Raw genomic sequence first — 56,242 nt, 5'->3', positions numbered from 1 at the left:
CTCGGCACCGCCCACGTCGTCCGCGTGGCATGAAACTGAATGGGAAAGGGGCACTCACAACTCAGGCCGACTTTCTGCAACAACGCCCATCGCGCCCCATGTTCAAGGTGGAGCGCTGGTGAATTGAGGGCAGAAACTGAAGACGACGGCCGCATCGCCCTCATTCAATCGGACATCTGGATCGGCTTTCCCCGAGCGGAGCAAGTGCTGGACCGGCTGCATGGTCTGATTGAGATGTCGCGGCAGACCCGCATGCCTGGCCTTCTGGTGCATGGGGCGTCCGGCATCGGCAAAACAATGATCGCCCGCAACCTGTCGCGACGCTATGCGCCGGAGTATGATCCGGAGTCGGGCGTCACCCACACCCCGTTACTTCTGTTGCAGGCGCCACCCGCTCCTGATGAGCGGCGGTTCTATATGCACATCCTCGCAGCCGTCGGAGCCCCGTCGTCGACGCTGAGCCTGAAGGCGCAGAGTGTTGCCTCGCTGGAAGTTCGGGTCGTGGGCCTTTTGCGCGACCTCGGGCTGCGGATGATCATGATCGACGAAGTCCACAACCTTCTTGCGGGCACGCATAGGGAACAGCGCCGGTTCCTCAATGTCTTGAGGTATCTCAGCAACGAGCTGGAGGCATCTTTGGTCTGCTACGGTGTCAGCGAAGCCGTCGATGCCATTCGCGGCGATGTCCAACTGGCCCGTCGGCTTGATGAACACCACCTGCCGAATTGGCGCGATGATGCCGAGTTTTCGGATATGATCCAGACATTGATCGCGGCCATGCCGCTGGAGAAGAAATCCAATCTGCAAGTGCGGTCGCTCAAGCAGATCCTCGCATTAACTGGCGGGGTGACGTCCCGCATCTTTGCCTTGGTCAAGGATCTGTCCATCGACGCGATCATCAGCGGTGACGAGTGCGTCACTGATGATGCCATCGCAAAATGGACACCGGTCTGGTCGCGCCATGCAAACGCTCAGCGACGGCTCGAGAAATCTGGGGCGTGACGTGTATCCCGCTGCCGATATCGGTGACGCCAGTGCCGGACGAGTTGCTTTCTGGTTGGTTATCGCGACTGGCCGCTTCCAATCATTGCGAGGTAGCAGACCTGCTCGCCCATATCGGGATCGACGCAAAATATGCTGCAGCCCTTGATTTTGATCTCGACATGCTGGCCGCGGATAGGATTTCCGTTGCGGCGCGCTTCGATCCAGCGTTCGTGTCGTCGATGACTTTCGCGGCGATGCCGGAAGCAGAGATGCGGTTGACCGCACAGGTGCCGTTCCAGGCTTGCACAAGCTGCGCTGATGGCGGCCTTGAGCTCAGGCACTGGCGTAGGGCCTGGGCGTTCGACTGCCAGATTTGTGGTGCCCGGCTTCTTCCAAAGGCCGACAGGCAAAATGGCGCAGCGGTCTCCGAAAAGCTGGTTGATCGTGCCCGCCGGGGGGCACGGATCCTGGAGCGTGTCGCGGTGTCGGGCAGCGCGCGTCAACTACGCCGAGCCATGCGGGCGGTCACCTTCGCGATGGGACTCAAAGCTTTATGTGGAGACCCTTTCTTCGCGCTTCAAAGCCCCCGCCCGAACATAAGGCTCTTCTGCCTTGCCGCCATTGCCTCCGCCCAATCACGTCCACTGGTAAAGGCTGCGTTGTGCAGCATGGACATCGACGTCTACGCACGAGTTGCCCTGCTTCGCGCCTACGATAAGGAGCCCCGACTGCTTGCAACCGTCGACCAGATTGCTCAGCGGATGCGACTACGCGTCGGCGGTTCAGCCACCTCATCTCAAATTTAAGGGCAAGAAAGGCCGGAAAACGCGCCGTGTCTCGGATTTAAGGGCAAGGCGACACCCACTTCCGAGAGAACCAGGAACGGTTGCCTGACCATGCTGCGGCTGCCATCCATGCGTTGATCTGCCAAGCGGAGGCGATTGCCGATCAGGCTGAGGCCCTGGAGAAACGGATCCTCGAGTGGCACCGGACGCACGAGACGAGCCGGCGACTGGCGACCATTCCCGGTATCGGACCGATCACCGCCAGCGCAATTGCTGCAAATGTTCCGGATCCGAGCCTGTTCCGCTCGGCACGACAGTTCGCGGCCTGGCTAGGCCTGACGCCACGGGCGAACTCAAGCAGTGGCAAGGATCGACAGACCGGGATCAGCAAGCAGGGTGATGGATATATCCGGCGACTGCTCGTTTCCGGCGCGACTGCGGTGCTTCGCTTTGCAAGGCAGGGCGATGCCGGCAAGGCTTGGATGCTTGGGCTTAAAGCACGCAAGCGACCGAAAGTCGTTGCGGTCGCGCTCGCCAACAAGACTGCCCGGATCGCTTGGGCGCTCCTGCGCCGCAACGAGATCTACGCGGCCCCTGTCTCCTGAGCGCGGAACCGCTGACGGAATGCGTGAAGCTGAGAAGAGATGACAAACCGGTCGAACCGGGGATCGGGACACCCCAGGGGGTCAAGGCGCAGAAAGCGCGCAATTTTGATTGGGACCCGATCCGCGGACTTCATCTGGGCCAGCGGCTAGACCGCACCACAAAGGCCGTAGACATGACTGCTTTCGGCATAGGCGCGTCAATTCCCAGCTTGCGCAGCAGGGGTCGTCCAGACATGGGAACACTTGCCCTCGCCAGAGATGCCCACTGCGCGTTGGCGACGGTCCACCAATGACTTGCGCCACCGGACCTGTGGGGGAACCGGCGCAGCGCCAGTTCCCCATCGGCTCATTCTGCCGGAACCCAGGGCCGGTTATAGGCTGCCACGCGCCAATCACCGTGTTCGATGAACCGGGGGGCGCTCCCGGTTTCCAGCGCCTCGGCTGCGGCGTTCAGCGCCTCGGGCGATGTCTCGGGCCAGGCGCCCGTTTCGATCCGTTCGACCAGGGTCTCGACGATGGCCGTGCTTTCGGCAGCCGTGAACTCGCAATGGCCCGTGCCCTGGACCAGCGACTGCCGATACAGATCGCCGGTACCCTGCTCCTGCACCAGCGCGCCGTAGCCTTCCATCAGCGTGTAGGGAATGGCCCAGTCGCCCAGCATGTGGATGCGGATCGCCGGAACCTGCAGATCGCCGGTCGTCGTGCGCCCGTCTGCGGCCCAGAAATCGCGCGCATAATCCGAGGCCGCGATGCGGGGGGCGGCGTCGATCCTGGCAATGTCGGCCTGAAGGTCCAAACCGGCCTGTTCGTAGAGCGCCTCAACCGTCCGCGCCATCGCGGGTGCGGCATTCTGGTAGAAGGCGGCATAGTCGACCCCCTCGTTCCCGGAAAGTTGCTGCCCCGATGCGGCGTTTTCGAACAGAAGCCGCGAGGACCCGCCAACATTACCGCCGATGCGCAGCGCCGAGGCCACGATCATGTCGGCCATGGCGCCGGCATCCGCGGTGTCGGGTAGTTCGGTCCCCTCGACCATCCACGGCGACCACTGTCCGATGGCGAAGGCAAGCGCCAGCCGCGCGCGGCCCTCCGGGCTTTCGCCCGCCGTTTCGATGGCGGCCATCCAGGACGCACGGATCGCGTCAAGGCTGCGCTCGCCACCCGCTCCGGCATTGGGCAGGCCGACGATGGCGAGATCGCTGGCCGGACCGTGCCCAGCGGCCTCATAGCTTTCGCCCAGCAGGGTCTGCATGGCGAACCAGCCATCCAGGAAACTGCTCATGATCCAGACCGGCGTATGGGCGGCAAGCACGGCGGCACCGTCGATCCTGTCCGGGTAATCCTCGGCCGAAGCGAGGCTGTCGAGCCCTCCGCCAGAACAGCCGTATTGCAGCACCATGTCAGGAGCGCGCTCCAGGTCCGTGAAAATGTCCTGAACAGCTTGTAGATTCAGGATTTCACGCTGCGGATCGTATTGCCACAGGCGCAGCGGGTGCCGGGCGAGCCCGGCGAAGGCATAGCCACGACCGAGCAGGTCGTCATACCGCTGGACCGCTGACGCGACCGAAACGTTGCTGGCGAAATCCAGATCCCTGAGTAGTCGACCATTCCAGTTCTCGGGCACGCGGATCAGCCATGCCGTCCCGTCCGGCAGGGTTCCCGCATGTTCGTTGAAGGCGGGCTGCTCCTGCGCCGACGCGAGCGGGGCGAAGCCCGCGGTCAGAGCGAGGCAAAGCACCACCATTCCGGTCCGCGAACGCGGGCCGGCCAAATTGGCTGTCCGTGACATGAATTTCCTCCAGTTTGATGCAGCGATGAAATCCGGCTCCTCTTCCGGGGAACCATCGCCGGGAAAAAACATAGATAGCTAATTATTAGTGTCAAGGGCTCTGATGCACAAATCGGCTTAAGGCCGAGGTTCCCCTTTCCCCGGACGGACTTATCCCACAGCTTCCGTGACGGGTATTCCGAGCGCGGTGTAGCCGTTCAGGACGGCGATGCGGACCTGGAGTTCGGCGACCTGTCGATCGAAGTCCCGTGCCATGAGCCGCTGGCCCAGCAACTTGATACAATGCATCTTTGTCTCGACGCGGCTTCGGCGGTGGTATCCACTCCATCGTCGCCAGAGCGCGCGGCCCAGGTATTTCGCCGCGCGCAGGGCCTCATTTCGCGCCACGGCTCCGGCGGTGATCGTCTTCCAGGGCTTCGCGTTCTTGCGGGGCGGGATGACGGCATGGGCACCGCGATCTGCAATCGCATCGTGGCATTTGCGCGTGTCGTAGGCGCCATCAGCCGTAACGCTACCGATTTCCTGGTCCTGCGGGATTTGGTCGAGAAGGTGGGTAGGATGGGCGCATCACCGATGTGGCTCCCGGTGACTTCGACGGCCCGGATCTCCAACGTTTCTTCATCGATCCCAAGGTGTCGCGTAGCCCTTAATTGTGAGATGGGAAATCCAACGAAATCAACGGCTGAGCTTTGCCCTTAAATATGAGATTTTGCCTTTAATTCTGATATTTTTGCCCTTAAACCTGAGACAGGGTTCACAGACATTTGCGGCAAATATCGATGAATGATGATGGCGAAGACTCCGTTGCCGTTGGTGCTGAAGAGGCGCGCAGGGCCGCGGTGCTGCGCCCTCTTGTTCAGGCATATCTCAATGGGACTGGCAGCCTGGAACGTGGCATCAATGACGCCGTTTGGGAGCTTGGTGTCAGCAGGGCGACGGTCTGGCGTTGGATGAAACGGTTGGCGGAAGAGGGTGGGCGCACCAGCGCTCTGGCTCCGCGGAAACGGGGCCGCCCGACCGGGACGATGTTAATATCCAGCAAAGTCGAAGCGGTAATCGAGGAGCACCTTCGCCGCTATTTCTTGCGCCGGGAGCGTTCGAGCTTGTCGCGCGTCGTGACAGAAATCCGCAACGCTTGCTGGCAGGAGGGCTTGCAACCGCCGACACGGCGAACGGTTCAGCGTCGTCTGGATGCGATGGGTGCCCGCGAAGTTGCGAAGGCACGAGAGGGCGCAAAGGCGGCCCGCCAGAAATTTGCGCCGGTCACAGGTGAGAACAAGGCCAGTATGCCACTGGAGATCGTCCAAATTGATCATACACCGGCGGACATCATTCGTAACCGCCCGATTGAGACCGCGGCTTAGGCGTCGGGCGCCCATCTCCACGGGAGCAATTCGGCGAGCCGATTGATCTTGTGATCGTGGATGCGCTCGAGCACGTCGGCGAGCCAAGCCTGCGGGTCCAGCCCATTCATCTTCGCGGTCTCGATGAGCGTCATGGCACGGGCAAGGGTCTCTCCGCCGCTGTCCGAGCCGGCAAAGAGCCAGTTCTTCCTTCCGATGCCGATCGGGCGCATGGCGCGCTCGGCCGGGTTGTTGTCGATGCCGATGCGTCCGTCCTCGAGGAACAGCTCGAAGGACGGCCAGCGGGACAGCCCGTAACGGAACGCCTTGGCGAGGTCGCCCTTGCCGGGAATACGAAGCAGCTGGGTTTCGGCCCACGCCTTGAAGGCGTCGACCATAGGTTTGGAATGCCGCTGCCGCGCGGCCTTGCGCATCTCGGCGGACTGGCCGGCGATCTCTCGTTCGACATCGTAAAGCTTCCCGATCCGGTCGAGTGCCTCCCGCGCGATCTCGGACTTCGTGGTCTCCCAGACGTCGTGGAAGTCGCGCCGCAGGTGTGCCCAGCAGGCGGCCTCGCGGAACTGGCTGCTACCGTCCGCGCGTTGCTCGTAGAGCTGGCCGAAGCCCGCATAGGCATCCGCTTGAAGGATGCCAGCACTACCTTGGAGGTGCCGCCGGGGATGCTCTCCTTTCCGGTCCGGTGAGAAGCGGTAGACCACGCCGGGCGGGGCCGCGCCGGCCCAAGGTCTCTGGTCCGAGACATAGGCCCAGATCCGTCCCTGCTTGACCCCCTTGCCCAAGCCCCGGTCGCGGCGGGACCGGTCCAGAACGCGGATCGGCGTGTCGTCGGCGTGCAGGACCGACGCGGCCATGACTTCGGCCTCGATCCTGTCGATGATCGGCTCGAGCACCTTCATGGCCCTGCCGCACCAGTCCAGCAGCGTGCTGTCGGGCACGTCCGCACCCATGCGGGCGTAGATCTCGTTGAGGCGATAGAGCGGCAGGTGGTCATCGAACTTGGAGACCAGCACATGCGCCAGCAGACCCGGCCCCGCCATGCTGCCAGGGATCGGACGGCTCGGGGCAGCGGGCTGCACCATCTTCTCACACCGGCGACAGGATTTCTTCAGCCGCGCGATCTGGATCACCTTCATCTGCGCCGCGACCATGTCGAGCAACTCGCTCACATCCTCGCCGACCACGCGGAGGTCGCCGCCGCAATCGGGACAGCAGGTGCCGGGGTCGAGCTCGCGACGTTCGCGGGGAGTGGCGTCGGACACCCGTGGCCTGCGACGGGGGCGCAGTTCAGCGGTCCCGGGATCAGCGGCCAGAGGCTCCTCGTCCTCTTCGTCGACCGGCTCGCTGCGCTGCTCGGCGGCCGCGACCAGCAGGTCTTCCAGCGCGAGCTCGAGCTGGGCGATCTCTCGTTCGATCTTCTCCGAGGACTTGCCGAAAGCCTGCTTCTGGAGCCTGGCGATCCGCAAGCGCAGGGCTTGGACCAGCTGCTCATGGGCCTGAAGCGTGGCCGACATGCGCGCATTCTCCGCCTGAAGCGCGGCTATCATCGCCTTCAGGACGGCAGGGTCATCGGAGAGAATGTCGGCGTCTTCGGACATGCCGACAGATACCATGCGGCATTCGGAATGGCCAATGAAACAAGGGACTTGAGCAGGACAAACTACCCGACGCGGGCCGGCGGCGCACCCCAGTCCGGACGCCGCCAATCGATGCCTTCCCAGAGCATCGCCAGCTGCGCAGAGGTGAGCCGGGCAGCACCACCCTCGGCACCAGGCCAGGGAAAGCGGCCGCGTTCGAGCACCTTGTAGTAGAGGCAGAAACCTTGGCCATCCCAGTAGAGCAGCTTCAGACGATCGCCCCGGCGCCCTCGGAACGCGAAGACCGCGCCGCTTGCGGGCTTCTGGCGCAGGACATCCTGTGCGATGGCGGAGAGACCGGCGATGCCCTTCCTCATGTCGGTGACGCCGCAGGCCAGATAGACCCGCACCCCCGTTCCGGGCCCGATCATGCCGCCTCCACCGCCCGGATCAGCCGGGTCAGCGCGTCATCATCCATGCTGCTGTCGAACCTCAGGCACCGCCCGTTGCTCAGCCGCAGTTCGATCAGGACCGGCCGCGAGGGGGCGGATACGGATGCGCAGGCAGGTTCCGGGGGCGCATCGAAGTCCACCGGAAGGAAGACAGTTCCGCGATCCGGCGACCATAGCCCTTTCTTCTTCAGATCCCGACGCCACCCATAGATCTGCGACCGGGTGAGCTCGTGGCGCTGCGCGACCTGCGTCACCGTCGCACCGCCAATGCCGACCTCCGAGAGGATCTCGAGCTTCTCGTCATCGCTCCATCGACGGCGCCGCTCGACGCCCAGAACTTCGCCCAGCATGGCCCCTCCAGATAAGACACGTCGTTAACGACGCCGTTATGCACGTGTCTTAGATCAGAGAGCCCCAGTCAGGCAGGCGGTCTCAATCGGGCGGTTACCATCATTCTTGTCGACGGCTTTGAACGCAAACCAATTGGGCGGCCTTGGGTCACGCTGGCGATCGACGTCGCAACGCGGATGGTGACCGGATATTACACCTCTCTCGAGGCACCTTCGCGTCTGTCAGTGGCGCTTTGCCTGACACAGGCGGTGGCCCTCAAGGAGGAACTTCTTGCGGAATTGGCGTGCGATGTTCCTTGGCCGGCACAGGGCAAACCGCACAGCATCCACGTCGATAACGGTCGCGATTTCCGGTCGCGCGCCTTTCGGTCGGCCTGTGCGGATTGGGGGATCGATCTGGTCTATCGACCGCCAGCAAGTCCTCACTTCGGTGGTCACATCGAACGGTTGATCGGCACCATGATGGGGGCCGTTCACCTGTTGCCGGGAACAACGCAATCCTCGATCGCGGCAAAGGGCGACTATGACGCCGAAAGCAAGGCCACGATGACGTTGAGCGAATTCGATCGCTGGTTTGCTCTGGAAATCTGCCGTTACAACAACAGCATTCATTCAAGTCTTGGCTGCACGCCCGTTGCCAAATGGGAGGCGCTCTCAGAGCAAATGACAGGCGACATCCCCTTCGAGATGGAAGCCTTTCAGGTGAGCTTCCTGCCGAGTGAACTGCGCAAGATCAGGCGTGACGGCATCCATCTGTTCCAGATAAGGTACTGGTCCGATGCCCTTGCAGGCCACATTGGGCGCGGGGATGGAAAGGTGGTCGTTCGCTACGATCCTCGCGATATCTCAATGATCTGGGTCGAACTGGACGATGGCCGGTATGTTGAGGCGCGGTACAGAAACCTGGAAATTCCGCCCGTCTCGCTCTGGGAATATCGCGAAGCGATGAGGAAGGCCCGTGCCCTTGGCAAGTCCGGGTCTAATGAGCTGGTGCTGGCTGAGCTGATCCGACAGCAACGCCAGATCGAAGCTGAAAGCCGGGGCCTGACGAAGGCCGAACGCAGAACCCGTGAAAGAAAAGGGACATTGAAGGGCACGAACTCGGCCGTCTCGACAACCGAAGGGCTGCGCCCGATCGATACGGGTGATACATCGCGCCCATTGTTCAAGGTGGAGAGATGGTGAATTGAGGGCAGGGACAACTGAAGAAGACGGCCGGATCGCCCTCATTCAATCGGATATCTGGATCGGCTTTCCTCGGGCGGAACAGGTGTTGGACCGCTTGCAGGGCATGATCGAAGCGCCACGACAAACCCGTATGCCTGGGCTTCTTGTGCATGGCGCCTCCGGGATCGGAAAGACGATGATTGCCCGAAACCTGTCGCGCAAGTACGCACCAGAATACGATCCGGCGTCGGGCATCACCCGCACACCGCTTCTGCTGTTGCAAGCGCCGCCCGCACCTGATGAACGGCGGTTTTACCTGCACATCCTGGCCGCCGTCGGCGCCCCGGCGACGGCTCTTAGCGCCCGCGCTCAAAATGTGGCTTCCCTCGAAGTCCGTGTCATCGCGCTCTTACGCGACCTTGGCCTGCGGATGATCATGATCGACGAGGTCCACAATCTCTTGGCCGGGACCCACCGCGAACAGCGCCGATTTCTCAATGTCCTGCGGTATCTCAGCAATGAACTCGAGGTGTCACTGGTCTGCCTTGGGGTCAGCGAGGCCGTCGATGCTATTCGCGGTGATATCCAGCTTGCCCGACGGCTGGACGAACATCATCTGCCAAACTGGCGCGACGATGCCGAGTTCTCGGACATGATCCAGACCCTTATTGCTGCCATGCCACTGGAAAAGAAGTCCAACCTGAAGGTCAAATCTCTCAAGCAGGTCTTGGCACTGACCGGTGGGGTGACCTCGCGCATCTTCGCTCTGGTCAAGGATCTTTCCATCGACGCCATTATCACAGGCGAGGAATGCATCACCGATGACGCAATCGCAAAATGGACGCCGGTTTGGTCGCGCCATGCGAACCCCCATCGGCGGCTCCAGAAGTCCCGGGTGTGAAGCCGCACCCGCTGCCCAAGACTGTCGCGCCGCTGCCAGACGAGTTGTTGTCAGGTTGGTTGTCTCGGCTGGCGGCGGCCAACTACTGTGATGATGCGGAACTACTGGCTCATCTCAGAATCGATACCGCGCATGGCACCGCCTTGGACTTCAACGTCGACGCGGCTGCGGCGGCGAAGATTGCCAACGCCGCACGGATTAACCCAGATGTTGTTCGATCTTTGACCTTTCCGGCAATGACGCCACGAGAAGCCTCGCTGACGGCTCAGATGCCATTCCAGCATTGCATGCAATGCGCCAGAGAGGGTCTTTCGCTCAGGCATTGGAGGCGGGCCTGGGCATTTGACTGCCAAGTTTGCGGGACGAGACTTGTGCAGACCCTTGGCAAACTCCGTGAGGAACAAATATCTGGAAAACTGATATACCGAGCGCGCCGCGGGGCAGAGATGCTTGAGTGCGCCGCGCGCTCGCGCGGCCCCAAGCAACTTCGGCGCGCAATGCGCGCAGTCACCTTTGCCATGTCACTCAAAACCTTCCGCGGGGATCCGTCGTTCGCTGTCCAGAACCCCAGATCGGAAGTTAGGCTGTTCTGCCTCGCCGCAATCGCCGCCGCTCGATCTCATCCCTTGGCTAAGGCAGCCATCGTCAGCAAAAGCATCGACGACTATGCAAGGGTTGCTCTCTTGCGCGCCTTCGAGAAGGAGCCTCGATTGCTTGCCGCGGTTGATCACATAGCGCAAAGGTGCGCGAGAAACAGGGGCCCCATGACAGCCGTATCTCACAATTAAGGGCAAAAATTGTCGCCGAACGCGTCGCGTCTCAGATTAAAGGGCAACGCGACAGCCGCTCTTGGGAGGCGAGTGCGCCCTGGCTTGTTGCAACTCTCGCCTCTAGCGGTCGCCGGTGCCGCGCATATGGTCAGCCGGTTCGGTGGGATGGAATGGAGGCGAGGGCATGACAGCTGGGGTTCTGCGGGTCACCGCCGACCCGGTACCCCCTATGATATGTCCCTTGAAGGTCTGCGGGCCGACCTGCCATCGGCGGTAGGTTCACCGGGATGGTAAAGCCCGGTGAAAGGCTCAGAGCTGATCTGTCAGCTCTGAGCCTACCCCTCCCAAACATCTGGACTTTTTTCTGGCCACATCGGCGCAAGCCGGTGGCGCATTGGGCCCATAATGCATGTGGCTCACTCCTCACCTCCCGAGAGGACTAAGTCACGCCGGCACGATGCCCGGCTTGATCGCGTTGGATATACCTATCCTGTTGCATGGTATTGCACATCTTTGGAATGGGTATGTTCGACCGGTATGGGGGAGAAGTTTAGACGCGCCTGAACTGAATTTCTGCTCCGCTCGGCAACCCACGATTATCAGGAGTGTAAGCGCAAGGCGCCTACACTCTTGGGCACATGAAAAGCAAAACGTACATCCTGTAGGGGATTTGCCGGTCTAAATCGTATCCCACGGAGTGGTGTAGCTGAGGCGACCATCGGTTCTTCGGTAGGGTCGGGTTGTGAGAGCCAGCCTGAACCGAGGGAATACTTCGATGATCAAACCCATGAGGAACCTGAGAGAGCTCGTCGAGAAGAACGGCGACGTAGATCTTCTGCGCGAGGTGCTCGGCCCTGCGGCCGAGCGCTTAATGGAACTCGAGGTCGGCGGCCAGAATAGCGCTCCTACGGCGAGAGAAGCTGTGATTGGTGGACGCAGCGCATTTTTGCCGCGACCGGGACTGGTTGGCCCGCGCCGGGAACGTGGAGCGGCGCAGTCAAAACTCGTTCACTGGGCCTGCGGAGACGGCGCGGCGGTCGGCGGGAGCCGGCAGCCCGATTGTTGCCGGATGCCGAGCAGGACCGGCAGATCGCAAAACTACTGGAGCGTTACGGTCTGTAACGGGCGGCACGTCACGTCTCAACTATCGTCGCCCTCGACGCTTTCACAGTTTCCGCCCCTCGAAAACAGAAGGCAGCGCCACGGACAGTTCAGCACCGTGATCGGCCAGACCCGATCGGCGCGGGAGCGGTCGAGGACGTCAATCGAAAGCGCAGCACGCGATGGCCTCCAGAGCCGTCCGGTCGTCAGTTTTCTTCCCTCATCTGCGAAGCCACCATGCATGCCAAGAGGGCATATTCAGGATTTGAACTGGCTTTTCCTGCGCTCGCTTCCAAGGCCAAAGCGATATAGAGGCGATCGCTCAGCGACAGATCAAGGGTTTCGGCGATACATTCGGCTACTTCAATCGCAGCTTCCCTGGTCGCAGTTTGTTCGGCGGGTAATGGTCGGTCAGCGGTCATCCTTCATCTTGGCTCCAGCTTTGTCCCAGGGCGATAGCAGGCCCTAGCGTCAGCAGGGTCATGGCAATCAGCGGGTCGCAGAGGCGCCAATGCAAGATCGCGGCCCCCAGGACAGGAAAGACGATCGCACCCGCGAAGACAACAGGTGGCCTGTAGGGCTGCGTCCGATGGCCTCGAAACAGAGGTTGCAAAGATAGATGGAAGCCTGTCACCAGGAGCGGCCCGATAGCCATCAAGGCGAACGGACATGTCATGCCGAGACCGCCCAGATAGACGATTATTCCTCCTACGGCGATGGAAGCCCCGGCAATAAATGCGACCCTGCCCGTTTCAATCATTTCCTCTGCGCCTCGCTGTCTGCACGAGGCCGTTTCGGACGCAGTTTGAAAGCATATGCGCTTGCATCTCCAGCCGACCAGTCGACGTAGCGGTGGCACTCAACGGACTTCCCCTTCCAGGGGCCATTTCATGAAAACCTTGACCCGGCAATTCTGTTTCTCGCCAGTTCCAAGGTGCAGCCTGCCACCGCATATCTTCCCATCCGCGGCCGCTCTCACAGTGCCGTTTGCCCTCATTGCGGTATGGAAGTCATCAGCCAAATGCCTCGGAAGGTATCCGATGGGTTGCCCCGATGCGGTAGCCTGCACCGCCTTGCGGTCGAGCCGGTCCGCAGTGCCCCTGAAACCACAGCATCTGATGCCTTCAAGTTGTTTTCGCAGTGTCGATAATCTTCTTTGGGTAAGGTTTGTGGATCGTCAAGTTTTGATCGGAGAATGTGATGAAGGTTGTCTTATAAGCGCTTGTTGGCGTGATGGCGACCGGCCTGCAGTGGCCTTATGGCGGCGAGGATCGGGCGCACCCCTCACTGTACCCCGATGACCAGTAGCACGAGCGGCAAGGTCGCGATCACCGCCAGCGTCTGGGTCGTCACGATGCCGGCCATCAGGGTCGCGTCCCCGTTCATCTGGCGCGTCAGTGCATAGGCGGTCGGGGCTGTGGGCACCGCTGAGAACACGACGAGCACCATGATCTCGACCTCAGACAGTCCGAAGGCATGACCCACCGCCCCGGCGAGGACCGGCATGGCGAGCAGCCGCGCCGCGCCGATGCCCGCCAAGGCAGCCCAATCCCCGCGCAGCGAAGTGGGCGTCAGGGCCGCACCGACGCAGAGCAGCCCCAGCGGCAGGCTGGCCTGTCCCATCAGCGCCACGAAGCTGCCGGTCCCGAGCGGCAGGCCGATCCCGCTCAGCGCCAACCCGAAGCCGCTAAGGCAAGCAAGGATCAGCGGGTTTCGCAGCACCGTGCGTGCCACCAGCGACAGCGACCCGCCCTTTTCGCCCAAGGCGAGGATCGACAGGAGGTTCACGAGCGGCACCGCGATGGCGAGGTAGATCGCCGCGCGCTCGATCGCCGGGGCGCCGGACAGCAACGCGAGGGTGGAAAGCCCGAGATAAGTGTTGAACCGGATCACGCCTTGCAGGACCGGGCCGAAGCGGGCGGCGGGCAGCGGGCGGACACGCGGCAGCAGCGCCACGAAGCCCGCAGCGATCAGGATCGTTACAATCGCGGTCCCGCCCAGTCTAAGGAATCCGGGATCGTCCACAGGCGCTTCGGCGAGGCTGGAGACGAGCAGCGCCGGGAACAGCAGGAAGTAGTTCAGCCGATCCGCCATGGGCCAGAAGCCCGGCCCCGGAAATCCGCTGCGGACAAGGGCGTGTCCCAGACAGATCAGCGCGAAGATCGGCCAGATCGAGATCAGAAGCATGTCGGCCCCGTGTCCTGCGCCTGACGCCATGTCGGGCCGAAGGCGATGGCGCGGTGGGCCATCATCCGACCTGTGTTAGCGGCTGTCGGGACAGCGTGGAAGGACCGGCTCGCCAGGATGGGCGCGGTAGTTTTCGTCCTGCGGACGCACGACGGGGGCCACAGTATCGGCCGCTCCAAAATCAGACATCCGCTTACCGCGCAGCATCGAATGACAGGGCCTCGGAGCAGAAGTTCGCGACGGGGGGCAGATTGCAGCTAGGAGCCGGTCGACCAGTCGCCGTCATCCAATTCTACGTAGTCCGATTTTTGTGGGGGGTTCAATGGACAGAAACTGAAGCGGACAGGACCATGCTGGGCGGGTCACACCCAGCATGGCCAAAGCCGAAGTCACGTGCGGTATTCGAGCCTCAATGACGCCCTGGGCCAGGGCGGCGCCGCCTCTCCATGCTGCGACGTCCGCTCCCCGAGTGGCGTCTTCCTCCCTTACCGGGATCAATTCGGCATCCGCACCAGTTCTCGCCCGCCCATATGGCTCAGGACGGTATAGGCAAGCGTGCCGGCCGCGTCATAGGTCGAGGTCGACGCCAACGAGCGCGGCAGGTAGACGACCTGGTTTTCGCGGCAGGCATGCAGCGCGTCGCACCAAGAGGGTAGGACGCTGTCTAGGGCGGCCTTGGCATCGGCCGCCGTTTCGCCGCGGTCGGCGCGATAGGTGACGAAGATCATGTCCGCATCGAAGCGCGGCAGCATCTCGGCCGAGAATGCCTGACGCTCGTTGCGCTCGATGGCGTCGACGATCTCTGGGAATTCGAAGCCCGCGTCGCGCAGCACCTTGCCGAGCGTGCCATAGGTGTTCCACACCAGCAGCTCGCCGTCATGCCCTTGAATGACTGAGACGCGCAACTCTTCCGGTTCTACCTGGCCACGGACCAGATCGAGCTGCGCCTCATAGCGTGCTTCGAGCGCGGCCAGCCGATCGTTGCGGCCGGTGATCTCGGCCAGCTTGGCATAGACGTCGAAATCACTGGTCGTCGCGATGTCGAAGACATAGGTCGGCGCGATCCGGCGCAGCTGGTCCTGATCGGCTGTCTGCCAGCTCGTCGTCACGATCAGATCGGGGTCGACCGCGGCGACGCGCTCCACATCGGCTGGCAAGTTGCCCATGAACGCGATGTCGGAATTGGCGAAATCCATCCCCGTGGCCGTGGCGGAGGAGCGGATATAGGGCGTGCCGTCCGCCCGGGTCCGTCCGTGCGAGCCGACCGGCTCGATCCCCAGTTCGAGAAGCGCGACCGTCAGCGAGGTGTCGTGCAGCGACACGATCCGCTGCGGGTTGGCGGGCAGGGTGACCTCGACCCCGGTGCCGTCGACGACAGTGCGGACCTCCTGCCCGGCCGCGGGCGCGGCGACCGCGATCAGGGCCATGGTGGCGAGATGCTTCATGAGACCTCTCCTCTTCTCTCGCTCAGTTCGCATCAGCGGTCGTCGCGGGATCGCCGTCGAGAGCGGTCTCGATCAACGGGACAAGGCGTTCCACAGCGTAGGGGATCGACAGGAGAGAGGCATGCGAGAACGCGCCGACCAGCTCCTCGTCGAGAAAGATCTCGCCCCCTTCCTGGGCGACATTGAGGAACTTGCGTGCGGGCAGGTCGAGGATCGGCTGCCTGTCTCCCTCCTCCGGGAGCCAGACGAGAAGATCTGTATCGATCGGCGAAAGATCTTCGGGGGAGAAGTTGACTGCGAATTCGTTGCCGACGATCAGGTCGTCGATCGCCTGCGGCGTCTCGAAGCCAAGCTCCGCGAGCAGCTGCGGGCGGACATCGTTCGACGTGTAGGCGCCCAAGTCGCCGTTCCACATATAAGCAACGGCGGCGGTCTTGCCGGTCCAGTCCGGATGGGCATCGGCCGCTGCCTGAAGCTCGGTCTCGACCGCTTCTATCCGCTCTTCGGCTTCCGCCTCGCGTCCGACGGCCCGGCCGGTCAGGCGCGCGCGCTTGTCCCAGGGCAGGGCGTAGTCACCGACGCCCTCGGGGACCGCCACCACCGGCGCGATCAAGCTCAGGCGCTCGTATTCCTCGGCCGTGATACCAGACCACAGGGCAACGATCACCTCCGGCTCAGCGGCGGCGATCGCCTCGAAGTCGATCTGGCCGCGAAGGATCGTCGGGGTGCCTTCGAGCAGCGGCTCGGCCCAGGGCCAGACCGAGCGGGGATAGTCGCCATACCAGTGCCGGATCGTCACAGGCTGGATGCCGAGGGCCAGCAGATCGTCGGCCCCGGCATAGTCGAGCGAAGCCACGCGCTCGGGCGCCGCCTCGATCACCGTCGTTCCGAACTTGTGCTCGATGGTCAGGGGGTATTCTTGCGCAAATACCGGCCCTGCAAGGCCGATAAGGGTGGACATGGCCGTCGTTAGGCGAAGCATGGTTTTCTCCGGGTTTTCTGGATCGGGTTTTGGGCTCGGCCGGGGGCACGCATGGCGGCGACAGGCCGGGATCTGGGCACGAGGGGGCATGGTGGTTAGTCTTGCGCCTGCTCGAGCGGGGAGGCGCGGCCGTCCTGGTAGGGAGAAGCCATTACGTCTCCTCTAGCCCGTGCTTGCGGCGCAGATGGGCGCGCAGCAGCGCCTCGCGGCTTTTGGAATCGCGCAGGACGCAGGTCGAACAATATGCGCCGCCCTCCGTCGTGTAGTAACGACAACAGCCGCCCCGTGCCCGGAACCATTCGGCGATATCGGGTTGTTCGGGCAGATCGATCCGGAAGAAGCCGGTCTGGCGGGAATGGAGCGGGCTCCCGCGATCGCGCAGAACCGCTTCGGCAATCTCCATGGCCTCTTCCTCTTGCCCGGCATGCTTGCCCTGCATCAGGAGCGCGCCTGACAGGGCATCGCCGACGAGCCGCCACAGCGCCCCCCGCGACAGGCCGGAGCGATTGACGAGATATTGCACCAGCGGGGCAAGCAGATCGGGCAGCGCGGCACCCAACACTGCGGAAGGCGCGTCGCAAGGCACGAGGTGGGCCTCCGCAAGCACGATGTCATAGGCGCGGCCCTCGCCGCTTTGCCCATCAAGCTGCCACAGGGCGCGGCGGGCGCTCAGCGCCACCGCATCCGGGGCGAGACGCGCGGGTTGCAAGCCTTGCAGCGCAAGGGCCGCAATCACCTCGCTGATGGCGAAGGCAATCCGGCCCAGCAGATAGGCCGCGGCGAGCTTGTCGTCGGCCCCCTTCTGCGCCTGTGCCTCGGCGGTGAGCCATGCGTCCACGAGGTCGGTGTCCGGCGCATCGAGCCGAAGAGCCTCTCGGGGCGTAGTGCCAGCATGCAGATTGGCCGAGAAGGCATCGCGCAGTCGAGGCAGGTGCGCGGCGACCGCCGCGAAATCGGTCCCAACGGCATCATTCCGTAACGCGGCGCCGTCGATCGGGAACGGGGCTTGGCCATGTCGCATCATCCTCGTCACAGGCTGGCCCTCGCCTGAGTGCGAAGAAGGAGCCATACGAAGAGCGGCACGCCGATAAGCGCCGTCACCAGCCCCGCCGGGATCTGGACCGGTGCGAAGGCAAGGCGGCCGGCCAGATCCGCCGCGCCCACGAGAAGCGCGCCGGCCGCCGCCGAGAGGGCGAGGTGGAGTCCCACACCGCAACGCGCCAGCCGGTGAGCCAGATGCGGCGCGACGAGGCCGACGAAACCGATCGGCCCGACCATCGCCACCGCCGCCGCGGCGAGCGCCACGGACAGGGTGATCAGCGCCATGCGGGTCCGACCGACCCGCAGCCCGAGCCCCACCGCCATCTCCGGCCCCATGCGCATCGCCGCCATCGGCCGTGAGGCCACGGCGAGGGCCGGGGCGAGGCAAAGCAGCGCGCCGCCCAGGACCGCCACCTCGCCCCAGCCCGCCGCATGGACGGAGCCCGCCAGCCAGCCAAGCGCCGAGATCGCGAGGTCGATCTGCCCATAGGTCAGGAAAGCCGAGGTCAGCGCGGAGACGAAGGCCGCAACGCCGATGCCGGTCAGGATGAAGCGCATTGTCGCGCCGCCCGACCTTCGCATGGCGATCCCCTGGATCAGCGCGGCCACCGCGAGCGCGCCGCCGAAGGCAAGCAGGGGCCGCATCGCCTGCGGCAGTTCGGACCAGGCCACGACCGCCGCGACGACGGCAAGGCCCGCGCCCTGGCTCACCCCGACCAGCGACGGGTCGGCCAGCGGGTTGCGCGTGACGTTCTGGAGCGTCGCGCCCGACAGGGCCAGCAGCGCACCGGCGGCAAGCGCGGCGAGGGCGCGCGGAAAGCGGAACTGCCAGACCACCGTCTGCGCCAGATCCGACGGTGCCCGCCCGGCGAGGGTCGCGGCGACATCGGCGGCGCCGAGCGGGTAGCTGCCGGCCATCAGGCTTGCGACCACGAGGGCGCAGATCAGGCTCAGCAGGGCCGCCAGCAGGCCGAGCGCCCGGACCGGCAGGGCATAGGTGACCGGCCCGTCGAGCCGGATGAGCAGCCCCGCGCTCACAACCGTGCCCTCACCAGCCAGACGAAGATCGGCGCGCCGAGAAGGGCGGTGACGAGGCCGGTCGAGATCTCGACGGGGGCCAGCACCATGCGCGCGGCCACGTCGACGACGAGGAGATAGCCCGCGCCCGCGAGTGCCGACCATGGCACGATCCGCCGGTAATCCTGCCCGGCAAAGAGGCGCACGACATGCGGCACCACGAGGCCGACGAAGCCCATCGGTCCGGCCATGGCCACGGCGGCCGCGGTCAGCGCCACCACGGCGAAGAGCGCGAGCGCCTTCACCCGCCCGACATTCAGTCCCAGCCCCGTGGCTGTCTCTTCCCCCATGGCGAGCGCCGTGACCTGCCGCGCGATGGTGAGCGCAACGATGAAGCCGGAACAGAGCCACGGCAGGGCCCATAGCATGACGCCGCCCTGCGCACCGGCGAGCGATCCGGTCATCCAGACCCGCAGCTGCTCGAAGCTCTGCTCATCGAGCAGGTTCGCGATGATCACGAGCGCGGCGAGAAACGCCGTGACCGCCGCGCCGGACAAAACGAGATTGAGCGGCATCGCCCCGCCCGGCGCGGCCACGGCGATGCCCCAGACGGCCATGGCCGCGATGACCGCGCCGAGGGCCGCGACCGGCGGGATCAGGGCCGGGGCGGCAAGGTCGAACACCCCCACCACGAGCACCACCGCGAAGGACGCGCCGATCAACAGCCCGAGGATGCCCGGATCGGCCAGCGGGTTGCGCGTCACGCCCTGCATGAGCGCGCCGGATACCGCCAACGCGGCGCCGACCATCGCCGCCAGAAGCGCGCGTGGCAGACGCAGGTCGACGATCACCACATGCTCGAAGACCGACGCGTCGTAGGAGAGCAGCGCCTCGGCCACGACCGGGAGCGGAATGGTCCTCGCCCCGACCGAGACATGACAGGCGAAGACGAGCGCGAAGGCGGCGAGCCCCAGCAGAGGCGCAAACCCGAGCCGTCGCCACGCCGGGCGGGTCGAAGGCGCCGTCATTGCGCGGCGATCCGGGACATGACGTCCGCGTTCGGGGTAACGACCGGCACGCAGACCGGCCGGCCGCTCGCAGGGTCGCGCAGCACGTTCGCCTCGAGGCCGAAGACCTCCCGCAGGTTCGCGGCAGTGAAGACGCGCTCCACGTGGCCCTCGGCGAGAATGCAGCCCTCCTTCATCATGACGAGGTGATCGGCGAAGGCGGCCGCGACGTTGAGCTCGTGCAGGACGACGACCAGGCTGCGCCCGTCTTCCTTCGCGATCCGCCGCAACAGGCGCATCAGATCGACCTGGACCTTGAGGTCGAGAAAGGTCGTCGGCTCGTCGAGAAGCAGGATGCCTGTCTCCTGCGCGAGCACCATGGCGATCCAGCAGCGTTGCCGTTGCCCGCCCGAAAGATCCGACACGGGCCGGTCGGCGAACTGGATCACATCCGCGGCCCGCATCGCGGCATCGACGGCCTCGGCGTCCTCGCGTGACCATTGCCGCAGCAGCGACTGGTGCGGATAGCGTCCTTGCGCCACCAGCTCGCGCACGCGCAGCCCTTCGGGGGCGATCGGCCCCTGCGGCAGCAGGGCGAGTTGCTTGGCAACCTCGCGCGTCGGGGTCGACCGCAGGAGGCGGCCATCGAGCCTGATCTCGCCCGCGCTGACCGGCAGGACGCGGGCCATGGCCTTCATGAAGGTGGATTTTCCGGAGCCGTTGGGACCGACGAGAACCGTCAATGCGCCATCCGGCACATCGAGAGAAACATCACGGACGATTGGGGCGTCGCCATAGCCGACCGCGACACCCGCCACGCGAAGGCGAGATGCAGCGCTCTCTTCCGGAGCGTCTGAATTGTTGTATCCGGTCATACTCTGCCCCTGTTTCGACTCATGCCTAAGCAAATTTGTCGGATTAAACAAGTTGACTGACAATATTGGTCGGGTATGAGGGGCGCCGGATGAAGGAGCGGCGGACGCCAATGTCTATCCGTCTCCTTTTTCGACGTGATGCCTGATGGACATCGTCGGGAAACAAGATGCTCGACCAACTCTGAACCTGGATGAAATTATGTTCCTCGCCGCCTCCGACCCCCGCGTCGTCCCTGACAGCGACCAGCGAGCTACATTGGAGCCCAAGGACCGGGGGCTGCTGGCCCAGATGCGCCTGTCTGCACTACGTTGCCGGTCCCGGAGCCGGATCGAACTGGCGCAGGCCTGCGCCATGGTTGGCACTCGGCGAGACATTCCGCCGGACACCGTGCTCGATGCCCTGATCCGGACGCTGGGTGAAGCGCTTGGCCGCTCTCCCCGCTTCTATCGACCGACCGCCCGGGCGCTGTCCTTCGACGAGAGCTGGCTGCTGCGCCTGATCGCCGCTCTGCGCGACGACGACCTCACCAGCGCCACGTTCCTGTTGCACAGCCGCGTGCCAGCGCAGGTCCGGCGGTCCTTGGTTCATCTGGTCGCTCGTGTCGCGTCCGATAGTGACGCGTTGACACGTTTGGCGGATGCGACAGATGATCCGGCATCCCCGAAGTTGGAAAGGATTGCGTCATGACACAGCCTGCCATCGAGTTGAGCCCCGACGCTCGGAAGGAGATCGCCGAGGCGCTGAACCAGAGCGTGGCGGAGACCGCGGTCACCACCATGCTCGCCCAGAACTTCCACTGGAACGTCACCGGCATGGCTTTTGGTGAATTGCATCGCCTGTTCCAGGAAATCTACGAGGATCACTTTCAGGCGCAGGACGATCTTGCCGAGCGTATCCGTGCCCTGAACGAGCATGCCGAGGGCAAACTTGCCGGCATGCTCGAGCGATCAAAGGTCGAGGAGCATGACGGTCATCAAAGCGATCGCGAGATGGTCGAAATCCTGATGAAAGCGCAGGAGACCATTGCTGCTACGCTGGGGGGTCTTGGCGAACTCGCAGCTAATCACGGTGATACTTTGACCGAGGATCTTGCCATCGAGCGCGGGCGAACCCACGAGAAATTCGCCTGGATGCTGCGTGCCCATATCGCCTGAAAACGGCGGAAGAGACAATTAAGCGGCGCCCGAGGGGCGCCGCTTTCTGTTTCAGAATAACCCGAACCGCAGCAGGCTTGTCCGGCATTCGGAGGCACTCGGCTCACGCCGCCGCCCCCGCTTCAGGACATTGCGATCAGGTCGCAAGGGGCGGCGTCACGTCCTTCTTTGCGCATTTCTTCAGATAGGCCGGTGCCCAGTGCCGGAACCGGCCCAAGTCGTTCTGCTGATGCACCAGCATGGTTACAAAAGCCTCACGGTGCTCGGGCTTCTTCAGCGTCTTGAACATTTTCTTCTGGGCCTTGGTCATCGAGCAACCGATGCAATGACCTTCGCGGCGGAACTTGCAGACGTCGATGCAGGGGGATGGCAGTTTCTTCGCCATGGTCTCTCCGATGCAGCTGGGGCCTTCTGCCTTGCCGTTCCAAATAGAGTTTCAGGTCTTTCGGAAAAAGGGCGGTCACGGTGTCTGTTGTGCTGTATCCTTCCACGAAGATGTCCAGCGTGGATTCTGCAAGAGACAGATTATTGGATACGAGTTTCCGGGCATGTGACAGGGGTGATCTGGCCGAGCCGGCTGGCCTTCCGGACACCGGCATGCTTCCTTGCCTCTTCAAGCGCACGACCCGTTCCGGGGTGCGCGGTCGACCAAAAAAGGGACCTTCATGAAACGTATCGCCTCACTTCTCCTTCTCGTCGCGATGGCCAGCCCGGCCGCGGCACATCTGCCCTCCGGCGACTCCGGCTCGCTGACCGCGGGGCTGCTGCATCCTCTCCTCGGCGCCGATCATGTTCTGGCCATGCTCATCGTTGGCCTCTGGGCCAGCCGGCTCGGCAACCGCGCTCTCTGGGCCGTTCCGGCCGCCTTCATGGGAGCCATGCTGGCTGGTTTCGGCCTCGCCCTCCTCGGGATGCCACTGCCCGGCGTCGAGCCGATGATCCTGGCCTCCACCGTGGTGCTCGGGCTGGTCGTGGCCCTGGCGCTGCGTCTTGGTCTTTGGGGCTCCGCCCTGTTGGTCGGGTTCTTCGCACTGTTCCATGGGCATGCCCATGGGGCCGAACTCGGTGAGGCGGCGGCCCTGAGATTTGCCGGGGGCTTCGCGTTTGCCACCTTGTCGCTGCATCTCCTCGGCGTCGCCGCGGGGCATGCTCTCTTCCGGTCGTTCCCCCGGGGCGACCTGATCGCACGCGGTCTTGGCGGTATGGCCGCGCTGGCCGGAGCGGCCCTCGCATTCGGCTGAGCGCCAAGAAAACAACAAGATCGTCAGCGGCCGGCCCGGGAGCGATCCGGGCTGGCTGCCCCTCGCGATCACCGAGGAGGTCCGGCTGCGCTTCATGTGCGACGATTTCGCGGGAGCACTGTTTGGCGCCATGCGCAGGGTCGAACCTGCGCATGGCGGTCCGAGTTTCCGGAAAGCGACCATGGGGAGCGCCTATGATCCGACGGGCCCTCCCCAAGGACGCGGGCCGCTGCGGGAGCCGGGGCAGGAGGAGGCCGAGCGCGAGGCCCTTATACCTCTTTGCCGGTGCGGCCGGTTCCTACAGAACCCGCATTCGCATTCCAGCGTGCCCATGGAGGATACCGACGAGGCGATGGAGGTCGTCATGATCGCCAGCCACCTGCTGCGCATGCTCGACGCGCAGCGAGCCGCACCGCAGGAAAGACAGACAGATGCAGGGTGATCCGGAGCTCGAGCGAGACATGTCCGGGCCGTCGAAGCCTATGGAAGGCCAACCGATCTCTCCAGTCATTCGAAGATAGGCATACTTAGCGCCTTATCCACTCCAGGATGCGTGTCGGCGATCCTGACCTGTTTGCGCCTCCTCGAAATACCTCTAAGCATGCAGCACGAACCCGATGACCGGGCCCCTCTGGCGGAAGTGACGGCGCTTCCGTGATGTCGGCATCGAAATCGATCTGCCTTCATCAGGATTTCATTCATGTCTCATACTCGCACGCCTGCCTCCGCCGGAGGGGCAGGCCCATCGCAGCGGGGCGTTCTCCGCCACTTTCGCTGGGCCTTCGCCGTCACCGCGATCGGTCTCGTCCTGGGGACCGCCCTGGGCTGGCAGTCGACCGGCACCCTGGGCGGAATGGCGACGGTTTTCATGATCTGCGCGGTGCTCGCGGTGCTCGAGATCAGCCTGTCCTTCGACAATGCGATCGTGAATGCCAACAAGCTGAAACAGATGACGCCGGAATGGCAGCACCGCTTCCTGACCTGGGGCATCCTCATCGCCGTATTCGGCATGCGGATCGTGTTCCCGTTGCTGATCGTCGTCATCGCCGCGCGGATCGGGCCCTGGGAAGCGGTCGTTCTCGCCGCGTCGGACCCCGATCAATACGCCCGCATCATGCAGGAGGCGCACCTGCCCATCGCCGCCTTCGGCGGCACCTTCCTGATGATGGTCGGCCTGTCCTTCTTCTTCGACAAGGAGAAGGACGTGCACTGGGTGCGGTGGTTCGAGCGCAAGATGGCGCAGTATGCCACCATCCGCGGGGTGGAAGTGGCCATCGTTCTGCTGCTCGTGCTCGCCTTCTCGAGCCAGCTGCAAGAGGCACAGAGCGAGGTCTTCTTTCGCTCGGCCATCTGGGGGCTTCTGACGTTCCTGTGCGTCGAGGTCGTCGGAGGGCTTCTCGACCATTCCCGCGAAGCGGTGACGGCCGGGGCGAAGGGCGGGCTCGGCGCCTTTCTCTATCTTGAGGTTCTGGATGCGTCGTTCTCCTTCGACGGTGTGATCGGGGCCTTCGCCCTGAGCCAGAACCTGTTCGTGATCGCGATCGGGCTGGGCATAGGCGCGATGTTCGTCCGCTCGATGACCATCATGCTCGTCGAGAACGGCACCCTGACCCAGTATCGGTATCTCGAACACGGCGCGTTCTACGCGATCATCGCCCTGTCGGTCGTGATGTTCGCCCAGTCCCTGGTTCACATTCCGGAGGTCATCACCGGGCTGGCCGGGGCCGTGCTGATTGGCATCTCGCTTTGGTCCTCGATCGCCTGGAACCGGAAGAACTCGACGTAGCGGAAGGAAGCCTGCTCCGCGCAGCTGCTCATATACTGAGGAGCGGTAAGAGCGCCGCGCGCGCTGAAGGCCTCTGCTTGCGTTCGGTTCATTCGCCATCCCGCCAATCCGTGGTCGCAACGCGTCGGTTGATCACGCCGAATATCATTCCGGAACCATCTCCGGTCGTGATGCGGCACTTGGGGGTCCAGCCCGGCTTGGAGGTGGTGGCCGTGACTTTCCCCTCTGATCAGCCAGCTACGGATCTCAGCTCATAGCGTGGCTTTGGAAACTTGAGGACGACCCGCTCCGTTGAGTGCCGTAACCGAACCGGATTCTCCGAGGTCCCCATGGCAGACGACCGCAGGCGCGCTCTCAGCGAGGTTCTCGATCAGCTGGAAAGCTCGGTCCAGGGGGACAGCATCGCGATCGCGGACGTGATCGAGAAGCTCGGTCACAAGTCGTTCGCGTCCCTGATGCTGGTGTTCTCGCTGATCTCGACCTCGCCGGCGAGCGCCATTCCCGGCATCACGACCGTGGTGGCGGCGATCGTCTTCATCCTCGTCGTGCAGATGATGGTCGGGCGCAAATGTCTCTGGCTTCCGGAATTCATCACCCGTCGGCATATGTCGGCCGCCAAGCTCTGCAAGGGGATTGGCTGGTTGCGCGGGCCCGTCCACTTCGTCGAGCGTTACCTGAAGCCCCGCATGACCTTTCTCTTCCATCGCCCCTGGCTGTGGCTGCCGCTGATCCTGATCCTGTGTCTCACCCTCTTCATGCCCGTGATGGAGATCGTGCCGACCTCTGGCTCCATCGCGTCCGCCGTCATTGCCCTGTTCGCGGCCGGGCTTCTGACCCGCGACGGCGCCCTGGCGGTGATGTCCCTGATCCTGCTCCTCGCGGTGCCGGTCGCCGTCTGGCAGTTCGGGTTCGCCGGCTGACCGGGGCCGTCGGCTTCATGTCCACGGGGGCATTCTCCGTCGCAACCTTCAAGGCCGATGGCGACGGCGGCCTGAGGCAGCCACAGCATTTTCCATTTGCCTGAATATGCGGCAGAAGCATCGCAGTCCGCTTACCGAGCAGGCGGCTCACAACAGACAGATCCCGCGATGCACCCTTTTCACCACCTCTTCCCCGCCATGGGGCGCTTCCCGGTTCCGGAGCAGATCAGGGCCGCGGGCGGAGCCTCCTTCGGTCTCGCGCTTTGCGGCCTCGTTGCCGCGTTGAGCCCCGACGGCTTTGGGCTGCCACTCGTGATCATCGCCCCGATGGGCGCAAGCGCGGTCCTGCTGTTCTGCGCCCCCAACAGCCCGCTGGCCCAACCCTGGTCAGCCATCCTCGGCAACACGAGTTCGGCCTTGGTCGCGCTTCTTGTCATCGCCCTGGTCCCGCCGCCCTGGACGGCGGCGGTGGCCGTCGGACTGGCGATCCTCGTCATGATGCTGCTGCGCGCTCTGCATCCCCCCGGGGGCGCGGTCGCCTTGCTGAGCGCGCTCGATCCGGAGCCTGTTCTGAGTGCCGGGCTCTGGTTCATCATCGGGCCGGTCGGTGTCGTGACGGCGGCACTCGTGCTGACCGCCACCGGATACAATCGCCTCACCGGGCGGGTCTATCCCTTCCGGCAGATGGAGGAGGCGCAGGCAGATCGAGCGGGCCAACGCCTCGGACTGACAAATGAGGACCTCGAGGCGCTCCTCGCGCGGTTCAACCAGTCCGCCAACATGGGGGCCGCGGATCTCGGCCGGGTGCTGACCGCGGCCGAGGAGGTCGCGGTGCGACAGCGCTTCAACGGGATCACCTGCGGCGATGTCATGACCCGACCCCTGATCACGACCTCACCTGACGCATCGCTGGCCGATGTCGCAGCGCTGTTCCGCGATCACCCGATCAAGAGTGTGCCGGTTTCCGGGCCGGGCGGGAGACTGCTGGGTTTCGTGTTGCAGGCTGACCTTCTGCAACCTTTGATCGCTGTCGATGAGGCAGGGCGGGGCGGCCAGGCGTCGGAACTCACCGCCGAAGATGTGATGCGCCCGCCGACCGAAATCGCCTCCCATGACCAGCCGATCGGGTCTCTCCTGCACCGGTTCGCCTGGCAGGGTGCCGAGGTCGTGCCCGTCATGCAGGAAGGCCGCCTGGCCGGTGTGCTGACCCGATCGGACGTCCTGAAGCTCGTGCTCGAGGTCTCGCGCGAGCCCTCCCGAGCATAGCTGCTCTGCGGAAGTCTCAGGCCTTCGGGGCGGCGGAGCGTGCGATCCGCCTCTGCTCCTCCGCTGGGGCCGCCGCCGGCATGGTCATCGTGAAGACGACATTGCCGCTCCGCATCTCGGCGGTCAGATGACCTCCATGCGCCCGGGCGATTTCGGACGCGATGTAGAGCCCCAGGCCGATCCCGGAGCCCTTGCTGTCTTTTCCCCGTGAGAAGGGCTGGAACAGCCCGTGCAGCACCGCGGCCGGGATGGGGGCGCTCGCATTCGACACCGTGAGCTGGAAGATCCTGTCCAGAACCCGGGCCTCGACCCGCACGGGGAGATCCGGCGAGCCATGGGTGACGGCATTGCTCAGCAGGTTCGAGAGAAGCTGCCCCATGCGGGCGCGGTCGCAGTCGATCCGGGCGATCGCGAGGTCGACATGGATTGCGCGCGGCGTGACGGCTTCGATCTCGGCCACGACCTGCTCAAACTCCGATCGCAGATCGGCTTCGGGATCGCGTTCGAGGGGCAAGCCCCCGTCGAGGCGACTCATCGTCAGATCCAGGAGATCCCGGATCATCGTTTCCATGCGTCGGGCGCTGTCACCGATTTGCCGGATGATCGTGGCGGCGTTGTTGCGCTGCGGCTCCCGCTCCAGAAGTCGCGCGCCGGCCTGGATCGCCTGCACCGGGTTGCGGAGATCGTGGGCTGCTGCCGGTCCCGTGGACAGCAAGTTAAGGTAGCATTGCGCGGGCCTCGAATTCCATCGGGCTGATATAGCCCAGCTTCGAGTGGCGGCGCTTCGAGTTGTAGAAGCGCTCGATGTAATCGAAGACGTCGCTGCGCGCGGCGTCCCGGGTGCGGTAGACCTTGCGGGCGGTGCGCTCGGTCTTCAGCGAGGAGAAGAAGCTCTCCATCGCGGAATTGTCCCAGACATTGCCGGCCCGGCTCATCGAGCATGTGATGCCGTGATCGGTCAGAAGCCTCTGGAACTGGTCGCTCGTATACTGGCTGCCCTGGACGCCCTTCTGTTTGTCAAGCCGCGATGCCGGTGGCGTTGATCTGCTTCTGGCGGTGCATGATGACGCCGTAGACCTCTCGAGCAATGTAGCGCTTCAGGGCGCGGATCGCTTCGAGCTTGGAATGGCCCTCGGCAACGCGGCGCGCGACATAGGCCTTGGTCCGGTCATCCGTCCTCAGGCGCCCAATGGCGATGATGTGCAAAGCACTGTTCGCTGCTCGATCGCCGCCCCGGTTCAGGCGGTGCCGAACAGTCTTTCCCGACGAAGCGGGAACAGGGCTGACGCCACAGAGAGCCGCGAAGCTGGCCTCCGATTTCAGGCGCTCGGGATTGTCGCCTGCGGTGAGGAGCAGCTGGGCCGCGCTGTTCTGACCGATCGAATTGCGGTCCAGGAGCTCGGGTGCCAACTCGTTGACGATGGCGCCGATCATCACGTCCAGATCGGCGATCTCGTCGTGCAGTTCCAGATACCGCCGGGCCAGGGACTTCAGGCTGATCCGGTAGGCAGCTTCGAGATCACGGTAAGTGGTAAGGTCGGGCCGCAGTGCTGCGAGCGTCCGGATCAGTTGCATCAGCGTCATCTGACGAAGCTGATCGCGCAATCCGTCCGGTGCCGCGATGATCGTGTTCTGGATCATCTGCAATGCGATGCGGCGCGCATTGACCGCCGTCTTCCTGCAAACCCTTAGAACCCTGAGAGCTTCCACCATCCCGTCACAGCTGCTAGGCGTCACTGTGCGGTGCCCTGCAAATGCGGCATGTGCAGCATTCTGCGCATCCAAATCATCGTTCTTGCCACGCTTGCGGCGATCATGGCGGTCCGGCGCCGTGACCTCCATCACCTCGATGTCGGCCGCCTGCATGAAGCGCAGCAATCCCGCCCCGTAGCTGCCCGTCGACTCGATGCCGATGCGCACCGGTATTCCGAAAGAGCGCATCCAGGCGAGCATCTGGCGATAGCCCTGACGGGTTGTCGGAAAGCTGCGCGTGCCCAGAACGCGATCACGTCCATCGACGACAGCGGCAACGTGAAGATCCTTGTGGGTGTCGACACCGCCAATGACGTCGGCGGTCAGGCTCGTATGGTTGTTCATGGCTCAGATCCCGGATTGCGTTGAACTGCTGGCGCCGCCGCAGGCCGCTGCATGGACAGGACAGTCACGAGACCGGTGAGGTCAGGCCCTTCTCGGGTCACAGGCAATGGCCGAGGCAGAGCCTCACCGCAGGGCGCTCCCGGGCGGCCGACAGGTCCAGGGAAAGACACACCGGTCGATCTGAGTGCGGGTTAGGCCGCACCGAGGCACCCTGCGGCGCCAGTCTACCGGGGGCGATCAGTGTTTGAGTCAAACCACCGGGGAACTGACATCCATCCTTTGACTATCCGAATGATGCAGCAGAGCATCCGCGGTCGTGTCGCGAAGTTGGTGGAAATTTGAGGGCGACGTAATCTCCGGGTGACTTGCAACCACCCAACTGGCGGCGACAACCGCCAGGGAGATCACGCCATGGACCAGATTACTGAAAGCGCGAGCGTTTCGCCACTGGCGAACGAGGACGTATACGACCCGATCGAGGATCGCCTGCGAGCGAGTGTCCGGACCACCATCGAAGCGATGTTCGAGGAGGAGCTGGCCGACTTTCTCGGCCGCCTACGCTATGGCCGCGGAGAGGGTCAGGCGAAAGGTTACCGGCACGGGCACCGAGAGCGGCAGCTCACCGGCACCTTTGGCACCGAAACCCTGCGGGTGCCGCGCGCCCGGATCGAGGATGCCGAGGGCAAGGTGACGGAGTGGCGGTCCAAGGCGCTGCCACGCTATCGGCGGCTGACGCGAAAGGCCGAGGCGCTGATCGCCGCGGTCTATCTGGCCGGGACCAACACGCGACGGGTCAAGCGGGCGCTGATGGGGCTGTTCGAGGGCGCGGTCAGCAAGGATGTCGTGAGCCGCGCCTGGCGCAAGGTGAAGGTCGACTGGGACGCATGGTGCGCCCGCAGCCTCGCGGATGAAGACATCGTCCGGCTCATTCTCGACGGCACGGTGATCAAGACCCGGCTGGATAGGAAGGCCACGAACATCTCGGTGCTGGCCGCCATCGGCGTGCGCCGGGACGGTCAGAAGGTGCTGCTGTCCATCCGGAACATGGGCGGGGAGAGCACGGCGGCGTGGGGACAGTTCCTGGCCGAGCTGGATGCGCGCGGCCTGAAGCGTCCCGCCTTCGTCATCGTCGATGGCGCGCCGGGGCTCGAGGCCGCGCTCGTGGCGCTTTGGGGCGACGACCTGCCCATCCAGCGCTGCACGGTTCACAAGCACCGCAACCTGCTGGCCCACGCTCCGAAGCGTCTGCATGAGGACCTGACCGAGGACTATCGCGACATGATCTATGCCGACACCGCGGCCGAGGTCGACAAACGCCGCAAGGCCTTCGTGCGGAAATGGCGCCTCAAGTGCAGGGCCGTCGCCGACAGCCTCGAAGAGGCCGGGGCCAGGCTATTCAGCTTCACCCGCCTTGATCCTTCGCAGTGGAGATCGGCGCGGACCACCAACGCCATCGAGCGGTTGAACGAGGAATTTCGGCGCCGCATCAAGACCCAGACCGTGCTGCCCTGCGCCGAAACGGTGCCCATGCTGCTTTGGGCGCTCCTGGCTTCCGGACAAATCCAGATGCGCAAGGTCGACGGCTGGGAGACCTTGTCTCAGCCTCTCGAGCCCATGCACCTTGACCTCGCCGCCTGAAGGACAGAACTTTCACAGGCTCGGAGAACGCCGCCGGGAAATTCCACCACATTCGAGACACGACCGCCGACCTTCGGAGAGGTCCAAGTCTGATCAGGTGGCCACTGCGGGCAACCTGATGTCGGGATTGTCGATGACGCGCGCCAGGGATTCAAGGCTCATGTAGCGGCGCGCGACGGTCCACTCGTCATTGGTTTCCAGCATCAATGCGCCAACGAGCCGAACAATGGCCTCGTCGTTGGGAAAGATGCCGATGACATCGGACCTCCTCTTTATTTCGCGGTTCACCCGCTCAAGTGGGTTCGTCGACGCGATCTGGGGCCAGTGCTCGCGAGGAAAATCCATGTAGGCGAGCACGTCATCGCGGGAAGCGTCCATCAGGGCGCCGAGCGTCGCCTGCTTCTCACGCAGCGCGTCGGCAACCACCTCCCACTGGGCTTCGGCATCGGCCTTGTTGTCCTGGGCGAAGATCGTCTTCAGCATCGCGGCCACGGCCGTGCGCTGCTTGGCGGGGGCATGGGCCAGCGCGTTTCGCATCCAGTGAACCCGGCACCGTTGGTGGGTCGCATTGAAGACCCGCCGCGCGGCGGCCCGGAGCCCCCTGTGATCGTCGGAGATCACCAGTCTCACGCCCCGCAGGCCGCGGTCGGCAAGGCTGCGCAGGAAGCCGATCCAGAAAGTCTCTGCCTCGGAGAGGCCCGTGGCGACGCCAAGCACCTCGCGCTTGCCATCCTCATTGACCGCCACGGCCACTATCACGGCACGGCTGACGATCCGCCCGCCGTCACGGACTTTCAGATAGGTCGCATCGAGCCAGAGGTATGGCCAGCTCCCCTCCAGCGGCCGATCCAGGAACGCGTTCACCCGCTCATCGATCTCGGCGCAAAGGCGACTGACCTGGCTCTTCGACATGCCACCGGCCCCCATGGCCTTCACCAGGTTGTCGACCGAGCGAGTGGAAATGCCCTGAACGTAAGCTTCCCGGATCACAGCCACGAGCGCCTTCTCGGCCATGCGGCGAGGCTCAAGGAAGCTGGGCAGATAGCTGCCCTTGCGCAGCTTCGGGATCTCCAGAGAAATCCGACCAGCGCGCGTGTCCCAGTCCCGGCCGCGGTAGCCGTTTCGATGAACCTCGCGCAGCGGCGAACGCGCGCCTTTGGCGGCGCCGGTTCTCGCCTCGACCTCTGCTTCCATGATCCGCTCGGCCGCGAAGGCCAGCATCTCGCGGACCAGATCTCCATCAGCCTGCTTTTCAACCAGCTCGAGCAGAGCCATTCTGTCGTCGGTCATCGTCGTCTCCATCTGGTTCAAGGTTGCCCAACCCGAACCTACTCCGAAGATCGACGGTGACCGCCAGCGTCACACCCGGCCGCGCGCTACGCTACGCCGAGGGCTCCGCGCGCGGCCTCTTACACCAAGCGTTGGGACACTATCGGGCTATTCAAATTGCCAAGCTCGCGCGTGCAGCAGATGGCGCGATTAAGCGACCGATTTATACCGGCCACTCACTATCACAGCTCTGCCGCAGCGCAGCTGACCGGAAGCCGTCGTCCATGTCAGGGCGCGCTTCAGGCCGGCTGAGCGGAAGGTGCGGATGCTCGAAGAGGCGAGCTGAGGTTGATGGACGAAAAGGCTCCCGGTCTTTCAGGGGCTATCGCTTGAGGTTCTTCCCGACCGGATGACGTCGAACGCCAGCGGCTCCTCAAGACGCGAGGTAGGTGTTGAACCACGCGATGGTTCGATCCCAAGCCAGTTCGGCGGCCTTCTCGTCGTAGCGCGGGGTGGAGTCGTTGTGAAAGCCATGGTTCACGTCTGGGTAGATGTGGGCCTCGTAAATCTTCTCGTTCTCGATCAGCGCTTTCTCGTAGGCCGGCCAGCCTTCGTTGATCCGGTCATCGAGCGCCGCGTAGTGCAGCAGCAGCGGCGCCTGGATCTTCGAAACGTCCGCAGCCGCTGGTTGGCGGCCATAGAACGGCACCGACGCTGCCATCTCGGGATAGGCCACGGCCAGTGCGTTGCACACGCCGCCACCGTAGCAGAACCCGACCGCGCCGACCTTGCCGGTCGAGTCGCCGCGCGCCATCAGGTGCTCGAAGCCGGCGAAGAAGTCGTTCATCAGCTTTTCGCCATCGACCGAGCTTTGCAGCTCGCGGCCCTCGGCATCGTTGCCGGGGTAACCGCCGACGCTTGAGAGCCCGTCGGGCGCCAGTGCCATGAACCCGGCCTTGGCCAGGCGGCGTGCGACGTCCTCGATATAGGGGTTCAGGCCACGGTTCTCGTGGACCACGAGCACGGCCGGCAAATGGCCCTCGGCGGCGCTTGGCCGCACCAGATAACCGCGCACCTCGCCATGCCCGTTAGGCGATGGGTAGGTGATGTATTCGGCGGTGATGTCGGGATCGTTGAACGAGACCTGTTCGGCCAGCGCGTAGTTCGGGCTCAGCATGTTGAGCAAGGCGGCTGCGGTCAGTCCGCCCACGGCCCATTTGCCGGCACGATCGAGAAACTCGCGCTTGGTGATCTTTCCATGGGCGTAGAAGTCGTAGAGATCGAGCAGATCCTGGTCGAAATCCTTGGCGGTCATGCGGGTCATGGTGATCCTCTCTTCAATACCTGTTCAACGGTTGGCGCGGTTAAAGACAGGATCGCCGCTTCGACGATGCGCGTGTCAGACCGGACGACGGGAGGCGGTTCAAGCCGCCTCCCGCTTGAATGTCACATGTCCGGCATGAGAACCGTGTCGATGGCGTGGATCACGCCGTTCGAGGCCTCGATGTCGGCGGTCACGACGTTGGCATCGTTCACCATCACGCCACCTTCGGTGCCGATCGTGACCATGCCGCCCTCAACCGTCTCGGCTTCCATGCCGTCGGTGAGGTCGCCCGACATCACCGCGCCAGGCACAACGTGGTAGGTCAGGATGGCGGTGAGCCGCTCCATATTTTCGGGCATCAGCAACTCGTCAACGGTGCCCTCGGGCAGCGCGGCGAAGGCCTCGTCGGTCGGCGCGAAGACGGTGAAGGGGCCTTCGCCCTTCAGTGTCTCTACCAGACCGGCCGCCTCGACCGCGGCGATGAGGGTCGAGAAGTTCTCGGCACCGGCTGCCGTATCGACGATATCCATGGCCTCCATCGAGTGGCTCTCGGCATAGGCCGAGGTTGCTACAAGCGTCGCGGCGGTGATCGAGAGGAAAGTTCTGCGGATCATGTGTCGCTCCTGTGAATACGCCGAAATGGCGATGCTGGACGAATTAGGTCGCCGGGCCGTAATAGGGATGCGTCAAGCTGCCGCTCCTTATCATATTATTGCGCAGCAAGCCTGCGTTTTTGCAGGGGCTGGTGGGATTGGGAGCGGCGGATATTGTGCCATGGCCGAGACTGAATGTTCGCTGCCCGATGCAAAACGGCAGCGATCTAATCGATCGGGATGATCGTCAGGGCCCTTTCGATCATGACAGCAGCGGGCTTGCGCCGACCGTCACGAAGAGACATCCTACGCCGAGCAATGGCTGCTCGCCCCTCGGAGCCGATTCGGCAGCTCTCATAGAATTTCGGGCCAAGCACGCTAATGAGATGGGCACACCGAAATTGCACCGAACCAGCATCTTGTTGGCAGCCATCGCGCTGACGATGGACCGAAGCATGTGCCCCAAGGACCTCAAGTAACGGCCCCAACAAAGCCAAAAGCGCTATGACCAGTGCTTCAATCTCTCGCCGCTGCGGGACTAGCGGCGTTGTGCAATGCGCCTTGACTGGGACGCCCCGTTACCGAAGTCTCGAGCCGAACTGCGCCCTATCGTGACCATAATGTAGCGGCGCCGGGACGCGAAATAGCGCCAGCCGCGCACTTCGTCCTAATCGTGCCAGCTGAGCCAGCGTTCGACTTGGCGCAGAAGCAGCAGCACGAGGATCACCATTACCGAGGCCATTGCCGCCAGCGGGATCTGCCCCGCGCCACAGCCGAGGCCGACTGCGCCAGAAAGCCAGAGCGATGCGCCGGTCGTGATGTTGCGAACCTGACCTTGCGATGTGAAGATGATCCCGGCCGCCAAGAAAGCGACTCCGGCGGTCACCGCTTCGATCAGACGCAGCGGGTCGATCCGCATATCATCGGTCCCGCCAAAGTCGAGATGGGTCACCTCTTGGCCCAGCATAACGAAGAGGGCGGCTGCGAGCCCCACCAGGATATGGGTCCGCAGCCCGGCAGGTTTGCCCTGCCATTCGCGCTCCAGACCGATCAGCCCGGTCAGGACAATCGCCGCGAACAGACGCATTGCCGCAACCGATGGTGACGTCGCAAAGAAGGACTTGGTGAGATCGGACTGCAACGCCTCGAGCATGGTGGAATTATCCGTTCGCAACCTTCTCCGGAAACTCTAGGCAGTCGCCCCGCGTTCCACTGGATACGTAGATGGTCGGAAGGGAAGCCCTGCGGCAAAAAAGACGGCGGCCCTGCCCGAGCAAAGCCGCCGAGAAACCGGCACCCAACGGGGCGCTGGACCGGCTCGCCAGCATTAGCGTGCTGCTGGGGGCTGTAAAGGAACAATGTGCAGGGCTCGATCACCGCGAAGGACGATCGGCGGCAGAGGATCTTTCCGCGGGGCTAGCGCGATCCTCTGCCGCCTGCAGCTCCAGAACTGCATGGCTGACTCGGGAAGCGAAATTGCCGGTCAACCGAGGCGCACTATGAAGCCGAAGATGCCGTAAACAAGCGGAAATTTTCCGGTACCCTGGACCTGTTCTTGCCAAGGTCGATCGCGCCTCTAAATCGCATGCTGCCGGTGTATGAGTTCAGATGGTCCGCGCCGGTCACAGCGCGAGGTCAAGTTCGTGCTGGGAGCCGAGGGTAGCGTTCCATCCCCCCCTCGGCTCCATTCATCCTTTCGACTTCGGCGCGGTGCTGCGCCGCTGCACAGGGGGGGGGTCGTGTATGAAGGGCACTGCAATATCCATGTTCGCCTGCGCTATCGTGGTCGCTGGCGTTCTGGGGCTTATTGCCGGCCTTGCAGGCGACGGCAGCGGCCGGGGGATATCGGCAGAAGCTCCAACGCGGGAAGATGCCGGTGCGGCCTCCCCAAAAGCAGGTGGAAGCTGAACGGGCCAGCTGCGGTACTGTCACGTCGTCCGGCATTGATCCGACCACGTTTCCGCAATCATCATCTCCTTGAAGACCGCGAGCGGGCGATAGAAAAGCATGCTGGGCGCACTTGATTGCGCCACGCACTTTTTCGTTCGCCCGAGAGACACCTATGCCCGCCTATATCGTGACCTACGACGCTCACCACGACCGGGATTATCAGTCTCTATACGACGCGATGGAAGAGATTGGCGGTGTACGCTTGGCCGGAAGCGTATGGGGGATCTCATCGGTGCAGTCCGTCTCGGAGGTGCGCGATTGGGTCAGAGCCCTGTTGGACGCCAATGATACGGTTGTCGTCCTCCGCATCCAGCGCAGGCCAGCCTGGGCAACCCGCAACGCTCCGAGGGAGGCAACCGACTGGCTGCATGCGCGCGGTCGATAGCCCAAACGGAGCCAGCACTATCGTTACAGGTCGGCGCCGGGCAAGGGGCCGCAACTCCAACTTCTGGGGAAACTTCGGTCGGCGTTGACGCCATGTGCAGAGTACTGCGGGCGGCATGAACCAAGCCATCGGCGGCGAGTTGTGCGTGCAGAATCCTTATGGAGATTTCCAATGATCAAGCTCTCAGCCCTGCTCTTCAAAGGGAACGGCACGTCGGCCCTATGAGGCTCCGAGGGCTCAGGAGCTCGACGACTCCGACAGATTCTTCGGCGTAGCAATGCGATAGTGCCTCGAAACGAGGAGCATCCTCTTTAGTCGCGAGCGCGACTTCCGGCACCCTCCCGCCGCTCGCCCGCCTTCGCGGGACTTGCGCCGTTCCCGCGGGGCGCATCAGGGCCCGAGTTGTTTCCGATGCCACGCTTTTGGCCATTTTGCCCGCTCGCCCGCGATTTTTCAGAACCGGCCCCAGCGGGCGCTGTCCCTCGACGCGCTCTCTGACCCTCGCCAGCAAGACCGGGAGGAATTCCTGTGGAGGCCTTACCCTGAGCACTCGGGGAACTCTGGGAGAATTGAACTTCGTCGGGTGTGACTCGACCATCGCCATTCCGGTCGAGACGCTTGAACATGGCCCGCCAGCGGCTGCCAAAAGCCAGCCGGAGTTCCTCGGCGGAGAGCACTCCATTCCGGTCGAGGTCTATCTGCGTGAAGCTCTTGGAACCGCCATCTGGATGCCCGAAAAGGTCTTCGTATTTGAAGAGGGCGAGGATCACGCCAGCGTTTCCATCGAACGAAGGGCCGGGGGGTGTAGGGACAGAGGCAGCTGCCGGCGCGACAGCTGCGCAAAGCGCCACAAGAATGGCCCCATCCTTGAAAGGCCATTTGGGCAGCCAAGGCTTTCGACATGCGCTGGTCATCGTGGACAGGTAAAACGCCGCCGGTGCTATATCCAGCCACACGACCCAACACTCGCGCGCCCGTGACATAACGATTGCACTTGGGAAGGTGAGCGTTCAGGTTAATCCCGCCTCACGTGAGGAGCGCTCTAGGAGTTAGGACCGCTGTTGTTGTTGTGTTTTCAGGGAGGCGGACGCCTTCGCCGTTCTCTGGACCAGCCCGCGCGTTCCGGCTGGTGCGGCTTGCCCGGTCGGGCGCCGGTAGCTAGTTCCTCTGCTGCCGCGGCGTTGATGCTCCCTCGATGGATCGGGGCCGCTGCAGTTTTGGTGGAAAAGGGGCGAGACGGTTGAACGCCAGATTGTCGCTGAGCCAGCGTCTTTTTCTTCTGACCGGGGTAGCGCTCCTACCAGCCATCCTGATTGTCACCAGTGCCGAGGTCTCCTCCAGACGTATCCGCGAAGCTGAAGCTCAAGGCTATGTCGCCAGGATGAGTGACCTCGCCGCATCCGAGATCGAACGAGCACTGACGTCGGCGGCGACGCTCATGATTGCTGTCGCGGCGGCTCCGCCGGTCACCCGGCGCGATAGCGAAGGCTGCGAGACCTATATTCAGGAGGTCAACAGGCAGCTCCCGCAGCTCAATGACATCATCGTCGCCGACGAAGAGGGCACGATCTTCTGCCATACGGGCGCAACGCCCAACGCCGCGCTGCCCGCGGTTGCAGACCCGCTGATGGCAGAACTTTCGGGCTCGCGTTTTGCCATCGGCACCTATCAGGACACGCCCGCTGGACCCAGTCTGCCCATCGGGATGGCGGTCAGGACCGAGGGCGGAGAGGAGCGGTTCGTCTTGCTCGGCATCAGTCTCACGGCGCTCGAGGAGGTAATTTACGACAGCGGCTTTGAAGCCGGCACCGAGATGACGATCGCCGATCGAAACGGGACCATCTTGGCGCATCGCCCTTTCGTATCGAATATCGTGGGCGAGAAACTCTCGGAGGGAGCCGCTGCGCTCGCGGCGTCCGGGTCAAGGGGGACAGCTTCCTTGCCGGGGAGCGACGGCCGGGAACTCTTCGTCGGATACCAGCCACCCGTGGAGAGGCGGCCATTTTTCATCTCCGTGGGTCTGCCGAAGGACCAAGTGATGGCCCCGGTGAACGCTGCGACCCGCCGTTCGGCATCCTTGGCGTTGGCTGGCGGCGCCATCGCGTTTCTCATGGCCTGGATGTTCGGGCGGGTCTTCGTGCGTCGCCCGGTGCAAAATCTCGTGCGCACGATCAAGCGGTGGCAAAGCGGAAACAAGAACGTACGGACAGGTGCGCTGGAGCGCACGAGCGAGCTGGGCTTGATCGGCGCGACCTTGGATCACCTGCTCGATGAGCTGCAGGAACGTGAGGAAGCTCAGCGACAGGCCGAAGGGCAGCGTGACGTGCTTGCGCGGGAGCTCGAGCATCGGGTCAAGAACCTGCTTTCTGTCGTCCAGGCCATCGCGCGCCGTACCTTCTCCGATGGCATCGAGTTGCCCGAGGCACGCCGCACCTTTCAGGATCGTTTGAACGTGCTGGCCAGGGCTCAAACCGTTCTCACGTCCAGGCAGAGGTCAGGGACGACCATCGCGGAAGCAGTCCGTTCAGCCTACGAGCCTTTTGCAGGGCTCGATGCTGGACAGATCACCGCCTCTGGCCCGGATATCCCTCTCGGTCCCGAGGCAAACCTGGCCTTGTCCATGGCCCTCCATGAGCTGCTCACGAATGCGATGAAATATGGCGCCCTCAGTGTCTCCGATGGTCGGGTGTCCATTGAGTGGGCTGTGCAGGACGCGAAGAGCAGCGAGTGCCTTCATCTCCGGTGGAGCGAGCATGACGGTCCACCTGTCGTTTCGCCTGAGAGGGCCGGCTTCGGCACCATCATGATCAAGCAGATGTTGGAGACAGAGACTGGAGGAAAGGTGAGCGTCGATTACGACCCAGCTGGCCTCGTCTGTGAAATCCAGTTGCCGGTGAAAGCAGGTGCTCAGCCGAACAGGATCGAAAAAGAGCTTTCCATCTGACTGAATGAGCTGCTCCCGCGCTGCGCTGGTCTCTCAACCACAGCGGCGCCATCCGATGGCGCGACCTGTCTCGGAACGATCCTGCCGGGATGACCCGGCTGAGCGCGGCTTATGGCATGCGCTACGGCGCAGTCGCCGCCTTTCGAGAGCCCAGCGGGCTGCGCTCCCATGGCCTCTTCTATCGCCATGACCGCGACCACGAGGAAGCTGAGCTCGAGCAACTCGCCCGTTTCATCGCCCGCCGGCATCGCGGTGCTGACGGCGATCAAGCAGGGTGTCCGCATCAAGCAGATCGCCCATGGCTTCAACGTGAGCGAGGGCGCGATCAAGCAGCGGCAGCGTAACGCCCCCTGAAGCTTGACGCCGCGACCGGCGCGCAGGCCGCGATCAAGGCCAGCGAGGCCGGGCTGATCTGACTTCAGGTTCCGCGCTGCGCACAGCCGCAACGAAGGTCGAAATGCCTGCTAGCCCTGATGAAGTGCTTCCTAGACCATCATCGCCCGAGCCCGGAATACGGCATTGATGGCTGTTCCGGTCCGAGGGCATGTCATAAGGGAGCGAACCATGCTCAGGGTATCGATGACGGGGGTTGGGCTTCTGGAAGGGGAACCATCGCGGACCTGAAACGTTCAGAAGAGCTCCTGAATGACATGAAGCTCCTTCGGTAAGGAAGCCCATGAAGCGCAGAACCAACAAGACCGCCATTGCTTCGTTGCGGCCTTTCGTTCTCCTCTCGTGGGCCTTGATCATCGGGGGCACGGCGATGATGGTCTTCGCTGGAATACCTTTGATCATCATCGCCACAATGCTGCTTCTGTTGTCCTCCGTATGGTGGCAAAGTCTGACTATGTATGGCGGATGGTAACGCGGCTTTACTGAGCTCACGGCCTTTCTCATGACCGGCGAACGGCGCTCTGCCTTGGGAAAACTGAGCCGCAGCTTATCCGCCAGCGCTATGCGCAGCACCAGATACACCAATGACGGTCGTTCTTCCGACGATCGAGCACGCGACGGCCGTTGAGGCCGACGCCGGTGAAGGGTGGCCCGACTTCAAAGAGTTCAACCGAGCCCGCCCCCGCCCTGCCCGAACAGCAGCATTGCCCAGTCGCGGCGATCGAGCCGCTTCCTGCGGAGCGCGTAGTTCTTGCATAGCCCCGCCAGCTGCCGCTCGATCCAGGCGACCGACAGGGCGCGCGTTCTGCCCGCGGAAGCCGCAACATCTTTGAAGTGAAGTCCAACTAGCTTGGGGTGGGGGGCAGAAGTCGGTTCCCCTCGACCGGTACCCAAACGTGAAATCGGGCCAGTCGTTCGCACAGGCGGTGCGAATGTTCACGGTGACGGCGTGGTCGGCGCAGCTGTGAACGTTGCCGATCGAGCGGTCGAGTATACCGGAGCCTCTGACATGATCGGGCGGGGCGAGCGGGGCGGGGGCATGGGCGATTTCGACCCGCCAAACAACCTACCGCGCTAATGTCCGATAGGAGACGGATTATCGGATACGACTTCCTGCGTGTGCGAAGAGGGGGCGGGGCCGAACAGACTGGCCGTGGCTGTGGCGCTTCGCATTGATTTTCGGGACTGCACTGCTGGTGGGTCTTCGCGCGGTTCCTAGAACATGCCAAGGGTCGAACTCGGCAAAGGGGCGATCTCACTTTTTGTGGGGGCTTCCCTTTCGCCACGCGGTCGCGGCATCCTCTCGGCCTTGCCGCAGGACGGGCCCTCATCCAGCTGGTCTCCCGGGTCGAACCGATCGCGGGCGATCCCGGTCGTCTGTTTGCAACTGCCGGAGCGGTCATGGCATCTGGCAGATCCGCCGGAGACGTATCCGAAGAAAAGCCCAAGTTCCGAACCAAAGCCAAAGCACCGGAACCTGAAAACCCCTTCCTGACCGTGCCGATTTTCCGGGTCTGGTCACGAGCAGGGAACAGGCTTGGGAAACCCGACGTCGGCCGCGTGGTTGAGGCGGGAACCGAAACCGGATTTTCCGAGGTACTTATGGCAGACGAACGCAGGCGCGCCCTCAGCGAGGTTCTCAATCAACTGGAAAGCTCGGTTCACGGGGAAAGCATCGCGATTTCGGAGGTGATCGAGAAGCTCGGTCACAAGTCGTTCGCCTCCCTGATGCTAGTGTTCTCGTTGATTTCCACCTCGCCGGCGAGCGCCATTCCCGGCATCACGACCGTCGTGGCGGTGATCGTTTTCATCCTCGTCGTGCAGATGCTGGTCGGGCGCAAATGTCTCTGGCTGCCGGAGTTCATCACCCGCCGGCACATGTCGGCCGCCAAACTCTGCAAGGGCATCGGCTGGCTGCGCAAGCCGGTGCACTTCATCGAGCGGTTCCTGAGGCCCCGCTTGGCCTTTCTATTCCATCGTCCCTGGCTCTGGCTGCCGCTGATCCTGATCCTGTGTCTCACCCTCTTCATGCCCGTCATGGAGATCGTGCCGACCTCGGGCTCCATTGCCTCCGCCGTCATCGCCCTCTTCGCGGCTGGGCTTCTGACCCGTGACGGACTCTTGGCGGTGCTGTCCCTGATCTTGCTACTCGCTGTTCCGGTGGCCGTCTGGCAATTCGGCTTCACCGGATGAGGGGTATCATGACAAGGATCTCCAATGCTGGTCTGGCGTCCCGTCCCGATCTGCTCGACGCGATCTTGCCGGACTGATTGCGTCATGGCCCTTGTCTCCAATTTTACTGCGGCACTGGCTCCGCCACGACGCCCTCCCCGTCGGCATTCCGATTACATTGCTATACGCGGCGATACGCTGGAGCAGTGCCGAATGTCGCAGGTCAAACGTGCTTCGGGCCGCAGAAGTTCTGCCCGCCCATGGGACGCAATGTCACTTTTTGAACCAGATCCAGACGATCGCCGTTACCCGGACATCGGCCCTGTGGGAGGCGACCATAAGGAGGAGGAGCGATGCCTCGAACTGGCGCGCCGACCGGGAACGCGGCGTATCGCAAGGACTTGCTCCGTGGGTTCGGTGGCGCGATCCTGTTCGCTTTCCCACTGTTGATGACCATGGAGATGTGGCGGCTGGGTTTTTACATGGAGCCAAGCCGATTGGGGCTTTTTCTGGGCCTGAATTTCCTGGTGCTGATGGGGCTGTCCTGGTTCGCGGGCTTTTCGATCAGCGACGGATGGCTGGACATGGGTCGCGAGGCGATCACCGCCTACGGGATCGGGATCCTGGCTGCCGCCGCTTTGCTCTATCTCCTCGGCGTCATCACGACGTCCATGCCCCTTTCCGAAGTGAGCGGGAAGATTGCAGTTCAGGCGATCCCTGCCAGCTTGGGCGCCATCGTCGCCCGGCGCCAGCTAGGCGCGTCCTCGGAGGACGATGGTCAGCAGCGCCGGGAGAACCGTGCCGGCTATGCCGGACAGCTCTTCTTGATGACCGCAGGTGCGCTCTATCTTTGCTTCAATGTCGCCCCGACGGAAGAAATGGTGCTAATTGCATTCAAGATGACGCCCTTGCGTCAGATGCTGCTCGTGGGGCTTGCCATTCTTCTGCTTCACGGGTTCGTCTACACGGTCGGATTTCGGGGGCAGGAACCCGTTGGGCAAGCCGGCAATGGTCGGGTGTTTCTAAGCTATACGCTCGCAGGCTACGCAATTGCGGTCCTGGTCAGCCTGTATGTGCTCTGGACCTTTGGGCGGACGGATGGCACCTCCGTGCCGCAGATCGTGGCGATGATCACGGTCCTGGGGCTGCCGGCTGCCTTGGGTGCAGCCCTGGCCCGCTTGGTGGTCTGATGCCAGAAAGTGGACAGGACCTGCCGCACGACGAGGAACGGGTCGCGCCGCTCGAATGGTTGGCGGCGGGATTGGGGCTGGTCCTGACGCTCACAATGCTCGGGATACTGATCTGGCAGATGTGGATCGAGCCCGAGGAGCAGCTGCCGCTCGTGAGCGTAAGAATGACAACCCATGAGGCATCCGGCTCACTCCACGTGGTGGGCATCGTGGCCTACAATGCCCGCGCGGCTACCGCGGCCAACGTGGTCATCGAGGGCACGCTCCTGCAGGGGGGGCAGGTTGTCGAGAGCGCGCAGCTCTCTCTCGATTACGTACCAGGGCATTCATCCCGGCACGGCGGCCTATTCTTCACCCGGGACCCCCGAAACCACGAGCTGAAGATCCGTGCGCTCGGATACGCCGATCCGTGATTTCCGCACCGGCTCGGTGGGCGGACATGGCGTGTCACTGCGGCCACCGCCTCGCTTGAAGAGCGGTTGAGGTCATTTCCGCATCCAAGCCATGGGTCGGTGCCCCAGAATTGAGGCGACCCGGCACAGCTACCCTGCTGGCTCCTCTTGAATGACGGGAGGGGCCGCATGCTCGTCTCTGAGACTGCCGTCCAAGGCTGGGGCCATCAATCGCTGCATTTCCATTCTGCCTGTTAATCGGGCAAAAGACCTGCAACCCGCCTCTTCGGTGCGCGACACCTTACGTCCTGATCCCACTATGCGTCTGATCCGACATCTTTTTCCCGCCATGGGACCTTTCCGCAGGACCGAACAGGTTCGGGCCGCAGGCGGCGCGGTCCTTGGTCTCGCGGTTTGCGGTCTCATCACCACGCTGACCCCCGTAGCCTTCAGTTTGTCAGAGGCGATCATCGCCCCCATGGGCGCAAGCGCGGTTCTGCTTTTTGCAGCGCCCAACAGCCCGCTTGCTCAGCCTTGGTCGGCCATGATCGGCAATATGAGCTCGGCCCTGACAGCGCTTCTCGTTATCGCCGTGGTCCCGGCGCCCTGGACGGCGGCGGTGGCCCTCGGGCTGGCGATCCTCGTGATGATGCTGTTGCGCGCCCTGCACCCGCCGGGCGGAGCGGTTGCTCTTCTGAGCACGCTCGATCCGGATCCGGTTCTGAATGCCGGGATCTGGTTTGCCATCGGTCCGGTCGGGGTTTCGACGATGGTGCTGGTTGGTTCTGGCTGCCACGGCCTACAATCGCCTAACGGGACGGGTTTACCCCTTCCGGCAGGCGGATACGCAAGCAGACCGAGACGGCCAGCGTCTCGGGCTTGCGACTGAGGAGTTGGAAGCATTGCTGGGCCGGTTCAACCAGTCGGCCAACATGGGGGCGGCGGATCTGGGTCGCTTACTTGCCGCGGCCGAGGAAGAGGCCGTGCGGCATCGCTTCAACGGTACGAGCTGTGCGGACGTGATGACCCGACCGCTGATCATCACCCTCGCGAACGCACCACTGTCGGACATTGCGAAGCTGTTTCGCGAGAACTCGATCAAGTGCGTTTCGGTCGTCGATGCGGAGGGCCGGCTATTGGGTCTCGTGCTGCAGGCGGATCTGCTGCAGCCCCTGATTGCGACCGGTCCCGTATGGCGGCGGGGCTGGAAAGGCTCGGAGCTCCGGGCCGCCGATATCATGCGGCCCGCCACCGCCACTGTACCCCATGACCAGCCGATCGGATATCTTCTGCACCAATTCGCCCGGCAGGGTGTCCAAGTCGCGCCGGTCATCCGCTCCGGACAATTGGTGGGAATCCTCACGAGGTCGGACCTCATGAGGCTGCTTTTCTAAAGCGGTCGTGGACAGGTTCGAGAATAGCGGGGACGTGGGATCACCGGGATTTCGAAGACGCAGACTGCGTGACCGGCTTCCCTTGCCTGGCCGCCGCACCCACCGGCATTGTCATCGTGAAAATGACAAGACCGTCCTGCATCTCGGCGGTCAGATGGCCCCCATGCGCCCGAGCGATCTCGGAGGCGATGTAGAGCCCCAGCCCGATCCCCGATCCCTTGCTGTCCTCGCCGCGCGAAAAAGGCTGAAACAGACCGTGCAGAATTGCCGCCGGGATGGGTGGGCTGCCATTCGAGACCGTGAGCCTGAAGACCCCATCCAGGACCTTGGCCTCGATCCGCACCTCGGTACCCGGCGTGCCATGGGTGACGGCGTTGCTCACGAGGTTCGAGAGAAGCTGGCCCATGCGCGCCCGGTCGCAGTCCAGTCGGTCGATGACGAAGTCGGAGCAGATGCCACGATGCGTTACGGCCTCGATCTCGGCCACCACCTGTTCGAACTCCGATCGAAGATCGGCCGCAGGATCGCGATCGACGGGCAGGCCACCGGCCAGGCGGCATTTCGCCAGATCCAGTAGGTCGCGGATCATCGTCTCCATGCGGCTGGCGCTGACGCCGATTTTCTGGATGATCTCCAAAGCGTCGTCACGCTGCGGCTCTCGCGCCAGGAGACGCGCGCCGGCCTGGATCGCCTGCACCGGATTGCGCAGGTCGTGCCCCAGCACCGCCAGGAATTCCTCGCGCAACCGGCTCAGTGCTCGCTCGTCCGCCAGATCGTCATCCCGGCGCGCCAGCTCCCGCTGCGCATCAAGTTGAGCGGAAATCAGATCGGCGAAAAGTGCGGCCGTCTCCCGGACCGCAGGGGTGTCGATCCGGCGCGGCTCGGTGTCGAAGCCGCAGAGCGTGCCGAAAAGCCCACCATTGCGACAGGAGATCGGCACGGAGAGATAACTTTCGATCCGGTGCCCCGCCAGAATCCAGCCCGACCGGTCCCTTCCGGGAGATGACCCGTCACTCTCCGCGACCAGCAGGTCCTGGTTCGATAAGCCGGGGCAGGGGGCTTCTCCGAAGGCAATCATGTCACCGACTGTGAGACCAAAGCCGATCTCGTCCACGCAGGCGCAGATGACCAACCCCTTCGAAGTGGACCGGGCGATGGCTGCGAACCGCAGCCCCGTCATCGCACAGACGGTCTTCAGGATCCGGCAGGTGGAGGGCAGCCGAAGCACCGCATCGAAGTCGTTGTCCAGCACATGATCGTCTGCCACCGCCCCGATCCTCATTCCCTGCGCCAGAACGCCCCTGATACGTTCATGAACAAGTAATCACGGCGCCTTGTGATTGCGTCGAGTATGGCACCCTTTTTGCGGATCTCTGACTGAAAAGAATGCTCATGTCATGCAGTTCTGCCGCCTTGGCAATGATCGGCCGATCATCGGATGTCACGGGGAGTGAACGGCGCCCCGCAGGGCGATGAGCAGGGAGGAGAGCTGAGTTTCGGAAAAGGGCTCCTGCAGGCGAGGCCTGTCGCGGAAGGCCGGCTCGATATCCGCGTAGCCCGTCGAGAAGAAATGGGGGATGCCGAGCATGGCCAGTCGTTCGGCTAGGGGGTAGCTGGTTTCGCAGCCCAGATTGATGTCGAGCATGGCGAGGTCTATGGGCTCCCGATCGATGAGCGACAGCGCCTGATGCACCCGTGCGGCCGGGCCCACCACGATACATCCGAGATCTCTCAGCATGTCCTCGAGATCCATGCAGACGATCATCTCGTCCTCGACCAGCAGGACCCGCAGCCCTCGAAGAGACATTGCGGTCATAAGTATTTCGCGGGGTCGGGGAGCGAGATCTCGCAGCTCATCCCGGAGCGGGCCAGGTGGACCCGCACCTCTCCCCCAAGCTCATGCGCGAGCCCTTTCTCGAGCAGTTGGAGGCCGAACCCCTGGCCCTGCACGACGTCGACCGGGGGGCCTTCCTGCTCGACCCAGGACAGGTGCAGGGTGTTGTCGTCCATCTCTCTCCAGCGGATTTCGATCCGGCCCTGATCCGACCGGAGCGCCCCGTGCCGGACGGCGTTGGCCACCAGTTCGTGAAACCCCATTCCGAGAGCGAGAGCGACCTTCGGGGCCAACCGAATATCGGGCCCGTCGAGCTGCACGCGCTCGGCTCCACTGACGGCGTCGAGGAAGGGCGCAAAAGCCGTGTGCGCCAGCTCCCGGAGATCGACCGGTCGCCAGTTTTCCCGCATGATCAGGCTGTGGCTTTGCGACAGAGCCAGCAAACGGTTCTGGAAGGTCTCCATCGCGATCTGGTCGGCCCGCCCCCGCAAGGTGCGCTTGGCAATGGACTGCACGGTCGCGAGCATGTTCTTCACGCGGTGATTGAGCTCCTCGATCAGGAGCTTCTGATGCGCTTCCACCTTTTGACGTTCCGCTATTTCCTGCTGGGCCGCTTCGAACAAGGCAGCATTGTCGAGCGCGACCGAGGCCTGGGCCGCGATCGCGGTGACGATCCTTTCGCTGCGCTCGGTGAAGACGCCGGCGTCTTCATGACCGAAAATCAGGGCGCCATGGATTGTCCCGTTGCAGGCCTTCACCGGCACGGACAGATAGCTGGTGACGGGCAGGTGCCTCGGCGGCATGCCCCGATACGGCGCGTTCAACCCATAGCGCGGATCACGGCGAATGTTGTCAGAGCGGATGACGACGCCTTCGGCAAATGTCGGACCGAAGACCGCTGTATGTCGGGGTTGAGGGAACGCCGCGAAGGCCTCCCGTGGCGCACCGCAGAGGGTGTAAAGTTGCAGGGCTTTCCCGTCCCGGATGACATTGTAGAAGAACGCTCCGAACCGCGCCCCTGACAATGTGGTCGCCGCCTCGGTGACAGCCTGGACGATTTCCTCGAGGTCCAGCTTGCTGGCCAACATGGCCCCGGTTCGATGAAGCGTTTCGAGAATGCGGGTTTCCTCTTCCAGCGCCTCGATCGCCTGACCTTGGCCCCGGGTTCTGCGCACTTCCAGCACGGTGCCGACGACATGCCCCTCCTCATGGACCGGCCTTGCCGTATAGGTGACAGGATGGAGTTCTCCATCCCTGTGCAGGACAACACCGCGCTCCGCCATTCCGCTGCTCACGGGAAAATCCCGTTCGACCGGCTCGCTCCGCGAGGAACGATGGGCCTCCTCGGAGACGCCATGGAAGGCGACGTCATGAAGCGGTCGGCCTCGAAGCTCGTCGAGACTGAAGCCGATCAGCGCCTCGGCGGCGGAATTCATGAAAACGCAATGCTGCTGCGGATCGAGGAGGAACAGGGCTTCGCTGGCGTGGTCGCACAGCGCCATCAGCACGCTGTTCCTGGTGGCGCAGCCCGGCGCATTCTCGGTGGGGTTCAGCATGATTTCTGACAATGTATGGGAGGCGGCCGAAGGCCATATGTAAACCCAAATGGCCCCGGTTCCAGCCCCCTTCCGTCCCACACGATCACGGACCTCTCGAGATGGTCCAGAGTCCTCGAAGGCGGTCTGGAAAAACTCCAGAAGGACCCATTAAAAGACAACGGCCGACCTCGAAATACAGGCAACGAAAATCACGGCTCGTGCTAAGCAAGAGGGGTGGTGGGCGCGCGCTTGATCAAAGGTTCTGCGACCCGGTCACGTTCTTAGCGTGCCTTGTGCCACTTGTTTTCAACGAGTTGAATGGTTTGCGAAAGCGGCCCGCCATGGCTTGGCGGGTCGTTTCGTTTGATGGATAGCATCGCTTGCGTGTGCCCCATCATCGCCCTACGCGCTGCATGGCTTGAGGTGGTCCCGATTTTCCAGACAGGCGCGCGGCGCTGCCAAGGTTGCCCGTTGATCAAGCCGCCGCTTCCAGCCCAGGGTCAGCATGGGCCTCGACTGATGTTCGCCCACCAAGCGCCGTGTGAGGCGGCGGGGAAATTGAAGTGAGGCACTGAAGTTCGGGTGAATCGTAGGATAACAGGCGGGGCTATCCCTATACATGCATTAGATTTGCATCTATTGACGCGACATGAAGCTATCACGCCATACCGATTATGCCTTGCGGGTCCTGATCCATCTTGCAGCCGGCGAAGGCGAACTGATCTCGATCCGGAGGATCGCGCAAGCATACGGTATTTCTCAGAACCACCTGATGAAGATCGCGCTCAATCTTGGGCGCGCCGGATTTATCGAGACTGTCCGGGGTCGGTATGGTGGGCTGCAATTGGCTCGTCCGGCACCTGAGATCGCTGTCGGCGCGATTGTTCGCCATACCGAAGGGAACGGTGACCTGGTTGCCTGTGACAATTGTTTGATTGCGCCGGCTTGCGGGCTCCCGAGGATCCTCGACGAAGCCATGGAAGCGTTCCTGCGGGTGCTGGATGGCTACAGTCTCAGTGATATCGCCAACCGGCCCAGAATGCTGCGGGATCTATTCCATTGCTCTACAGCGCCTGCGCGTGAATGCGATCGGGAGGGGGCGATGTGAGTGGCCTGACCGACAAGCGACTGCAAGGCATAATCAAGAAACGGAAAGGAGTCCGATGCCTCACCGGCTGAATCTTCGCTGCGCCGATTGCGGCATCCGTCATCGCGCGGTCTGCGCGCGCTGTGACGAGAGCGAACTCGAGCAGTTGGAGAAGATCAAGGTCTACCGACGCTACGAGGCGGGGCAGAAAATTGCCTGGGCGGGCGACCCGATGAACTTCGTGGGTTCGGTTGTCTCCGGTATCGCCACCTTGTCGCAAACCTTGGAGGACGGACGGGTGCAGATGGTGGGGCTCCTGCTGCCATCGGATTTCATCGGGCGGCCCGGACGTGACAGCACACCCTACGACGTCACGGCCGCCAGCGACGTGACACTGTGCTGCTTTCGACGCGGACCTTTCGAGCGACTGCTTGGGGAAACGCCGCATGTGGGCGAGCGTCTTTTGGAGATGACGCTTGATGAACTCGATGCGGCGCGCGAATGGATGCTGGTGCTTGGTCGCAAGACGGCCCGCGAGCGCATTGCGAGCCTTCTCGTATCGGTCGCGCGGCGGGAGGCGAGTTTCGATCTGACGCCCAAAAACAGGGATATACGGCTTGATCTTCCGCTGACTCGCGAAGCGATGTCCGAGTATCTTGGCCTGACCCTCGAAACGGTGAGCCGGCAGCTTAACGGGCTTGGTCGCGAAGGCCTGATCGAACTCGATGGCAAGCGGCGGATCACGATTCCGGACTTGAACCGGCTTGCGACCGAAACCGGGGATGGAGCAGGGGCATTGTGAAATGTCATCGGGCGAGGATCACGGGTATCGGCGGATCGTTCAGCATCTCACGGGTGGTCCTGCCAAAAAGCGTCTCGTGGGCACGTGGGTGACCAGAGCCGCCCATGACCATCGCTTCCGCGCCGGTGATGGACGCATGGCATTTCAGGACGTCCGAAATTCTCGGACGGCTACGCGAAAGTACGTTGATCTCGACCCGGACACCATGTCGGGCCAGGAACAGCGCCAGATCTCCGCCGGGATCCGATCGGTCCCCATGCCGAATGTCGGGATCAACCACGACTACATCGACGAGGCGAGCACGTCGTAGCATGGGCAGGGTGCTACGAGTTGCTCTCAGGGCCTCACGGCTGCCGTTCCACGCCAGAGCCAGTCTATCAGGTGTGGATGACATCTCGACGCAGCCCTCGGGCACAGCGATGATCGGTGGCCCGCCTGCGACCAAGACGGCATTGAACATCGCTGCCGACAGTCTCGGGACATCGATGTGTCGACAAGGCGCGGCGACCACGATCCAGTCAGAGAAGCGCCGAATCTGCTCAAGACCTCCCGCGAACATCCCTTCCTGGAACTGCTGGCGGTGAAACTGGACATCGTGGCGATGGCGCGGAACGAGAGGCTGCAATTGCCGCTCGAGTTCTGTGGCGCACTCCACGGCGGCCTTACGATCTGGCCAGATCAGCGGGATGACGGAGCCGGTCAGAACGGCATTGGGACATGGCGTTTCGACAGCGAGACAATGGATGTCGAGGTAAAAGCTTTCGGTTTCCGACAATGCGATGGCGGTCATGACCGCGCTATGATCGCGCGACGCATCGGTTGCCAGAACCGCCACGGTTCCATGTAACATGCAAGCCTCTCCCATAAGCAACGCTCCTTTAATACGGCCCTCGAGAGCGACTGTGTCTTGATCCTGATCAAGCCATGCCCATCAGGCGCATACGGGATCCTCGCCTATTGCGAGCAGCTGACAGTCTCGCGGTGCCATTGAGCCGGAGCCGGTTTCATGGCGCCCACGGAGCACGATTTCGGTGAGCACGTCAGAACCGCCACCTCTACAAGCCAGCGCTTCTTGACATGGTGAATGGAGCTTGCTCAGGATTTTGAGCGGATTTGATCTGCATCAAGGCCATTCGTCGCCTTGACCCCGATCATGCCACCATGAAGCATATCCCTTTCCCCTCCGATCTTCTCGAAGCGCGTGTGCCCCGATACACGAGCTTTCCGCCTGCCAACCGCTTTTCCTCGGACGTGGGGCCGGCCCAAATGGCGAGCTGGCTTGATGCGGTCCCGGATGGCGCGTCGGTTTCGCTCTATATCCATGTGCCGTTTTGCCGGCGATTGTGCTGGTTCTGTGCCTGTCACACGCAAGGCGCGCGCTCCGACGAGCCCGTCGATCGTTACCTCGATCATCTCGAAGAGGAGATCGCCATGGTTCGGGCAAGGCTGCCGGTCCGGCTTCAAGTCTCCGCGCTCCACCTTGGCGGGGGCACGCCTACCCTTTTGTCTCCTGACCGCCTTGACCGGCTCGCGGCGATGATTGCCGCATCGTTCGCCGATGAAGATGACAGGGAGTTCTCGGTCGAGATAGATCCAGCGGAATGCGACGGCGCACGTCTTGACCGGCTGGTTGCGCACGGATTGACCCGAGCGTCGATCGGTGTGCAGGATTTCGACCCGACTGTGCAGTCTGCGATTGGCCGACAGCAAAGCGCTGAGTTGACGGCCGAGACGGTGCAGGCTCTCCGCGACCGGGGTATCGGGGCCATCAACTTCGATCTGCTTTACGGGCTACCGCATCAATCCCAAGCCACCCTCGCCGATACCCTGCGAAGCGTTCTCGAGATGCGACCGGATCGGATTGCTCTTTACGGCTATGCCCATGTGCCTTGGATGTCGCGAAGGCAGCGGTTGATCCCCGATCATGTCCTGCCGAACTCGCAAGAGCGCGTGGCGCAGTCCTCGATGGCACGCGAGGCATTGATCGCGAACGGCTACGTCCCTGTCGGCATCGATCATTATGCCCTGCCGCATGATGCGCTGGCCGTGGCCGCACGGGCCGGAACGCTGCGGCGGAACTTCCAGGGCTACACGACGGATGAAGCTTCAACTCTAATCGGATTAGGGCCATCGGCGGTTTCGCGATTTGTCCAAGGCTATGCCCAGAACGCGCCAGTCACCGGGCAGTGGCAATCCGCCCTGAGCGGTGGCGCACTGGCTACAGTGCGCGGACATCTTCTTTCGCCGAGTGACCGGCTTCATGCCGATATCATCGAAGCGCTGATGTGCAGCGGCAGCGTGGACCTGGCGGACTGTTGCACGCGTCACGACGCCAACTTGGAGCCGTTCATTCGCATTGCGCGGGATGCGGTCAAGCAGATGCCGGGCGCTGCCCGCCTGGAGGGCACGAGGATCACGGTCACCTCTCCTCTTTGCACGAGACTGATTGCCTCGCGGTTCGACCCCGCGCTCGAGCGGTCGGAGGGCAGGTTCAGCAAAGCCAGCTGAGCCGGAGAAAGGCGCCTTTCAACATATCGAGACATGAGCACCGCTTCTTCCTCAGTTGCAGGTGTTTGCGCAGGCGCACCGGAGGCGCTCCTTCGGCGACGAGGGGGACGAGCGTCGAGCTCTGTTCAGACCGGGAACCGGCCATGAAGTTGAAACTGCCATTTGCTTGATCTGGATCAAACCGGCTCTTGCCGGATGGTGCCACACCCCGGGGATACGAGTGCCTGATGGTGCGAGTGATCGTCGGCGGGGGGGAAAGGAGCGCAACTCCGCTCCGTCCGGCGGGGGAAATCCGAGGGATCGCAATGAAGATGGACAACAACGAAAGCCATGGGCCTGCAACGCCGGCATCGGGCCGATGGAAAACCGATCCGCGCTCCCGCGCCGAGCGTCAGACGATGGTCCGACCGACGGCAGCCGGGCAGGGGTCTTGCCTGCTTTCGGTTCCGGGATTGCGCTGTGGCGGTTGCGTGGCCGCGGTCGAACGGTCTCTGGCCGAACTGCCCCAAGTCGTGTCGGCGCGGGCCAACCTGACGCTGAAGCAGGTGCGGGTGATCTTGGCGCGAGCCGATGACGATCCACTCCCGATCCTTGAGAGGCTCGAAGCTCTCGGCCACGAGGTTCATCCTATCGAGGCTGACCCACAAGCAGATCCGAAAGGTGAGGGTCCGGGGCTGCTACGCGCCATGGCGGTGGCAGGCTTCGGCGCGATGAACGTCATGCTGCTTTCGGTCGCGGTGTGGGCCGGAGCGGACGGCGTCATGCGCGAGACATTCCACCTGATCTCCGGGCTGATCGCGCTGCCCGTGGTGGCCTATGCCGGACAGCCCTTCTTTCGGTCCGCGCTGTCAGCGCTGAAGGCCCGGCGGCTCAACATGGACGTGCCGATCGCGCTCGCAATTCTTCTGGCGGTGGCGCTGAGTCTGTTCGAGACAGCGCGTGGCGGCGACGAGGTGTTCTTCGATGCGGCTGTGACCTTGCTCTTTTTCCTGCTTACGGGGCGCTATCTCGACCAGCTGATGCGGGACCGCGCCCGTAGCGCCGTCACGGGCCTCGCGAAGCTCGCGCCGAAAGGTGCCATGCGCCTGCTGGCGGATGGCGGTCAGGAATGGCTTCCCAAGGAGGAGATCGCGCCGGGCATGCTGCTGATCGTCGCGGCTGGCGAACGGCTGCCGGTCGATGCGCGGATCCGGCACGGCGCCACCGATCTCGATCGATCGATCGTCACCGGTGAGGCGATGCCCGTGTCTGCCGGACCGGGCACGGATCTCGAAGCTGGTACGTTGAACCTCACCGGGGAGATCGAGGTCGAGGTGCTGCGCCCCGCCAGCACTTCTTTCCTCGCCGAAATGATGCGGATGCTGGGTGCTGCCGAAGGCGGACGTGGCAGCTACGTGCGCATCGCCGACCGGGCGGCGCGGCTCTACGCGCCCGTCGTGCATCTCCTGGCGCTCGTGACCTTTGCCGGCTGGCTGTGGGCCACGCGCGACTGGCAGGCTTCTGCCTTCGTCGCGATCAGCGTGCTGATCATCACCTGCCCCTGCGCGCTCGGTCTCGCAGTGCCGGTGGCGCATGTCGTGGCAGCCGGTCGGCTGATGCGCGAGGGCGTGCTGATGAAGGATGGCGCGGCCTTGGAACGGCTGGCCGAGATCGACTGTGCGCTGTTCGACAAGACCGGCACGCTGACCACGGGCATGCCTCGGATCGCCGGGGGACCGAACCACGCGGAGGAACGGGCAATTGCCAAGGCTCTGGCCCAGCGATCGCGCCACCCTGCGGCGCGCGCCATTGCCGCGCAGATCGACGCGCCCGCCATGACGGCTGACGACGTGACGGAGCATCCTGGCCTCGGCGTAGAGGGGGTGGTGCAGGACCGGCGCGCAAGGCTGGGTCGTGCGACCTGGGTCGCCGAGATTGCCACAGGGCCTCGGCCCGAGACCGGCCCTGCATTTGCTATCGAAGGGCAGCCGGCCCGCATGTTCGATCTCGACGAGACGCTGCGACCCGCGGCACGAGATGCCGTGGCAGCTCTCAAGGCAACGGGCCTGCCCGTGGCGCTTCTGTCGGGGGATGGGGATGACCGCGCGGCCCGGGTCGCAGCGATCACCGGGATCGACGAGGTGCATCATGGCGCGACGCCCGCGCAGAAGGTGGCGCTGCTCGACGGGCTGCGCGACCGCGGCCACCGCACGTTGATGGTCGGCGACGGGCTCAACGACGCGGCGGCCCTGGCGGCCGCGCATGTCTCGATGGCACCGGCGAGCGCATCCGAGGCGGGCCGCACCGCGGCCGATTTCGTGATCCTGCGCGAGACGCTCGATGCCGTGCCGGCGACTTACGGGCTTGCACGTGCCACCGCGCGGATCGTGCGGCAGAACTTCGCCCTCGCCATAGCCTACAACTGTATCGCCATTCCGCTGGCCATGGCGGGCCTGGTCACGCCGCTGATCGCGGCGCTGGCGATGTCCGGCTCGTCGATTTTGGTCATCGGCAACGCGCTGAGGCTGAACGGGCGTCTTGCGTTGCCCAAGGCCCGGCCGGAGCCACAAGCCCTGATGATGCCGGCATGAGCGTTCTGGCCTTCCTGATCCCGGTGACCCTCGCCATGGGCGCCATCGGCCTCGCGGCCTTCTTCTGGAGCCTGCGAAACGGTCAGTACGAGGATCTCTCCGGTGATGCCGAGCGCATCCTGTTCGATGCCCAGGACAGGCCACTGACACCCAAACGCGCCTCCCCGCGCCGCGACACGATTTCGAAGGAGACGACGACATGATATCGAGCTTGACCCAGGCGGAACGCGGGGCGGCGATGCTGATCACGCTGGCCGGCATGGTGGCGGGTCTCGCCATGGCCGCGGCCGGGCAGGGCGATCCGATGGGCGCGCATGGCTGGATCGTGCTGATCTTCTTCGCCCTGTTCTTCGGCCTTCTGGCTCGTGCCGCTTACGGGACCGACGAGCCAGAGGACCGCGGCCTTGCCTACTATGACGACCCCACCAAGGTCGGCATCCTGATTGCGCTTGCCTGGGCAGTGATCGCGATGGGCATGGGGGTGTGGGTCGCAGCGCAACTGGCGTGGCCGGACCTGCGCTTCGACGCGGCATGGTCGGGCTTTGGGCGGCTGCGCCCGGTCCATACCTCGGGCGTGATATTCGGCTTTGGCGGCAACGCGCTGATTGCCACCTCATTTCACATCATGCAGCGCACCTCGCGCGCGCGAATGCCCGGGCAGGTCGCGCCGTGGTTCGTGCTTTTCGGCTTCAACCTGTTCTGCATCATCGCCGCGAGCGGCTACCTGATGGGTGTCACCCAATCCAAGGAATACGCCGAGCCCGAATGGTATGCCGACATCTGGCTTGTGGTCGTCTGGGTGGTCTATTTCACGCTCTATATCCGCACGCTGGCGCGACGCCGCGAGCCGCATATCTACGTCGCCAACTGGTATTATCTCGCCTTCATTCTCGTCGTGGCGGTGCTGCACATCGTCAACAACCTCGCGGTGCCCGCCTCGTGGACCGGGGCCAAGAGCTACTCGGCCTTCTCGGGCGTGCAGGACGCGATGACCCAGTGGTGGTACGGGCACAACGCGGTCGCGTTCTTCCTGACCTCGGGCTTTCTGGGCATGCTCTATTACTTCCTGCCCAAGCGCGCCGAGCGGCCGATCTATTCCTACCGGCTGTCGATCCTGTCGTTCTGGGGGATCACCTTCTTCTACATCTGGGCCGGTTCGCACCACCTGCACTACACTGCGCTGCCGCACTGGGTGCAGACGCTGGGGATGACCTTTTCGGTGATGCTGCTGGTGCCGTCCTGGGCCAGCGCCGGGAACGCGCTGATGACGCTCAACGGCGCGTGGCACAAGGTGCGCGACGACGCGACGCTGCGCTTCATGATGGTGGCGGCGGTGTTTTATGGCCTGTCGACCTTCGAGGGCTCGTTCATGGCGATCCGCCCGGTCAACGGGCTGTCGCA

General features: G+C 63.5%; 54 protein-coding genes and 4 pseudogenes (2 of these 58 only partly in view). 30 read left to right on the top strand and 28 right to left on the bottom strand.

All coding sequences use genetic code 11. The features are described from left to right. From T8T21_RS17810 to T8T21_RS17795, 4 genes and pseudogenes are all read left to right on the top strand, one after another. Positions 1-33, top strand: partial view of an IS5-like element ISRhba5 family transposase gene (locus tag T8T21_RS17810; protein WP_007803217.1) — the 3' end only. It extends 900 nt beyond the left edge of the window; only the last 33 of its 933 coding nucleotides appear in the window; its start codon lies beyond the left edge, outside the window; its stop codon occupies positions 31-33. Positions 34-123: 90 nt separating this feature from the next. Next, the gene (locus T8T21_RS17805; RefSeq protein WP_007803215.1) at positions 124-1,002 is read left to right on the top strand and encodes a TniB family NTP-binding protein; all 879 of its coding nucleotides are present in this window, start codon (positions 124-126) and stop codon (positions 1,000-1,002) included. Next, complete coding sequence (locus T8T21_RS17800) at positions 999-1,790, top strand: TniQ family protein (RefSeq protein ID WP_007803213.1); 792 nt, start codon at positions 999-1,001, stop codon at positions 1,788-1,790. The genes T8T21_RS17805 and T8T21_RS17800 overlap by 4 nt, the downstream gene beginning before the upstream one ends. Positions 1,791-1,849: 59 nt before the next feature. Continuing rightward, positions 1,850-2,374: pseudogene (locus T8T21_RS17795) on the top strand (IS110 family RNA-guided transposase); the annotation flags it as partial. A gap of 346 nt (positions 2,375-2,720) precedes the next feature. On the opposite strand, the gene T8T21_RS17790 reads toward T8T21_RS17795, so the two are convergent. Both T8T21_RS17790 and T8T21_RS17785 read right to left on the bottom strand, forming a co-directional pair. After that, entirely contained in the window at positions 2,721-4,232 is a 1,512-nt protein-coding gene (locus T8T21_RS17790; RefSeq protein ID WP_235940238.1) for a hypothetical protein, read from the bottom strand. Positions 4,233-4,310: 78 nt separating this feature from the next. Next, a pseudogene (locus T8T21_RS17785) lies at positions 4,311-4,795 on the bottom strand (IS5 family transposase); the annotation flags it as partial. 144 nt (positions 4,796-4,939) lie between these two features. On the opposite strand from T8T21_RS17785, the gene T8T21_RS17780 reads away from it, so the two are divergent. Beyond that, entirely contained in the window at positions 4,940-5,524 is a 585-nt protein-coding gene (locus tag T8T21_RS17780) for a DNA-binding domain-containing protein (RefSeq protein WP_322337996.1), read from the top strand. Here the strand turns inward: T8T21_RS17780 and tnpC are convergent. The 3 genes from tnpC to tnpA form a co-directional block, all read right to left on the bottom strand. Continuing rightward, complete coding sequence (gene tnpC / locus T8T21_RS17775; protein ID WP_322336874.1) at positions 5,521-7,119, bottom strand: IS66 family transposase; 1,599 nt, start codon at positions 7,117-7,119, stop codon at positions 5,521-5,523. The two genes, T8T21_RS17780 and tnpC, sit on opposite strands and share 4 nt — an antisense overlap. A gap of 62 nt (positions 7,120-7,181) precedes the next feature. Beyond that, on the bottom strand, positions 7,182-7,529 hold the full coding sequence (gene tnpB / locus T8T21_RS17770) for an IS66 family insertion sequence element accessory protein TnpB (RefSeq protein WP_322336875.1): 348 nt from the start codon (positions 7,527-7,529) through the stop codon (positions 7,182-7,184). Further along, the gene (gene tnpA, locus T8T21_RS17765) at positions 7,526-7,900 is read right to left on the bottom strand and encodes an IS66-like element accessory protein TnpA (RefSeq protein ID WP_322336876.1); all 375 of its coding nucleotides are present in this window, start codon (positions 7,898-7,900) and stop codon (positions 7,526-7,528) included. The genes tnpB and tnpA overlap by 4 nt, the downstream gene beginning before the upstream one ends. Before the next feature lie 180 nt (positions 7,901-8,080). Here tnpA and T8T21_RS17760 point away from each other — a divergent pair, with 180 nt between their 5' ends. The 3 genes from T8T21_RS17760 to T8T21_RS17750 are packed head-to-tail and all read left to right on the top strand — an operon-like array spanning position 8,081 to position 10,756. After that, positions 8,081-9,085 (top strand): Mu transposase C-terminal domain-containing protein, encoded by a 1,005-nt coding sequence (locus T8T21_RS17760; protein ID WP_407660150.1) that lies wholly within the window; start codon positions 8,081-8,083, stop codon positions 9,083-9,085. A gap of 1 nt (position 9,086) precedes the next feature. After that, on the top strand, positions 9,087-9,968 hold the full coding sequence (locus T8T21_RS17755; RefSeq protein WP_038147410.1) for a TniB family NTP-binding protein: 882 nt from the start codon (positions 9,087-9,089) through the stop codon (positions 9,966-9,968). Next, positions 9,905-10,756, top strand: a complete 852-nt coding sequence (locus tag T8T21_RS17750) for a TniQ family protein (protein ID WP_322337995.1) — start codon at positions 9,905-9,907, stop codon at positions 10,754-10,756. Before T8T21_RS17755 ends, T8T21_RS17750 begins: the two co-directional genes overlap by 64 nt. Positions 10,757-12,045: 1,289 nt before the next feature. On the opposite strand, the gene T8T21_RS17745 is transcribed toward T8T21_RS17750, so the two are convergent. The 9 genes from T8T21_RS17745 to T8T21_RS17705 all read right to left on the bottom strand — a co-directional run bounded on the left by T8T21_RS17745 (position 12,046) and on the right by T8T21_RS17705 (position 20,393). Then, a complete protein-coding gene (locus T8T21_RS17745) occupies positions 12,046-12,261 on the bottom strand; it encodes a hypothetical protein (protein WP_322337994.1) in 216 nt (71 codons plus the stop codon). After that, positions 12,258-12,599, bottom strand: coding sequence for a hypothetical protein (locus T8T21_RS17740; RefSeq protein ID WP_322337993.1), 342 nt, complete (start codon positions 12,597-12,599; stop codon positions 12,258-12,260). Before T8T21_RS17740 ends, T8T21_RS17745 begins: the two co-directional genes overlap by 4 nt. A 524-nt stretch (positions 12,600-13,123) precedes the next feature. Then, positions 13,124-14,026 (bottom strand): AEC family transporter, encoded by a 903-nt coding sequence (locus T8T21_RS17735; protein ID WP_322337992.1) that lies wholly within the window; start codon positions 14,024-14,026, stop codon positions 13,124-13,126. A gap of 494 nt (positions 14,027-14,520) precedes the next feature. Continuing rightward, the gene (locus T8T21_RS17730) at positions 14,521-15,471 is read right to left on the bottom strand and encodes an ABC transporter substrate-binding protein (protein ID WP_322337991.1); all 951 of its coding nucleotides are present in this window, start codon (positions 15,469-15,471) and stop codon (positions 14,521-14,523) included. Positions 15,472-15,493: 22 nt separating this feature from the next. Then, positions 15,494-16,432: an ABC transporter substrate-binding protein gene (locus T8T21_RS17725; RefSeq protein WP_322337990.1), complete on the bottom strand. Its 939-nt coding sequence runs from the start codon at positions 16,430-16,432 to the stop codon at positions 15,494-15,496. A gap of 172 nt (positions 16,433-16,604) precedes the next feature. Further along, a complete protein-coding gene (locus tag T8T21_RS17720; protein ID WP_322337989.1) occupies positions 16,605-17,474 on the bottom strand; it encodes a (2Fe-2S)-binding protein in 870 nt (289 codons plus the stop codon). Between the two features lie 8 nt (positions 17,475-17,482). Beyond that, positions 17,483-18,532 carry a FecCD family ABC transporter permease gene (locus tag T8T21_RS17715; protein ID WP_322337988.1) on the bottom strand — a complete coding sequence of 350 codons (1,050 nt, stop codon included), beginning with the start codon at positions 18,530-18,532 and terminating at the stop codon, positions 17,483-17,485. Next, positions 18,529-19,539: a FecCD family ABC transporter permease gene (locus T8T21_RS17710; protein WP_322337987.1), complete on the bottom strand. Its 1,011-nt coding sequence runs from the start codon at positions 19,537-19,539 to the stop codon at positions 18,529-18,531. Before T8T21_RS17710 ends, T8T21_RS17715 begins: the two co-directional genes overlap by 4 nt. Beyond that, positions 19,536-20,393, bottom strand: a complete 858-nt coding sequence (locus T8T21_RS17705; RefSeq protein WP_322337986.1) for an ABC transporter ATP-binding protein — start codon at positions 20,391-20,393, stop codon at positions 19,536-19,538. The genes T8T21_RS17710 and T8T21_RS17705 overlap by 4 nt, the downstream gene beginning before the upstream one ends. 145 nt (positions 20,394-20,538) lie before the next feature. On the opposite strand from T8T21_RS17705, the gene T8T21_RS17700 reads away from it, so the two are divergent. Both T8T21_RS17700 and T8T21_RS17695 read left to right on the top strand, forming a co-directional pair. After that, on the top strand, positions 20,539-21,081 hold the full coding sequence (locus T8T21_RS17700; RefSeq protein WP_322337985.1) for a hypothetical protein: 543 nt from the start codon (positions 20,539-20,541) through the stop codon (positions 21,079-21,081). Further along, positions 21,078-21,548, top strand: coding sequence for a Dps family protein (locus T8T21_RS17695; protein ID WP_253329466.1), 471 nt, complete (start codon positions 21,078-21,080; stop codon positions 21,546-21,548). The genes T8T21_RS17700 and T8T21_RS17695 overlap by 4 nt, the downstream gene beginning before the upstream one ends. Positions 21,549-21,684: 136 nt before the next feature. Here the strand turns inward: T8T21_RS17695 and T8T21_RS17690 are convergent, their stop codons facing one another. Then, positions 21,685-21,933 (bottom strand): DUF1289 domain-containing protein, encoded by a 249-nt coding sequence (locus T8T21_RS17690; RefSeq protein ID WP_322337984.1) that lies wholly within the window; start codon positions 21,931-21,933, stop codon positions 21,685-21,687. A 280-nt stretch (positions 21,934-22,213) separates the two neighbouring features. Here T8T21_RS17690 and T8T21_RS17685 point away from each other — a divergent pair, with 280 nt between their 5' ends. From T8T21_RS17685 to T8T21_RS17665, 5 genes are all read left to right on the top strand, one after another. Continuing rightward, positions 22,214-22,789 (top strand): HupE/UreJ family protein, encoded by a 576-nt coding sequence (locus T8T21_RS17685; RefSeq protein WP_322337983.1) that lies wholly within the window; start codon positions 22,214-22,216, stop codon positions 22,787-22,789. Then, complete coding sequence (locus T8T21_RS17680) at positions 22,743-23,231, top strand: hypothetical protein (protein ID WP_322337982.1); 489 nt, start codon at positions 22,743-22,745, stop codon at positions 23,229-23,231. The genes T8T21_RS17685 and T8T21_RS17680 overlap by 47 nt, the downstream gene beginning before the upstream one ends. Before the next feature lie 258 nt (positions 23,232-23,489). Then, complete coding sequence (locus T8T21_RS17675) at positions 23,490-24,575, top strand: DUF475 domain-containing protein (RefSeq protein WP_322337981.1); 1,086 nt, start codon at positions 23,490-23,492, stop codon at positions 24,573-24,575. A 329-nt stretch (positions 24,576-24,904) separates the two neighbouring features. After that, the gene (locus T8T21_RS17670) at positions 24,905-25,495 is read left to right on the top strand and encodes an exopolysaccharide biosynthesis protein (protein WP_322337980.1); all 591 of its coding nucleotides are present in this window, start codon (positions 24,905-24,907) and stop codon (positions 25,493-25,495) included. A gap of 198 nt (positions 25,496-25,693) precedes the next feature. Further along, positions 25,694-26,761: an HPP family protein gene (locus tag T8T21_RS17665; protein WP_322337979.1), complete on the top strand. Its 1,068-nt coding sequence runs from the start codon at positions 25,694-25,696 to the stop codon at positions 26,759-26,761. A gap of 16 nt (positions 26,762-26,777) precedes the next feature. Here T8T21_RS17665 and T8T21_RS17660 read toward each other — a convergent pair whose 3' ends face one another. From T8T21_RS17660 to T8T21_RS17650, 3 genes and pseudogenes are all read right to left on the bottom strand, one after another. Beyond that, a complete protein-coding gene (locus T8T21_RS17660; protein ID WP_322337978.1) occupies positions 26,778-27,476 on the bottom strand; it encodes a sensor histidine kinase in 699 nt (232 codons plus the stop codon). A gap of 1 nt (position 27,477) precedes the next feature. Then, positions 27,478-27,762, bottom strand: a pseudogene (locus tag T8T21_RS17655) (IS3 family transposase); the annotation flags it as partial. A gap of 16 nt (positions 27,763-27,778) precedes the next feature. Continuing rightward, positions 27,779-28,858 (bottom strand): IS110 family RNA-guided transposase, encoded by a 1,080-nt coding sequence (locus tag T8T21_RS17650; RefSeq protein WP_322337977.1) that lies wholly within the window; start codon positions 28,856-28,858, stop codon positions 27,779-27,781. A gap of 411 nt (positions 28,859-29,269) precedes the next feature. Between T8T21_RS17650 and T8T21_RS17645 the strand changes: the two genes are divergently transcribed. Further along, complete coding sequence (locus T8T21_RS17645) at positions 29,270-30,496, top strand: IS256 family transposase (protein WP_322337976.1); 1,227 nt, start codon at positions 29,270-29,272, stop codon at positions 30,494-30,496. 93 nt (positions 30,497-30,589) lie between these two features. On the opposite strand, the gene T8T21_RS17640 is transcribed toward T8T21_RS17645, so the two are convergent. The 5 genes from T8T21_RS17640 to T8T21_RS20855 all read right to left on the bottom strand — a co-directional run bounded on the left by T8T21_RS17640 (position 30,590) and on the right by T8T21_RS20855 (position 36,931). Further along, a complete protein-coding gene (locus T8T21_RS17640; RefSeq protein ID WP_322337975.1) occupies positions 30,590-31,786 on the bottom strand; it encodes an IS256 family transposase in 1,197 nt (398 codons plus the stop codon). A 412-nt stretch (positions 31,787-32,198) separates the two neighbouring features. After that, positions 32,199-33,089 carry a YghX family hydrolase gene (gene yghX, locus T8T21_RS17635; protein WP_322337974.1) on the bottom strand — a complete coding sequence of 297 codons (891 nt, stop codon included), beginning with the start codon at positions 33,087-33,089 and terminating at the stop codon, positions 32,199-32,201. Positions 33,090-33,211: 122 nt separating this feature from the next. Further along, positions 33,212-33,703 carry a fasciclin domain-containing protein gene (locus T8T21_RS17630; protein ID WP_322337973.1) on the bottom strand — a complete coding sequence of 164 codons (492 nt, stop codon included), beginning with the start codon at positions 33,701-33,703 and terminating at the stop codon, positions 33,212-33,214. Positions 33,704-34,349: 646 nt separating this feature from the next. Further along, positions 34,350-34,835 (bottom strand): MgtC/SapB family protein, encoded by a 486-nt coding sequence (locus T8T21_RS17625; protein ID WP_322337972.1) that lies wholly within the window; start codon positions 34,833-34,835, stop codon positions 34,350-34,352. A gap of 1,493 nt (positions 34,836-36,328) precedes the next feature. Next, positions 36,329-36,931 carry an EF-hand domain-containing protein gene (locus T8T21_RS20855; protein ID WP_407660153.1) on the bottom strand — a complete coding sequence of 201 codons (603 nt, stop codon included), beginning with the start codon at positions 36,929-36,931 and terminating at the stop codon, positions 36,329-36,331. A gap of 326 nt (positions 36,932-37,257) precedes the next feature. Between T8T21_RS20855 and T8T21_RS17620 the strand changes: the two genes are divergently transcribed. The 3 genes and pseudogenes from T8T21_RS17620 (at position 37,258) to T8T21_RS17615 (ending at position 39,315) form a co-directional block, all read left to right on the top strand. After that, positions 37,258-38,961 carry a sensor histidine kinase gene (locus T8T21_RS17620; protein WP_322337971.1) on the top strand — a complete coding sequence of 568 codons (1,704 nt, stop codon included), beginning with the start codon at positions 37,258-37,260 and terminating at the stop codon, positions 38,959-38,961. A gap of 20 nt (positions 38,962-38,981) precedes the next feature. Continuing rightward, positions 38,982-39,125 (top strand): annotated as a pseudogene (locus T8T21_RS20850) (LuxR family transcriptional regulator); the annotation flags it as partial. Between the two features lie 22 nt (positions 39,126-39,147). Next, on the top strand, positions 39,148-39,315 hold the full coding sequence (locus tag T8T21_RS17615) for a hypothetical protein (protein WP_322337970.1): 168 nt from the start codon (positions 39,148-39,150) through the stop codon (positions 39,313-39,315). Between the two features lie 33 nt (positions 39,316-39,348). Here T8T21_RS17615 and T8T21_RS17610 read toward each other — a convergent pair whose 3' ends face one another. Then, positions 39,349-39,936: a hypothetical protein gene (locus T8T21_RS17610; protein WP_322337969.1), complete on the bottom strand. Its 588-nt coding sequence runs from the start codon at positions 39,934-39,936 to the stop codon at positions 39,349-39,351. A gap of 1,020 nt (positions 39,937-40,956) precedes the next feature. Between T8T21_RS17610 and T8T21_RS17605 the strand changes: the two genes are divergently transcribed. The 5 genes from T8T21_RS17605 to T8T21_RS17585 all read left to right on the top strand — a co-directional run bounded on the left by T8T21_RS17605 (position 40,957) and on the right by T8T21_RS17585 (position 44,502). Beyond that, a complete protein-coding gene (locus T8T21_RS17605) occupies positions 40,957-41,547 on the top strand; it encodes an exopolysaccharide biosynthesis protein (RefSeq protein ID WP_322338009.1) in 591 nt (196 codons plus the stop codon). 332 nt (positions 41,548-41,879) lie between these two features. Then, positions 41,880-42,716 carry a TIGR02587 family membrane protein gene (locus T8T21_RS17600; RefSeq protein WP_322337968.1) on the top strand — a complete coding sequence of 279 codons (837 nt, stop codon included), beginning with the start codon at positions 41,880-41,882 and terminating at the stop codon, positions 42,714-42,716. After that, positions 42,716-43,129 (top strand): hypothetical protein, encoded by a 414-nt coding sequence (locus tag T8T21_RS17595; RefSeq protein ID WP_322337967.1) that lies wholly within the window; start codon positions 42,716-42,718, stop codon positions 43,127-43,129. The genes T8T21_RS17600 and T8T21_RS17595 overlap by 1 nt, the downstream gene beginning before the upstream one ends. Before the next feature lie 328 nt (positions 43,130-43,457). After that, complete coding sequence (locus T8T21_RS17590) at positions 43,458-43,997, top strand: HPP family protein (RefSeq protein WP_322337966.1); 540 nt, start codon at positions 43,458-43,460, stop codon at positions 43,995-43,997. 4 nt (positions 43,998-44,001) lie between these two features. Continuing rightward, entirely contained in the window at positions 44,002-44,502 is a 501-nt protein-coding gene (locus T8T21_RS17585; protein WP_322337965.1) for a CBS domain-containing protein, read from the top strand. Positions 44,503-44,542: 40 nt separating this feature from the next. Here the strand turns inward: T8T21_RS17585 and T8T21_RS17580 are convergent, their stop codons facing one another. The 3 genes from T8T21_RS17580 to T8T21_RS17570 form a co-directional block, all read right to left on the bottom strand. Continuing rightward, a complete protein-coding gene (locus T8T21_RS17580; protein ID WP_322337964.1) occupies positions 44,543-45,769 on the bottom strand; it encodes a sensor histidine kinase in 1,227 nt (408 codons plus the stop codon). A gap of 174 nt (positions 45,770-45,943) precedes the next feature. Next, the gene (locus tag T8T21_RS17575) at positions 45,944-46,255 is read right to left on the bottom strand and encodes a response regulator (protein WP_322337963.1); all 312 of its coding nucleotides are present in this window, start codon (positions 46,253-46,255) and stop codon (positions 45,944-45,946) included. Between the two features lie 59 nt (positions 46,256-46,314). Further along, on the bottom strand, positions 46,315-47,892 hold the full coding sequence (locus tag T8T21_RS17570; RefSeq protein WP_322337962.1) for a sensor histidine kinase: 1,578 nt from the start codon (positions 47,890-47,892) through the stop codon (positions 46,315-46,317). 631 nt (positions 47,893-48,523) lie between these two features. Between T8T21_RS17570 and T8T21_RS17565 the strand changes: the two genes are divergently transcribed. Beyond that, complete coding sequence (locus T8T21_RS17565) at positions 48,524-48,982, top strand: RrF2 family transcriptional regulator (protein WP_322337961.1); 459 nt, start codon at positions 48,524-48,526, stop codon at positions 48,980-48,982. Between the two features lie 55 nt (positions 48,983-49,037). Further along, a complete protein-coding gene (gene fnrL, locus T8T21_RS17560; protein WP_322337960.1) occupies positions 49,038-49,763 on the top strand; it encodes a transcriptional regulator FnrL in 726 nt (241 codons plus the stop codon). Positions 49,764-49,767: 4 nt separating this feature from the next. Here the strand turns inward: fnrL and T8T21_RS17555 are convergent, their stop codons facing one another. Further along, the gene (locus T8T21_RS17555) at positions 49,768-50,553 is read right to left on the bottom strand and encodes a universal stress protein (RefSeq protein ID WP_322337959.1); all 786 of its coding nucleotides are present in this window, start codon (positions 50,551-50,553) and stop codon (positions 49,768-49,770) included. A 323-nt stretch (positions 50,554-50,876) separates the two neighbouring features. Between T8T21_RS17555 and hemN the strand changes: the two genes are divergently transcribed. From hemN to ccoN, 4 genes are all read left to right on the top strand, one after another. Next, positions 50,877-52,271, top strand: coding sequence for an oxygen-independent coproporphyrinogen III oxidase (hemN, locus tag T8T21_RS17550; protein ID WP_322337958.1), 1,395 nt, complete (start codon positions 50,877-50,879; stop codon positions 52,269-52,271). A gap of 470 nt (positions 52,272-52,741) precedes the next feature. Further along, positions 52,742-54,841: a heavy metal translocating P-type ATPase gene (locus tag T8T21_RS17545; RefSeq protein WP_322337957.1), complete on the top strand. Its 2,100-nt coding sequence runs from the start codon at positions 52,742-52,744 to the stop codon at positions 54,839-54,841. Further along, entirely contained in the window at positions 54,838-55,044 is a 207-nt protein-coding gene (ccoS, locus tag T8T21_RS17540) for a cbb3-type cytochrome oxidase assembly protein CcoS (protein WP_407660149.1), read from the top strand. Before T8T21_RS17545 ends, ccoS begins: the two co-directional genes overlap by 4 nt. Continuing rightward, positions 55,041-56,242, top strand: partial view of a cytochrome-c oxidase, cbb3-type subunit I gene (gene ccoN / locus T8T21_RS17535; protein WP_322337956.1) — the 5' portion only. The gene runs 451 nt beyond the window's last position; only the first 1,202 of its 1,653 coding nucleotides appear in the window; it begins with the start codon at positions 55,041-55,043; the stop codon falls past the right edge of the window. The genes ccoS and ccoN overlap by 4 nt, the downstream gene beginning before the upstream one ends.

The organism is Limimaricola variabilis (assembly GCF_034371605.1).
In the GTDB taxonomy this organism is placed as follows: Bacteria; Pseudomonadota; Alphaproteobacteria; order Rhodobacterales; family Rhodobacteraceae; genus Limimaricola; species Limimaricola variabilis.
The sequence above is the reverse complement of the archived record's forward strand: the minus strand, read 5'-3'. Positions and strand labels throughout refer to the sequence as shown.

Coding starts and splice junctions, on each gene's coding strand:
- T8T21_RS17790 (WP_235940238.1), bottom strand. CDS start 4,232: ATGTTTTTTCCCGGCGATGGTTCCCCGGAAGAGGAGCCGGATTTCATC.
- T8T21_RS17780 (WP_322337996.1), top strand. CDS start 4,940: ATGAATGATGATGGCGAAGACTCCGTTGCCGTTGGTGCTGAAGAGGCG.
- tnpC (WP_322336874.1), bottom strand. CDS start 7,119: ATGTCCGAAGACGCCGACATTCTCTCCGATGACCCTGCCGTCCTGAAG.
- tnpB (WP_322336875.1), bottom strand. CDS start 7,529: ATGATCGGGCCCGGAACGGGGGTGCGGGTCTATCTGGCCTGCGGCGTC.
- tnpA (WP_322336876.1), bottom strand. CDS start 7,900: ATGCTGGGCGAAGTTCTGGGCGTCGAGCGGCGCCGTCGATGGAGCGAT.
- T8T21_RS17750 (WP_322337995.1), top strand. CDS start 9,905: ATGGACGCCGGTTTGGTCGCGCCATGCGAACCCCCATCGGCGGCTCCA.
- T8T21_RS17745 (WP_322337994.1), bottom strand. CDS start 12,261: ATGACCGCTGACCGACCATTACCCGCCGAACAAACTGCGACCAGGGAA.
- T8T21_RS17740 (WP_322337993.1), bottom strand. CDS start 12,599: ATGATTGAAACGGGCAGGGTCGCATTTATTGCCGGGGCTTCCATCGCC.
- T8T21_RS17735 (WP_322337992.1), bottom strand. CDS start 14,026: ATGCTTCTGATCTCGATCTGGCCGATCTTCGCGCTGATCTGTCTGGGA.
- T8T21_RS17730 (WP_322337991.1), bottom strand. CDS start 15,471: ATGAAGCATCTCGCCACCATGGCCCTGATCGCGGTCGCCGCGCCCGCG.
- T8T21_RS17725 (WP_322337990.1), bottom strand. CDS start 16,432: ATGTCCACCCTTATCGGCCTTGCAGGGCCGGTATTTGCGCAAGAATAC.
- T8T21_RS17720 (WP_322337989.1), bottom strand. CDS start 17,474: ATGCGACATGGCCAAGCCCCGTTCCCGATCGACGGCGCCGCGTTACGG.
- T8T21_RS17710 (WP_322337987.1), bottom strand. CDS start 19,539: ATGACGGCGCCTTCGACCCGCCCGGCGTGGCGACGGCTCGGGTTTGCG.
- T8T21_RS17705 (WP_322337986.1), bottom strand. CDS start 20,393: ATGACCGGATACAACAATTCAGACGCTCCGGAAGAGAGCGCTGCATCT.
- T8T21_RS17700 (WP_322337985.1), top strand. CDS start 20,539: ATGGACATCGTCGGGAAACAAGATGCTCGACCAACTCTGAACCTGGAT.
- T8T21_RS17695 (WP_253329466.1), top strand. CDS start 21,078: ATGACACAGCCTGCCATCGAGTTGAGCCCCGACGCTCGGAAGGAGATC.
- T8T21_RS17690 (WP_322337984.1), bottom strand. CDS start 21,933: ATGGCGAAGAAACTGCCATCCCCCTGCATCGACGTCTGCAAGTTCCGC.
- T8T21_RS17685 (WP_322337983.1), top strand. CDS start 22,214: ATGAAACGTATCGCCTCACTTCTCCTTCTCGTCGCGATGGCCAGCCCG.
- T8T21_RS17675 (WP_322337981.1), top strand. CDS start 23,490: ATGTCTCATACTCGCACGCCTGCCTCCGCCGGAGGGGCAGGCCCATCG.
- T8T21_RS17670 (WP_322337980.1), top strand. CDS start 24,905: ATGGCAGACGACCGCAGGCGCGCTCTCAGCGAGGTTCTCGATCAGCTG.
- T8T21_RS17665 (WP_322337979.1), top strand. CDS start 25,694: ATGGGGCGCTTCCCGGTTCCGGAGCAGATCAGGGCCGCGGGCGGAGCC.
- T8T21_RS17650 (WP_322337977.1), bottom strand. CDS start 28,858: ATGAACAACCATACGAGCCTGACCGCCGACGTCATTGGCGGTGTCGAC.
- T8T21_RS17645 (WP_322337976.1), top strand. CDS start 29,270: ATGGACCAGATTACTGAAAGCGCGAGCGTTTCGCCACTGGCGAACGAG.
- T8T21_RS17640 (WP_322337975.1), bottom strand. CDS start 31,786: ATGACCGACGACAGAATGGCTCTGCTCGAGCTGGTTGAAAAGCAGGCT.
- yghX (WP_322337974.1), bottom strand. CDS start 33,089: ATGACCCGCATGACCGCCAAGGATTTCGACCAGGATCTGCTCGATCTC.
- T8T21_RS17630 (WP_322337973.1), bottom strand. CDS start 33,703: ATGATCCGCAGAACTTTCCTCTCGATCACCGCCGCGACGCTTGTAGCA.
- T8T21_RS17625 (WP_322337972.1), bottom strand. CDS start 34,835: ATGCTCGAGGCGTTGCAGTCCGATCTCACCAAGTCCTTCTTTGCGACG.
- T8T21_RS20855 (WP_407660153.1), bottom strand. CDS start 36,931: ATGACCAGCGCATGTCGAAAGCCTTGGCTGCCCAAATGGCCTTTCAAG.
- T8T21_RS17615 (WP_322337970.1), top strand. CDS start 39,148: ATGACCGCGACCACGAGGAAGCTGAGCTCGAGCAACTCGCCCGTTTCA.
- T8T21_RS17605 (WP_322338009.1), top strand. CDS start 40,957: ATGGCAGACGAACGCAGGCGCGCCCTCAGCGAGGTTCTCAATCAACTG.
- T8T21_RS17600 (WP_322337968.1), top strand. CDS start 41,880: ATGCCTCGAACTGGCGCGCCGACCGGGAACGCGGCGTATCGCAAGGAC.
- T8T21_RS17595 (WP_322337967.1), top strand. CDS start 42,716: ATGCCAGAAAGTGGACAGGACCTGCCGCACGACGAGGAACGGGTCGCG.
- T8T21_RS17590 (WP_322337966.1), top strand. CDS start 43,458: ATGGGACCTTTCCGCAGGACCGAACAGGTTCGGGCCGCAGGCGGCGCG.
- T8T21_RS17575 (WP_322337963.1), bottom strand. CDS start 46,255: ATGGATCTCGAGGACATGCTGAGAGATCTCGGATGTATCGTGGTGGGC.
- T8T21_RS17570 (WP_322337962.1), bottom strand. CDS start 47,892: ATGCTGAACCCCACCGAGAATGCGCCGGGCTGCGCCACCAGGAACAGC.
- T8T21_RS17565 (WP_322337961.1), top strand. CDS start 48,524: ATGAAGCTATCACGCCATACCGATTATGCCTTGCGGGTCCTGATCCAT.
- fnrL (WP_322337960.1), top strand. CDS start 49,038: ATGCCTCACCGGCTGAATCTTCGCTGCGCCGATTGCGGCATCCGTCAT.
- T8T21_RS17555 (WP_322337959.1), bottom strand. CDS start 50,553: ATGACCGCCATCGCATTGTCGGAAACCGAAAGCTTTTACCTCGACATC.
- ccoS (WP_407660149.1), top strand. CDS start 54,838: ATGAGCGTTCTGGCCTTCCTGATCCCGGTGACCCTCGCCATGGGCGCC.